General features: G+C 63.7%; 46 protein-coding genes and 1 pseudogene (1 of these 47 running past the window's edge). 35 read left to right on the plus strand and 12 right to left on the minus strand.

Annotated features, from left to right (window positions below; all coding sequences use genetic code 11):
• Positions 1 to 514: 514 nt before the first annotated feature.
• Together AC3YMN_RS17455 and AC3YMN_RS17460 are read right to left on the minus strand one after the other, a co-directional pair.
• Entirely contained in the window at positions 515 to 2,110 is a 1,596-nt protein-coding gene (locus AC3YMN_RS17455) for an ATP-binding protein (protein WP_489891007.1), read from the minus strand.
• Entirely contained in the window at positions 2,103 to 2,834 is a 732-nt protein-coding gene (locus AC3YMN_RS17460) for an alpha/beta fold hydrolase (RefSeq protein ID WP_489891008.1), read from the minus strand. Before AC3YMN_RS17460 ends, AC3YMN_RS17455 begins: the two co-directional genes overlap by 8 nt.
• Before the next feature lie 929 nt (positions 2,835 to 3,763).
• Between AC3YMN_RS17460 and AC3YMN_RS17465 the strand changes: the two genes are divergently transcribed.
• Positions 3,764 to 4,594, plus strand: coding sequence for a hypothetical protein (locus AC3YMN_RS17465; RefSeq protein WP_489891009.1), 831 nt, complete (start codon positions 3,764 to 3,766; stop codon positions 4,592 to 4,594).
• A gap of 1,727 nt (positions 4,595 to 6,321) precedes the next feature.
• Here AC3YMN_RS17465 and AC3YMN_RS17470 read toward each other — a convergent pair.
• Positions 6,322 to 7,689 carry a sigma-54-dependent transcriptional regulator gene (locus AC3YMN_RS17470; RefSeq protein WP_489891010.1) on the minus strand — a complete coding sequence of 456 codons (1,368 nt, stop codon included), beginning with the start codon at positions 7,687 to 7,689 and terminating at the stop codon, positions 6,322 to 6,324.
• Positions 7,686 to 9,545: an ATP-binding protein gene (locus AC3YMN_RS17475; RefSeq protein WP_489891011.1), complete on the minus strand. Its 1,860-nt coding sequence runs from the start codon at positions 9,543 to 9,545 to the stop codon at positions 7,686 to 7,688. Before AC3YMN_RS17475 ends, AC3YMN_RS17470 begins: the two co-directional genes overlap by 4 nt.
• A gap of 186 nt (positions 9,546 to 9,731) precedes the next feature.
• On the opposite strand from AC3YMN_RS17475, the gene AC3YMN_RS17480 reads away from it, so the two are divergent.
• The 4 genes from AC3YMN_RS17480 to AC3YMN_RS17495 all read left to right on the plus strand — a co-directional run bounded on the left by AC3YMN_RS17480 (position 9,732) and on the right by AC3YMN_RS17495 (position 13,860).
• Positions 9,732 to 10,712, plus strand: a complete 981-nt coding sequence (locus tag AC3YMN_RS17480; protein ID WP_489891012.1) for a tripartite tricarboxylate transporter substrate-binding protein — start codon at positions 9,732 to 9,734, stop codon at positions 10,710 to 10,712.
• A 119-nt stretch (positions 10,713 to 10,831) separates the two neighbouring features.
• The gene (locus tag AC3YMN_RS17485; RefSeq protein WP_489891013.1) at positions 10,832 to 11,293 is read left to right on the plus strand and encodes a tripartite tricarboxylate transporter TctB family protein; all 462 of its coding nucleotides are present in this window, start codon (positions 10,832 to 10,834) and stop codon (positions 11,291 to 11,293) included.
• Positions 11,294 to 11,302: 9 nt separating this feature from the next.
• The gene (locus AC3YMN_RS17490; protein ID WP_489891014.1) at positions 11,303 to 12,808 is read left to right on the plus strand and encodes a tripartite tricarboxylate transporter permease; all 1,506 of its coding nucleotides are present in this window, start codon (positions 11,303 to 11,305) and stop codon (positions 12,806 to 12,808) included.
• 77 nt (positions 12,809 to 12,885) lie between these two features.
• Positions 12,886 to 13,860 carry a Bug family tripartite tricarboxylate transporter substrate binding protein gene (locus tag AC3YMN_RS17495; protein ID WP_489891015.1) on the plus strand — a complete coding sequence of 325 codons (975 nt, stop codon included), beginning with the start codon at positions 12,886 to 12,888 and terminating at the stop codon, positions 13,858 to 13,860.
• A gap of 130 nt (positions 13,861 to 13,990) precedes the next feature.
• Here AC3YMN_RS17495 and AC3YMN_RS17500 read toward each other — a convergent pair whose 3' ends face one another.
• From AC3YMN_RS17500 to AC3YMN_RS17515, 4 genes are all read right to left on the minus strand, one after another.
• A complete protein-coding gene (locus AC3YMN_RS17500; protein WP_489891016.1) occupies positions 13,991 to 14,233 on the minus strand; it encodes a hypothetical protein in 243 nt (80 codons plus the stop codon).
• A gap of 495 nt (positions 14,234 to 14,728) precedes the next feature.
• Positions 14,729 to 14,983, minus strand: coding sequence for a hypothetical protein (locus AC3YMN_RS17505; protein WP_127751940.1), 255 nt, complete (start codon positions 14,981 to 14,983; stop codon positions 14,729 to 14,731).
• A gap of 86 nt (positions 14,984 to 15,069) precedes the next feature.
• Complete coding sequence (gene pbpC / locus AC3YMN_RS17510; protein ID WP_489891017.1) at positions 15,070 to 17,181, minus strand: penicillin-binding protein 1C; 2,112 nt, start codon at positions 17,179 to 17,181, stop codon at positions 15,070 to 15,072.
• Complete coding sequence (locus tag AC3YMN_RS17515) at positions 17,178 to 22,664, minus strand: MG2 domain-containing protein (protein WP_489891114.1); 5,487 nt, start codon at positions 22,662 to 22,664, stop codon at positions 17,178 to 17,180. Before AC3YMN_RS17515 ends, pbpC begins: the two co-directional genes overlap by 4 nt.
• A 171-nt stretch (positions 22,665 to 22,835) precedes the next feature.
• On the opposite strand from AC3YMN_RS17515, the gene AC3YMN_RS17520 reads away from it, so the two are divergent.
• The 18 genes and pseudogenes from AC3YMN_RS17520 to AC3YMN_RS17605 all read left to right on the plus strand — a co-directional run bounded on the left by AC3YMN_RS17520 (position 22,836) and on the right by AC3YMN_RS17605 (position 39,454).
• Positions 22,836 to 23,129, plus strand: coding sequence for a hypothetical protein (locus tag AC3YMN_RS17520; protein WP_489891018.1), 294 nt, complete (start codon positions 22,836 to 22,838; stop codon positions 23,127 to 23,129).
• Between the two features lie 281 nt (positions 23,130 to 23,410).
• Positions 23,411 to 23,794: a RidA family protein gene (locus AC3YMN_RS17525; RefSeq protein ID WP_489891019.1), complete on the plus strand. Its 384-nt coding sequence runs from the start codon at positions 23,411 to 23,413 to the stop codon at positions 23,792 to 23,794.
• Positions 23,795 to 24,361: a DNA-3-methyladenine glycosylase gene (locus AC3YMN_RS17530; RefSeq protein ID WP_489891020.1), complete on the plus strand. Its 567-nt coding sequence runs from the start codon at positions 23,795 to 23,797 to the stop codon at positions 24,359 to 24,361.
• A 136-nt stretch (positions 24,362 to 24,497) separates the two neighbouring features.
• Positions 24,498 to 24,671 (plus strand): annotated as a pseudogene (locus tag AC3YMN_RS17535) (plasmid stabilization protein); the annotation flags it as partial.
• A gap of 31 nt (positions 24,672 to 24,702) precedes the next feature.
• Positions 24,703 to 25,557 (plus strand): SDR family oxidoreductase, encoded by an 855-nt coding sequence (locus tag AC3YMN_RS17540; RefSeq protein ID WP_489891021.1) that lies wholly within the window; start codon positions 24,703 to 24,705, stop codon positions 25,555 to 25,557.
• Positions 25,558 to 25,626: 69 nt separating this feature from the next.
• On the plus strand, positions 25,627 to 25,956 hold the full coding sequence (locus tag AC3YMN_RS17545) for a hypothetical protein (RefSeq protein WP_489891022.1): 330 nt from the start codon (positions 25,627 to 25,629) through the stop codon (positions 25,954 to 25,956).
• A 90-nt stretch (positions 25,957 to 26,046) separates the two neighbouring features.
• Positions 26,047 to 27,882, plus strand: a complete 1,836-nt coding sequence (gene recQ / locus AC3YMN_RS17550) for a DNA helicase RecQ (RefSeq protein WP_489891023.1) — start codon at positions 26,047 to 26,049, stop codon at positions 27,880 to 27,882.
• The gene (locus tag AC3YMN_RS17555; RefSeq protein ID WP_489891024.1) at positions 27,879 to 28,865 is read left to right on the plus strand and encodes a heparan-alpha-glucosaminide N-acetyltransferase; all 987 of its coding nucleotides are present in this window, start codon (positions 27,879 to 27,881) and stop codon (positions 28,863 to 28,865) included. The genes recQ and AC3YMN_RS17555 overlap by 4 nt, the downstream gene beginning before the upstream one ends.
• A 213-nt stretch (positions 28,866 to 29,078) precedes the next feature.
• The gene (locus AC3YMN_RS17560; RefSeq protein WP_489891115.1) at positions 29,079 to 30,884 is read left to right on the plus strand and encodes an ABC transporter ATP-binding protein; all 1,806 of its coding nucleotides are present in this window, start codon (positions 29,079 to 29,081) and stop codon (positions 30,882 to 30,884) included.
• Entirely contained in the window at positions 30,881 to 32,773 is a 1,893-nt protein-coding gene (locus AC3YMN_RS17565; protein WP_489891025.1) for an ABC transporter ATP-binding protein, read from the plus strand. Before AC3YMN_RS17560 ends, AC3YMN_RS17565 begins: the two co-directional genes overlap by 4 nt.
• A gap of 99 nt (positions 32,774 to 32,872) precedes the next feature.
• On the plus strand, positions 32,873 to 33,613 hold the full coding sequence (locus AC3YMN_RS17570) for a TSUP family transporter (protein ID WP_173088794.1): 741 nt from the start codon (positions 32,873 to 32,875) through the stop codon (positions 33,611 to 33,613).
• Positions 33,614 to 33,647: 34 nt separating this feature from the next.
• Positions 33,648 to 34,559, plus strand: coding sequence for a LysR family transcriptional regulator (locus AC3YMN_RS17575; protein ID WP_489891026.1), 912 nt, complete (start codon positions 33,648 to 33,650; stop codon positions 34,557 to 34,559).
• Positions 34,560 to 34,607: 48 nt separating this feature from the next.
• On the plus strand, positions 34,608 to 35,138 hold the full coding sequence (locus AC3YMN_RS17580) for a copper chaperone PCu(A)C (RefSeq protein WP_489891027.1): 531 nt from the start codon (positions 34,608 to 34,610) through the stop codon (positions 35,136 to 35,138).
• A 157-nt stretch (positions 35,139 to 35,295) separates the two neighbouring features.
• Positions 35,296 to 36,222 carry a siderophore ABC transporter substrate-binding protein gene (locus tag AC3YMN_RS17585; protein WP_489891028.1) on the plus strand — a complete coding sequence of 309 codons (927 nt, stop codon included), beginning with the start codon at positions 35,296 to 35,298 and terminating at the stop codon, positions 36,220 to 36,222.
• Positions 36,223 to 36,297: 75 nt separating this feature from the next.
• Positions 36,298 to 37,269, plus strand: a complete 972-nt coding sequence (locus tag AC3YMN_RS17590) for an ABC transporter permease (RefSeq protein ID WP_489891029.1) — start codon at positions 36,298 to 36,300, stop codon at positions 37,267 to 37,269.
• 31 nt (positions 37,270 to 37,300) lie between these two features.
• Complete coding sequence (locus tag AC3YMN_RS17595; protein WP_489891116.1) at positions 37,301 to 38,266, plus strand: iron chelate uptake ABC transporter family permease subunit; 966 nt, start codon at positions 37,301 to 37,303, stop codon at positions 38,264 to 38,266.
• Positions 38,263 to 39,021: an iron ABC transporter ATP-binding protein gene (locus AC3YMN_RS17600; protein ID WP_172122386.1), complete on the plus strand. Its 759-nt coding sequence runs from the start codon at positions 38,263 to 38,265 to the stop codon at positions 39,019 to 39,021. The genes AC3YMN_RS17595 and AC3YMN_RS17600 overlap by 4 nt, the downstream gene beginning before the upstream one ends.
• A 34-nt stretch (positions 39,022 to 39,055) precedes the next feature.
• Positions 39,056 to 39,454 carry a VOC family protein gene (locus AC3YMN_RS17605; protein ID WP_172122387.1) on the plus strand — a complete coding sequence of 133 codons (399 nt, stop codon included), beginning with the start codon at positions 39,056 to 39,058 and terminating at the stop codon, positions 39,452 to 39,454.
• On the opposite strand, the gene AC3YMN_RS17610 is transcribed toward AC3YMN_RS17605, so the two are convergent.
• A complete protein-coding gene (locus AC3YMN_RS17610) occupies positions 39,451 to 39,873 on the minus strand; it encodes a winged helix-turn-helix transcriptional regulator (protein WP_489891030.1) in 423 nt (140 codons plus the stop codon). The two genes, AC3YMN_RS17605 and AC3YMN_RS17610, sit on opposite strands and share 4 nt — an antisense overlap.
• A 100-nt stretch (positions 39,874 to 39,973) precedes the next feature.
• On the opposite strand from AC3YMN_RS17610, the gene AC3YMN_RS17615 reads away from it, so the two are divergent.
• Positions 39,974 to 40,723, plus strand: a complete 750-nt coding sequence (locus AC3YMN_RS17615) for an SDR family oxidoreductase (RefSeq protein WP_489891031.1) — start codon at positions 39,974 to 39,976, stop codon at positions 40,721 to 40,723.
• Between the two features lie 25 nt (positions 40,724 to 40,748).
• Here the strand turns inward: AC3YMN_RS17615 and AC3YMN_RS17620 are convergent, their stop codons facing one another.
• The 3 genes from AC3YMN_RS17620 to AC3YMN_RS17630 are packed head-to-tail and all read right to left on the minus strand — an operon-like array spanning position 40,749 to position 44,474.
• Entirely contained in the window at positions 40,749 to 42,269 is a 1,521-nt protein-coding gene (locus tag AC3YMN_RS17620; RefSeq protein WP_489891032.1) for a hypothetical protein, read from the minus strand.
• A gap of 4 nt (positions 42,270 to 42,273) precedes the next feature.
• A complete protein-coding gene (locus tag AC3YMN_RS17625; protein ID WP_489891033.1) occupies positions 42,274 to 43,218 on the minus strand; it encodes a DUF6384 family protein in 945 nt (314 codons plus the stop codon).
• A gap of 29 nt (positions 43,219 to 43,247) precedes the next feature.
• Positions 43,248 to 44,474, minus strand: coding sequence for a cell surface protein (locus tag AC3YMN_RS17630; protein ID WP_206524685.1), 1,227 nt, complete (start codon positions 44,472 to 44,474; stop codon positions 43,248 to 43,250).
• Positions 44,475 to 44,707: 233 nt separating this feature from the next.
• Between AC3YMN_RS17630 and AC3YMN_RS17635 the strand changes: the two genes are divergently transcribed.
• From AC3YMN_RS17635 to AC3YMN_RS17685, 11 genes are all read left to right on the plus strand, one after another.
• Positions 44,708 to 45,184: an SRPBCC family protein gene (locus AC3YMN_RS17635; protein ID WP_172122390.1), complete on the plus strand. Its 477-nt coding sequence runs from the start codon at positions 44,708 to 44,710 to the stop codon at positions 45,182 to 45,184.
• Positions 45,185 to 45,360: 176 nt separating this feature from the next.
• Positions 45,361 to 46,365 (plus strand): BMP family lipoprotein, encoded by a 1,005-nt coding sequence (locus AC3YMN_RS17640; protein WP_172122391.1) that lies wholly within the window; start codon positions 45,361 to 45,363, stop codon positions 46,363 to 46,365.
• A gap of 12 nt (positions 46,366 to 46,377) precedes the next feature.
• The gene (locus AC3YMN_RS17645) at positions 46,378 to 47,973 is read left to right on the plus strand and encodes an ABC transporter ATP-binding protein (protein ID WP_172122392.1); all 1,596 of its coding nucleotides are present in this window, start codon (positions 46,378 to 46,380) and stop codon (positions 47,971 to 47,973) included.
• Positions 47,970 to 49,100, plus strand: a complete 1,131-nt coding sequence (locus tag AC3YMN_RS17650) for an ABC transporter permease (protein WP_489891034.1) — start codon at positions 47,970 to 47,972, stop codon at positions 49,098 to 49,100. Before AC3YMN_RS17645 ends, AC3YMN_RS17650 begins: the two co-directional genes overlap by 4 nt.
• A gap of 3 nt (positions 49,101 to 49,103) precedes the next feature.
• The gene (locus AC3YMN_RS17655; RefSeq protein WP_172122393.1) at positions 49,104 to 50,072 is read left to right on the plus strand and encodes an ABC transporter permease; all 969 of its coding nucleotides are present in this window, start codon (positions 49,104 to 49,106) and stop codon (positions 50,070 to 50,072) included.
• 28 nt (positions 50,073 to 50,100) lie between these two features.
• Positions 50,101 to 50,511: a cytidine deaminase gene (locus AC3YMN_RS17660; protein WP_127751966.1), complete on the plus strand. Its 411-nt coding sequence runs from the start codon at positions 50,101 to 50,103 to the stop codon at positions 50,509 to 50,511.
• A 318-nt stretch (positions 50,512 to 50,829) separates the two neighbouring features.
• Positions 50,830 to 51,624, plus strand: a complete 795-nt coding sequence (locus AC3YMN_RS17665) for a purine-nucleoside phosphorylase (RefSeq protein ID WP_127751967.1) — start codon at positions 50,830 to 50,832, stop codon at positions 51,622 to 51,624.
• On the plus strand, positions 51,621 to 52,610 hold the full coding sequence (gene deoC / locus AC3YMN_RS17670; protein ID WP_489891035.1) for a deoxyribose-phosphate aldolase: 990 nt from the start codon (positions 51,621 to 51,623) through the stop codon (positions 52,608 to 52,610). Before AC3YMN_RS17665 ends, deoC begins: the two co-directional genes overlap by 4 nt.
• A gap of 90 nt (positions 52,611 to 52,700) precedes the next feature.
• Entirely contained in the window at positions 52,701 to 55,079 is a 2,379-nt protein-coding gene (locus AC3YMN_RS17675; RefSeq protein WP_489891036.1) for an aldehyde dehydrogenase family protein, read from the plus strand.
• A 147-nt stretch (positions 55,080 to 55,226) separates the two neighbouring features.
• Positions 55,227 to 56,561, plus strand: a complete 1,335-nt coding sequence (gene deoA, locus AC3YMN_RS17680; RefSeq protein WP_489891037.1) for a thymidine phosphorylase — start codon at positions 55,227 to 55,229, stop codon at positions 56,559 to 56,561.
• A 5-nt stretch (positions 56,562 to 56,566) separates the two neighbouring features.
• A protein-coding gene (locus AC3YMN_RS17685; RefSeq protein WP_489891038.1) for a phosphopentomutase crosses the window boundary here: on the plus strand, positions 56,567 to 57,671 show its 5' portion. Its footprint extends 128 nt past the window's final position; 1,105 of the gene's 1,233 nt are visible here — the first part of the coding sequence; it begins with the start codon at positions 56,567 to 56,569; its stop codon lies beyond the right edge, outside the window.

Below are 57,671 nucleotides of genomic sequence, written 5' to 3' on the forward strand. Positions count from 1 at the left end.
GTGAGGGTGCCGCCACGGAGTTCATCCAGAGTGTGGGCTCACCTGAGGAAGCAGCTCGGCTGTCCCTTGGCCTGGATCTGCGCCGGAACGGCGTCCCAGCGCAAAACGTTCATCGGAACTTTAGCGGGGGTTCGTGTTGGATGAACACCCTGCGGCAAGTGAAGCTCCCGCTTCACAGTAGCCGTGGCCGCACCAGAGGCGCTCAGGCGGCAGGTGGTTACCATGTACGCCGCACCCTGCGGTAAGCAGACTGATCCGACGTGCAATTGGTCACTTGCTGATGGTAAGCCGCCAGTCCGCAGACCACCGCGTAGCAGCCAAGCCAGGTTCAATAAACAGATTGTCTGGAGCAGCGCTGCGTCCTGTTCAAGTCAGCAACAGCCTGAGACAGGCGAGAGAAAAGCCCCACAGGCGGTCAGGTTTGTCATGTCGCAACTAGCTGTCCAGCGTCGATCGGACTTTAGCCAGCATCGCCTGCACTGTGTATGGCTTGGACAGCAGGACCACTCCCGGATCAAGCCGACCGTGGTGAACAATGGCGTTTCGGGTGTATCCGGTGGTGAAAAGCACTGATACCTAGGACAGCTTCGCGCGCGGCGTCGGCCAAGTGGCGACCGTTCATCCCATTGGGCAACACAACGTCCGTGAAAAGCAGACCGGTTGTGGGGTGAGCGCGAAGGCGTTCAAGCGCTTCATGTCCGTCACCCGCTTCGATCACGTGGTACCCGTGGTCTCTCAACGCTTCGACGCAAAACGCTCTTAGGGCCGGCTCGTCCTCGCAGACCAGGATGGACTCATGTCCACCCAGATTGGTACCGGTATCCATCATTGGACGAGCATCTTCCGATACTTGAGCGCGCGGGAGGTAGAGCTTGACTGTCGTGCCGTTGCCCAACTCGCTGTAAATGCGGATGTGCCCGCCTGACTGGCGCACGAAGCCATAGACCTGGCTGAGTCCCAAGCCCGTTCCCTTGCCCACTTCCTTGGTCGTGAAGAACGGCTCGAAGACCCTGGACAGTGTGTCCTTGTCCATTCCCGTCCCGGTGTCAGAGACCGCGACTAAAACGTACTGGCCTGGCGGGATCGGCTCATCGAACGGAGCTAGGTAGCTCTCATCGAGATAGATGTTGCTGGTCTCAATAGTCAGCCTCCCACCAGAAGGCATAGCATCGCGAGCGTTCACCGCCAGGTTGACAAGGGCATTGGAGAGCTCCGACACATCAACCAGTGCGGGCCACAAACCAGCATATTCAACCGACTCCAACGCGACTGTTTCACCGAGGGTTCGCTGGAGCAGGTCTGACGTCTCTCGGATGAGCTGTGTGATGTTGAGAGGCTTTGGGTCCAGGGGCTGCCGCCGCGAGAAGGCAAGGAGGCGTGCTGTAAGCGATGCCGCTCGTTGCGCTCCGAGCATCGCCATCTTTTGTGCGCGTTCGATCCTTCTACGTGGTTCGTCCTCGGCGAGCTGCAAAGCATACCGTCCGATGGTATCCAGCCCGCCCATGATGACCGTCAAGAGATTGTTGAAGTCGTGCGCCACGCCCCCCGTGAGCTGGCCAATGGCTTCCATCTTCTGCGCCTGCCGAAGCTTTTCTTCCGCTTCGAGCCTTTGGGCGAGTGCTTCTGCTACTCGATGCTCGAGATCGCGATTGAGATCTGCAAGAGCAGCGTTGGCTCGCTCCAGATCGCCTCTGGTCTGGAGCAGTTCACGCTCATATCGCCGCCTATCAGTAGCATTGAACAGCGAAATCCGCAGGGATTGGACATTGCCGTCAACGTCTCGACTTTCCTTGGCGTTCACCAGCACAGGCATGATGCCCCCGCTTGGTATGGCCAGATCAAGCGCCACCTCGTTGAAGTACCCTTGCATGCGCAGCAGCGGCGCAAAGTGGGTTTCGTAATAGATCTTGCCTGCAATATTGAGCAGGTCCTGGAAGCGTCTGCCGATTAGCTCATCGGCAGGCGTGCCAATCCATTCTGCCAACGTCGTATTGACCCGCTCGATACGGCCGCCCTCTCCAGCCACGATATATCCGCACGGAGCATGGTCGAAGAAGTCGATATATTCGGCAAGCTGACGCTCATCCGGATAGTGCAGGATTTCAGACAAAGGCGCGGATCGCCTCTATGGTCTCTGCAGGAGCACTCAGATTTGGACAGTGACCCGTTGCCTTGAGAACCACCAGTTGGCTGTTCGGGATTTTGGCGTGCACGTACTCTCCCACTTCCTGCGGCGCAATCACGTCTTCGCTGCACTGGAGTATCAGCGTACGAGTGGTCAGGCCGTCGAGATCAGCGCGGTTGTCGGAAGTAAATGTGGTACGGGCGAAGTGCTTGGCGATTTCTGGATCTGTACGGCAGAAGCTGTTGGTCAACTCTTCACCAAGTTCGGGCCTTTCGGAGTTCCCCATAATGGTGGGTGCCATCGCTTGGGACCAGCCCATGTGGTTGGAATCGAGAAATGCTAGGAGTTCTTCGATTTGTTCGGCTGCAAAGCCACCAACGTATCCATCGTCGTTAATGTATCGCGGGGACGGCCCCACCATCACCAGATTAGCAAACAGCTCAGGCCGCTGCTTGGCCGCGAGTGCGCCGATCATGCTGCTTACGGAGTGACCAACGAAAGTTACGTCTTCAAGGTCAAGTTCGTCGCAGATGTCCAGAACGTCCTGAGCATACCCGCTGAGGTGAGCGTACTTGTCGCGGGAATAGGCCGAGAGATCGGAACCACCGGCACCCACATGATCGAATAGGACGATTCTAAAATCGTTTTCGAACTCGGGAGCCACGAACCGCCACATGTTCTGATCACAGCCGAAGCCATGTGCGAACATGATGGGCCGCTTACCTGACCCTCTAACCGACACGTTGTTTCGAGTGAGTGCGGACACGTGCAACCTCCAGCACCTCTACTGATGCATCGTCCTGATAACAGGTAGGAGCTCCGTCGTCACCTGAGTGCTTCATGCACTTCTTTTGCTCCCAAGCAATCATCCGAACTGACCGAGGCGGGCTAAAGTAAACGGGGGAAGATCCGGTTGGGACGGCTCCAAAACTCGCAATGCTGCGCTGACACGAAGCTGATGCTGGTTCGACACCTTAATATGCAAGCCGATGTGACTCAGGGCCGATCAAGACTGCACCGCAAGGGCTCCAATGGCAGAACCTCAGCGGTATGAAGCTTCAATGTTGCCATGCAGCCGGCGCACGCAACTTCCGCTCGCCCGAGCTATACGTCCAAAAGCCGCCGGTCTGAAACCCACCCCATCTTCGCCGTTTATCGTCGCACGTAGGCCGCCGAAAAGTGGACCTTTCTTCCCGATCGTCTCGAACGCACTGTCGATCGGCGATGCCACGATAAGAGCTGGCGCCTCAAGAACCGTATCTGATGGCCACCGTCGATCCTCCAGGCGCCGCAGCTCTGACCACCTTCCCCAGCCGGATCAGCTCGTCATCGCTGGAGGAGCCAACAGTGGACGCCATAAGGGGGCAATGTTCCAGCCATTGCCATACTCTCCTGTCCCACGGCTGGCAGCCCCATCTCGTCCACTTGCAGCGATAGTGCACGCACCAGCGTGCCGATAACTTGCGTTCCCCACCACGAGGATCGTCCCACCAGTTGCCAATTGGCAATGTCCCACCACCCTCCAGTATTATAGTCACTCATACGGAGGTGCCGCCGAGGAGGTCGGAGGCCGCTTCAACAGCGTAACGGTGGTGCTGCTGCACGCCTTACGCAACACAGCATCGGAGCAGAACGGTCATGACACGTAATGAACGGATGCCCAAGAGCCTGGTGGCGGGACGCCGCAGCGTTTTGAGCGGCGCGGCTGCAGCTGGTGTTGGTTCCGGATTGTCCGGGCCAGCCATTGCCGCCCACGCCGCGGCGGGAGAGATTTCGGATATCTCGCTGCGAGATCAGGACCTGCCATTTATCGGCACCGAAGAGACATTTTCCACCCGTGAGCTGATGGCGCTGAACAACAGGCTGTTCCTCGAGGATACGGGTCTTGCCGAGATCGGGCCGCGCCGCATCGCCGCAATGGATCAGGCGGGGATCAATGTTCAGATTCTCTCCGCCCACACGCCAGGTGTGCAGAATATCCCGGGTCAGGAAGGCATCGATTTTGCGTATCGCCTCAACAAGCTGCTTGTCGATGGCCCCATGGCCACCTATCGCGGCAGGTTTCAGGCATTTGCGACCCTGCCGTTGCAGGTACCGGCGAGACTCCGAGCACAGTCAATATCCGGGCTGGCTGAACCTCAACCAGGTATCAGGCAAGTTTGGTATTCCCTACCACAGGGTACTTGCTTTCGCGCGCAGCGGAGCGGTCGAAGTTGTGAGACCGACCCATCTCTTGACCGATACATATCTCGTCCGGGAGGCCGATGTGGCCGGACTGGTCCAAATTGCGAAAGAAGCGCTCCCACTCCGACAGCTCGGCAGAGATCTCAGGTTGCAGGAGGAAAGCGTCAAGCTGTTGCAAAGTGCCGGCTTATTTCAGGCAATCACCGGGCCGGCGACGTCATTGTTGGGCGAGGGGCCTCATTACGCTCGTACCGATATTTACGCATCAATGAAGTGGTTGGATGACGTCGAAGAAAGCCGGGGGCGAGACGGCTTGGTTAGCATCCGTTCTCTACTGCCCGCAGCGACAAAGAGGCCTCTCATGTGGAGCTCCGCGTTCTTGGCTCTTGCCAGAGGTTGGCTCCCCGTGACCCGGCCTGACACCGGTCCGTGCGACTGGCGAGACCTCCTTGTGTCCAAGGAGGAGTTTGCGAGTAGCCAGTCGTACGCGACTAACGCCATCGTTGAGTGCCTTCAAGAAGATGCTTGTGTGATGGTCAAGGTAGCCGCTGAGCTTGCCGATATGGCGCCCTTGGCCATCTACAATCTAATGCATTCGGGTCATTTGCCGAAGTCGGGGGATGGCGACGCAGCTGTCCGAATAAGCGATCTCAGGAAATTCACACGGCGTTATGTGCACATAGGCGAGGTCAGAGCCAGACTGGGCCTACGCCGGGACCGGACCCGGCAATATTGCAAGGCAAGGGGCGTGACTACGGCATATGAGTTCGATCGCAGCCCAGGAGCAATCTACCTCAGGATGGACATCGAGACGATGCTAGGCCTAACCATGCCGCGCCGGCTATAGGTCCATTAAGTCAGCACGACCGCTCTGCCGAAATGATAAAGGTCGCCGGGGCGTTCTTTGGCGCGCTCAATCATGCCGCCTAGCTCCTATACCCGAAAGGCCCCATACATTCTGTCATCCATGTGGAATCCTGTTGCCGCTTTAAGCGGGCCGACGTGGACGGAGATCATCGCTTGGCCAGTACGTCTCGCGTGCAGGTGCAGATATCGGAAAGACCGAGATTGGGCTGGGCTTGGCCGTTGCTCGTTACGCTGTAGGCGGGTCACTACCTTGGGGCTCTACCGTCGAGGCAATCTGCGGCGGTGGATAATCTCATGTCTGACTGGTCGAAGCCTGCTATCCCCAACTCGGCTTCGCCGCGTCGGAGCGTAAGGATCATTGTCAACGTCGATTTGTGCCAGAGGAAGCCTGACATCAAAGGTCACTTGGAAAAGGAACTGTCGGTTGGGTCTCGAGCAGCTATGCGCTTTAGAGAGCACATCTCGCAAGATCGACTCTATCGCCGAAACTCCCAGCTGAGAGCGACTCGATTGCATATCCATCCGGACAACATAGGCTCCATCCGCCGTTCCGCGACATAATAACGGCTCGTTGTGTCTGACGACCATCGTCGCCCCAGGCACTGCCCGTTAGGAAGGGCAGTGGCTGGCGGCCACTGTCGTTCATCACTTGTCTAGCGTTAGCAAAACGACGGAAGCCAAATTCTGGCTCGGAATGGTTGCGATGGCGACTTTCTCGCTCGGAACGCTGCGCACGGTGCTGCCTTCCCCTCGTGTCCACCTCAAGCCTAGCCTCACCGCGGGTGACGGCATTTCGGACCACTTCAAAAGAAGTCTGGGCTTCGGCCACACCAAGAGACGTCAAAGCCCGAAATCACTGCGAACGCTCAACAAACAGGGGAGGGGAAGCCGTCGGTGCATTCTTAAAACGTAAATGCGCCAATCGAGTCGCGCTTAACCTCAATAGCGGAGTCAGTCTTAAAATGGCGTCTTCAATCGGATGAACATCGTAAGCGGGTTGATCTTTTCGTGGCGGGATATCCATGACTTAGATTATTCCACCCGCCTTTGCCGCAGTGCTCGGCGAGGTCGGTTGTGAGTGCGCCAGCTTTCCCTTGCGAAACGGTTGCCAGCTAGCGGCCGCGCCGGCCTGCAACCAGATGCGTTTACGTCTCCTGCAGGCTTCTTCGGACCGCGAGGCGCGTCATTTTCTCGCTAAGCGTTCGCCGAGGGACCTGGAGGGTTTCGGCGACGGCGGCGACCGAGCCGGCGTGAAGAGACAGTTCGGCCTCGATGACGTGCCGTTCATAGCTGGCGACACGATCGGCCAGGCTCAGGCCCGAAACTGGCACCGCCTTGATGCGCGGATCAAGGATCGCCTGGAGCGAATGGCCCGACGGGTGAAGACCTAGCGCAAAGCGTTCGGCGGCGGCGCGCAATTCGCGCACATTGCCCGGCCAGGAATGCATCACCAGGGCATTGATGTCGGCGGGGTGGAGCGGAGGCACCGGTCGGCCAAAGCGGTGGGCGGCTTGGGCGAGGAAATGGTGGAATAGCATGACGCAATCGTCACCGCGCTCACGCATGGGGGGCAGCTGGAGCGTCGCCATGTTGAGGCGATAAAACAGGTCCGCCCGAAACCGCCCCGCCTCCGACTCGGCCCGCAGATCGACCTTTGACGCGGCAACAATGCGCAGATCGAGCGGGATCTGCCGGTTGGAGCCGAGGCGCTCCACGGTGCGCTCCTGGATCACCCGCAGCACCTTGGCCTGGGCGAGCAGGGGCATGGATTCGATCTCGTCGAGCAGCAGCGTGCCGCTATTGGCGAACTCGAACTTGCCGATCCGCTGGCCCTTAGCGCCGGTAAAGGCGCCCCCTTCATGGCCAAAGAGCTCGGACTCGATGAGCTCGGCCGGGATCGCGGCGCAGTTGACGGCCACGAACGGGCCCTTGGCGCGCGGCGAGAAGTCATGCAGGCACCGCGCGACGACTTCCTTACCGGTGCCGGTTTCTCCGAGCACGATGACATCGGTGGGAATGGGCGCGAGCTCGCGAATGGCATGGCGCAGTTCTTCCATCACGCGCGAGGCCCCAACCAGGCGCGCCGCCAGCTCGTTTTCCCCGCCATCGAGGCGCCGGCGCAGCTGGGCGATCTCGCGCTTGAGTGCGGCCTGCGCCACGGCGCGATGAAGGCTCGCCACCAACTCGTCGGGGACATAGGGCTTTTGCAGGAAATCAAAGGCACCCGCGCGCATGGCCTCGACGGCCATGGGCACATCGCCATGACCGGTAATGAGGATGACCTCGGTGGGCAGCGCGCGGTCACGAACAGTGCGCAACAGGTTCATGCCGGAAAGGCCAGGCATGCGCACATCCGTCAGCACCACATCGGGGTGCACGTCATCGAGCGCGAGCAAGGCCTCGTCGGCATTGCCCGCGACCTGAACGGCAAACCCGGACAGGCGCAGCCATTGCGCCAGCGCCGTGCGCATCATCTCCTCGTCATCAACGATCAACACCAGGGGATTGCTCATGCAGGTATTTTCTCCGCGACGGTAGAGTGGGCGAGGGGGAGGCGAACGGTGAAGGTGGAGCCTTGCTTGGGGGAGCTGCGCACGCTGATCGCGCCACCGAGGTCCCTGACCAGCCCATAGGAAATAGCCAGGCCGAGCCCGAGCCCCCGGCCGACCTCTTTGGTTGTGTAAAACGGATCGAAGAGATTGCCGATGTCTGATGGCGCGATGCCCGAGCCGGTGTCGGCGACGACAATCTCGGCGCTACGCCCATGCTGGTGCACACCCATGGACAGCACCCGGGCGGCGCTGTGCTCCATGGCGTCAGCCGCATTGGACAACAGGTTGATCACCACCTGTTCGAGGTGAACGGGGTTGCCGGGGACGAGGAGCTTGCTGCCATGGCGCTGGTATTCGACATCAATGCCAAAGGCGCGCAACTTGTGGTCCACGAGGTCAAGCGCATTGCTGATCACAGCGCCCAGCTCAGCCTGTTGTTCGATCCGCGTGTCCTTACGCGCGAAGGTTTTGAGATGGCTCGTCAGGGCCGCGAGGCGATCGACCACCTTGTCCATGGTGATCAGGATCGGGGTGATATCCGTATTGGGCGAGCGGGCGGCGATGAGCTTGGCGCTGGCCAGATGGGTGGTGAGGGCCGCGACGGGTTGGCTCACCTCATGGGCTACCCCAGCCAGCGCCTGGCCGAGGCTGGCGAGCTTGGCTGCCTGCACCAATCCCGCCTGCGCCTCGGCCTGCGCCCGTTCGGCATAGATGCGCTCGGCGATCTCGGCACGAAGCGCTTCATTGGCGACATGGACCGCTTCGGTGCGTTCGGCAACGCGCTGCTCCAGCTGCTCGTGATCGGCCAGGCGCTGGGCGACGATGCGTTGCCGCTGCCACAGAAGGGCCAGGATCAGGAGGAGGGCCGAGGCGCCGAGCGCAGCGGCGGCTGCCGCGGTCCACGCTGCCCGGAACAGCGGTGCCGTCGGCGTAAACGAAACCAGGCGCCATTGATGGGTCGGCAACCGCATTTCATCAACCAGGAACAGGCCCCAGGTCTCACTGTCCTGACCGGTCAGGTAGGCAAGCTGGGCTCCCCGCGACGGCCAGATATCGGCAGCAATGGGGGTTTCAACCCAGCCCGTGTCGCCATAGCGGCGCTGTTCGGTAATACGGGTCAACTCCGCGGGTGACGGCGCCAGGAGCGGGCGATAGCGCCAATCGGGTCGAGTGGACAGGATCGCGACAGTGTTGATGTCAACAATGGCGATCAACTCGCCCGAACGCCACCAGGTGGCCTCGATCTCCCCAAGATTGATCTTGGTGACCGCAACCCCCAGTGGCCCATCGGGTCCATCGATCCGGCGTGCCAGAAAGTATCCCGCGACGCCCGTGACGTTGCCCACGGCGTAGAACTTGGCGTCGCCGTCCAACATGGCTTCTTCGAAATAAGGCCGGTAACCCAGATTCTCGCCGACGAAACTGTCATAGGCCCACCAGTTGGAGGCGGCCACCACCTGCCCATCCGTAGCCATGACAAAAAGCTCGCTGCCGCCGGCAGCGTCGTTGAGCTTGGACAAGAATCCATTGGCGCGCTCGCGCAGTTCCTCGTCGCCCGGGCTGAGCAGGACATCGCGCGCTTCGGCCGCCAGGGCCACTGAGGCGGGGAGATAATGAAAGCGCTCGATGATCGCTTCGAGCGTGCGATCAAACAAGGCGAGGCGCCGCTCGGCCTCATGCCCCGCATTGTTGATCGCTCCCGCCAGCGCCAGCTCAAAGCTGGCCCAGCCGACCGCCGCCACCAGCACCAATGCACCGGTGGCACAGATAAGCTGGCTACGGCTGACGAAACCCGATGCGGTAAACCAGCTTGCCAATGATCCTCCTGGCAGGTTTTTGCCTGAACTTGGCGGCGGCGCGGCAAGTTCTTGCCAGAATAGCTAGCACGCCAGAAGCGCGTTGCATATCTGCGTTGCGCCAGCCGCTTGGCACGGCGATTGCAATGATGTGTGCATCGGGGTGGCCGCAATTCGCTGCCCTTTGCTATCCCGGGAGGATCAATAATGAAAAAGACTCTAACTACCCTCGTCGCCGGCGCACTGGTTGCCGGCCTCAGCCTGACCGGCACCGCCTTTGGGCAGGACTATCCCACCAAGCCTATCACGGTTGTGGTCCCATTCTCCGCCGGCGGTCCTACCGACACGGTTGCGCGCCTTGTTGCCGAAGTGATGAGCGCAGATCTTGGCCAGCAGGTCGTGGTGCAAAACGTGGGCGGCGCTGGCGGCACGTTGGGCGCAGGGCAGGTCGCAACCGCGCCAAATGATGGCTACACGCTGCTGCTGCACCATATCGGCATGTCCACGGCGCCGACCCTCTACCGTAGCCTGCCCTATGATCCGACCACCGATTTCGAGCCGATAGGCTTGATCACCTCGGTGCCGATGACGTTGGTGGCACGCAAGGATTTCGAGCCGACGACGCTTGCTGAACTGCTCGAATACATCAAGGCCAATGGCGAGGACATCACCTATGCCCATGCCGGCATTGGTTCGGCGAGCCAGTTGTGCGGCATGCTGCTGATGGACTCGCTCGATACGCAGATGACCACCGTGCCCTATCAGGGCGCCGGCCCGGCCATGACCGACATTATCGGCGGCCAGATCGACATGATCTGCGACCAGACCACCAATACGACCAGCCAAATCCAGGCCGGCGAAGTGAAGGCTTATGCGGTCACGACGCCCGAGCGGTTGGGCAATTTGCCTGACCTGCCAACCACCGTCGAAGGCGGGCTGGAACTGGAAATTGGCGTCTGGCACGGTCTTTATGCGCCTGCCGGCACCGATGCAGCGATCATCGCCCGGCTCGAAGCCGCGCTCCAGGCCGCTTTGGCCAACGAAACCGTGGTGAGCCGCTTTGCCGAACTGGGCACCGTCCCGGTTTCTGCCGATGAAGCGACCCCCGCAGCACTGACCGAAACCCTGACCAGCCAGATTGCACTGTGGAAAGGCGTGATCGAAGCCGCCGGCGTCTTCGCCGAGTAAGGCGCGCGAGGTCTAAGGACCCCGTGCTGTCGAGTGTCGAGGTCGTGGCGCGATGCGCCGCGACCTGGCCCTCGGCGAATCGACACTGCATCTAAGCGCAGAAAAGGAGTGACCGGCTGATGGCGGTCAATGCATCGACTAAGGAGCTCGTTTCCGGCGGGCTGTTTGTGGCCTTCGGCACCTATTTCGCGACCGAAGCCCTGCACTATGAAGTGGGCACGGCCTTTCGCATGGGCCCGGGCTTCATGCCGCTGATGCTGGGGGGTGTACTCGTCGCCCTTGGCGCTGCAGTGGCCATCAGCGGGCTGGGCAAGCCCGACAAGGAAACACGTTCGCCGCCGTCCTGGCGGGCGATCGTGCTGATTCTCGGCACGATCATCTTTTTTGCCGCAACTATCCGGGGCCTCGGCTTTGTGCCCGTAGTCTTCATTTCTGCGTTCGCCACCGCGATGGCCAGCCGCAACAATTCGCCCGTCTTTGCCGCGATCTTGGCGGTGGGACTGACGGTGATGTGCGCCCTGATCTTTGTGATCGGACTTGGCTTTTCCGTGCCGCTCGTCGGCCCTTGGCTCGGGCGATAGGAGACAGCCATGGATATCATTGCTTCGCTTGGACTTGGCTTTTCCGTCGCGCTCGACCCGATCAACATTTTTTATTGTTTCATCGGCGTCCTGCTGGGCACGCTGGTCGGCGTGCTGCCGGGCATCGGGCCCACGGCAACCATCGCCATGCTGCTGCCCATCACTTTTTCGCTGTCGCCCGCGACCGCTCTGATCATGCTCGCCGGCATTTATTACGGCGCCCAATATGGCGGCTCCACCACCGCGATCCTGATCAACCTGCCCGGGGAATCCTCCTCGGCCGTGACCGCGATCGATGGCTACCAGATGGCCAAGCAGGGCCGTGCTGGTCCCGCCCTTGCCACCGCCGCCCTGGGCTCGTTCTTTGCCGGGACCGTGGGCACGCTGTTGCTGGCCTTTTTCGCACCGCCCTTGGCGCGAGCGGCGCTCAATTTCGGTGCGCCCGAATATTTTGCGCTGATCGTGCTGGGCCTGCTGGTCTCCATTGCCCTGGCGCATGGCTCGATCCTCAAGGCCCTCGCCATGATCGTGCTGGGCCTGCTGCTGGGCATGGTTGGGCAGGACATCTATACCGGCCAGCCACGCTTCACCTTCGGCATCCGCGAGCTTTATTCCGGCTTGAACTTCGTGTCGGTTGCCGTGGGCATCTTCGGCGTCGCCGAAATCCTGCGCAATCTCGAGGTCGAGAAGGGCCGCGAGGTCATGGTCAAGGCCGTCAAGAATTTGTGGCTGACCAAGGAGGACTTCCGCCGCTCCACCGGGCCCGTGCTGCGCGGCACGGCACTGGGGTCGGTGCTCGGTATCCTGCCCGGTGGCGGGCACATCCTGGCATCCTTTGCCTCCTATTCCGCCGAAAAGCGGCTGAGCAAGAATCCACAGGAATTCGGACACGGCGCCATCGAAGGCGTGGCCGGGCCGGAATCGGCCAATAATGCTGCAGCCCAAACCAGCTTTATTCCGCTAATGACGCTGGGTATTCCCGCTCATCCCGTGATGGCGCTGATGGTGGGGGCCTTTATTCTTCAGGGCATCACGCCCGGCCCCAACGTGATCAACGACCAGCCGGCGCTGTTCTGGGGCATCATCGCTTCGATGTGGATCGGCAATGTGCTGCTGGTGCTGCTCAACCTGCCGCTGATCGGGCTTTGGGTGAAACTGCTGTCCATTCCTTACCGGGCGCTGTTTCCGGCCATCGTGCTCTTCGCCTGCATCGGGTGTTTCTCGATCAACCAGAACATCTACGACATCTATGCCATCGGGTTCTTCGGCATTGTCGGTTATGTGCTGATCCGGTTCGGTTGCGAGCCGGCGCCGCTGCTGCTGGGCTTTGTGCTGGGGCCGCTGCTCGAAGAGCATCTGCGCCGCGCCATGATCATCTCGCGGGGCGATCCGATGATCTTTGTGACCCGGCCGATCTCGGCTACGCTGCTCGCCTTGGCGGTTCTGGCCGTGGTGATTGCGGTGCTGCCCAATATCCGCAAGAAACGGCAGGAGGTTTTTGTCGAGGAGGACTGAGACCGCTTTTTCAAGCTACACCAAACGGGCGAATGTCCGCCGCAGAGCGGCTTCGCCCCATCATTCGGGAGGAATATATGCAACCAAAGACTTTACTTGTCGCCGCCTTGTCACTCGCCTCAGCCCTAGTCACTCCAGCCTTGGCGCAAGACAATTTTCCCACCAAGTCCATCAACCTCGTTGTGCCCTTTGCACCTGGCGGCTCCACCGATCTGGTGGGGCGCGTTGTTGCCGAAGCCATGAGCCAGCAACTTGGCCAGCAGGTGCTGGTGGTCAACCAGGCCGGTGCCGGCGGCGTGCTCGGTGCCACTGCGGTGGCCGACGCAACCCCAGACGGCTACACGATCCTGATGGGCACCATCGCCACCCATGCCCTCAGCGCCTCGCTCTACACCACGCCGCCCTTTGATCCGGTGGCCGATTTCACGCCGATCTCCCTGCTGGTGACGGTGCCTAATGTGCTTCTGGTCAATCCTGATTTCCCAGCCAACAATGTCGAGGAGCTGATTGCCGAGCTCAAGAGCAAGCCCGAAGAATATGCCTATGCCTCTTCAGGGAATGGCACGCCCCTCCACCTTTCAGGCGAAGTGTTCAAATCCATGGCCGGGGTGGAAATGGTTCACGTTCCCTATCAGGGTTCGGGCCCTGCACTGGTGGACGCCATCAGCGGCGCCGTGCCGATCATCTTCGACAATCTGCCTTCCGCGAGCGAGCACATGAAGGGCGGTACGCTGCGGGCGCTGGCGGTTACGACGCTCGAGCGCTCGCCCAGCTTCCCCGACCTGCCGACCATGGATGAATCTGGAGTTCCCGGTTACGAAACCAACACCTGGAATGCGCTTTTTGCGCCAGCTGGGACGCCGCCCGAAGTGATCGCCAAGCTTAATGAGGCAGCGGTCGCCGCGGTCAAGGATCCCGCTGTGACGGCCCGTTTGGCGGAAGTAGGGGCTGTTGTGGTCGGCTCCACACCCGAGGAACTGGGGGAATATGTGCAGGCCGAAGTGCAGCGCTGGGCGCCAGTGATTGCCGAGGCGGGCGTCAAGATCCAGTAAAGCTTGCCGCGTGAGCCCGATTACCCGCAAACCACGCCCGACACAAAAAAGAACGGCGCCAGAAATCACTTCTGGCGCCGTTCTGTTGATCTTTGCAGCTAGCTTGTGCGGCGCATTGCCGCCAAGTTGATCAGTGCTTGCGCGGCAGCGGGAAATCGGCGCTGCGGTAAAGCTGATTGAGTTCATGCTTACGATAAGCCTTGGTGCCCACCTGGAGCAGTGCCCCATGCAGGCTCACGGGTGCAGCTTCCTCAACGGCAAAGCGGATGGCCTGGGCAGCGGTCGGGAACCGCTTGGCCCCCTGTTCGAAGGCAGTCTGGTGATCACGGCCAAGGAAAAGCTCGGCGGGGGCAGTGTAGTCGGTATGTGTCATTCGGTCTCGTTCTAGGAGCCCCACTGGAGCGGGGGCTATGCTAACTCGCTGAGCGCTTGTGGCGCTTTGGGGCGAGTTCCTGCGGGCTGAAAAGAGTTGGGCGCGCGCAGGGTTGTTGGTTCGGCAAGGGGAGGGCTGGCTGGCACCAATCCGGCGCCGCCTCGGCGGTCGGTTCACATTGAACCTGGCCGCCAAGCCTGCCCCTCAACGAGTAAGGGCGAACAACGCGCTTTGGTTTCAGCTCTCCGGCAAATCGACCATGATGGTTAGCATCGTGGCGATGGCAGCGCTTCCCAACCCTATCAGGTCGAGTTCAATAACCGCTCGGCCATGAGCCTGCGGTTGATAAACCTGCGCAATAAAACGAAGGAAGCCGCGCCGAAAATCCGCAGCCGCTTGGGCTGGAAACGCGTATGCTGCACAAATAAGCGCTCACGGTAGGAAAGTAAAGCCCGCGGCAGCTTATCAGGTATCGGCCGGCGAACTTCGGTGACTTCAGGCCAGTTCGCCCCAGTCATTGCGCCAAAGCCGCTCGTCTTCCACCATTACGACGATGCGGTTGAGACCCGTCTTGCGCCGCAGCTCCTCGGCGGCGGCCAAGGCCGCCGGCACCGGCAGGGGAAAGTCGGCGATTACATCCACTGCGGCAACATCGGCCACAGTTCGCCCCAGAGACTCCCGCACGGTCACCACCACTGCGTCCCAGGGCACCCGAGTTTTGGGTAACAGGCGCTCAAGTTTGATCAACACGCAATCCCCGACTGATTTCTAACACGGTAAATAAACGGCTAACCAGTTCGGTTGCATCACAAATGAGCATACATAAGTCATGGCCGTTATTGAACAAACACCGTGGCCGAATCTGCGCGCCCTTGGGCATCGACCACGGCCAGTTCAACAAAGCCAGGTCCATCGGGATGCCAGCTGTTCTGGCGGGCAAAGGCCGAACTCCCGATCGGCGCGCCGTTGGCGAAAAAGGTAAAGGGTGGGGCGCCGTTGCGGATCTTGACCGTCAAGGGGCTGTCGGATCCCCCTGCGAGCCCCAGATCAAGGTCGACCCCGTCGAGGGGAAAGGCAATCTCTGGCCCGCTCTGCTGGGCTACCCTTGTTTCATCAGGATGCCGAAAGCGGCGCAGTGGGTGAGGCAGTTCCGAATTCGCCACGTGCAGCACGCCCGGAGGCGGCTGGCGCAGAGGCACGGCGGGTGCCCCGAGCCGATCAAAGCTCTCGAACAGGATCGGCGCAGCACTCGACACCCCCGAAAGGCCCGGAACTGGCGCGCCATCGGGGCGGCCAACCCAGACACCGATCACAGTCTGACCATCGAACCCGATCGCCCAGCCGTCGCGGTAGCCATAGGAAGTTCCAGTCTTGTAGGCGATACGGCCGGGAGAGCCATTGAGCGGCGGCGGCACGTCACCCAAGATGTCGGCGACATACCAGGCCGCGGTGGCATCCAGCACGGGGGCTGCCAGTGGTGGTTCGTCGGCCTGGGTCAGTGTTTCATGCAAGTGGACCGGGGTGCCGCCGCGGCCAAGCGCAGCATAAACCCCAACCAGATCGCGCAAGGTCAACCCGACGCCGCCCAGGCCCATCGCCAGCCCCGGCGCGGCGCCCTTGGGCAGGAGAGGCGTAGCGCCCGCTCGCCGCAGCCGCGACACCAGCCGGGCGGTGCCCACGGCATCGAGCACCACCACGGCGGGAATGTTCAGCGACTCCGTTAATGCCTGGCGAATGCTGACCGTACCGCGACTATAGCCATCAAAATTGACCGGCACATAGCTGCCAAAGGCGGTGGGCCGGTCTTCAATCAGGCTTTCGGGATGGGCGAGCCCCAGTTCGAAGGCCAGCCCATAGATTAGCGGCTTGAGGGTCGAGCCTGGCGAGCGAACCGCCTTGGTCATATCCACAAAGCCGGCGCTGTCCTCGGCAAAAAGGCCCGCCGAGCCCACGGAAGCCACAATGGCACCACTGCTCTGGTCGGCAACGAGGATTGCTACCGAAACGCCGGGTCCCAACTGGGCGGCTCGCACCGCCCCCAGCCGCTCGAGTGCGGCCTGGAGCGGGCGCTTGAGCGTCAGCCGGATTTCGCGTTGGCCGGGCGCTGACACGAGCGCGGCCTGGGCGAGATGGGGCGCCAGCAAAGGGAAGGGATGGCGGGCCGTAGGGATCGGTTCGCTCATGCCTGCTGCCGCATCGTCGGCGGTCAGAATGCCGCGGCTCACCATTCGCTCCAGCACCAGATTGCGGCTGGCCAGCGCCGCCTGCGGGTCGCGATCGGGCCGGCGCGCTTCGGGCGATTGCGGCAGGGCCACCAGCAAGGCAGCTTCCGCCGGGGTGAGGCGGACCGGTTCCTTGCCGAAATAGGCCAGGCTCGCGGCGCGAATGCCCTCAAGATTGCCGCCATAGGGCGCTAGAGTCAGATAAAGGGCAAGGATCTGCTCCTTGCTAAGCGCGCGCTCGAGAGCATCGGCATGCACCATCTGGCGCAGCTTACCCCAGCCATCGCGCGTCGGCTCTCCCTCCAGTAGCCGCGCGACCTGCATGGAAAGGGTCGAGCCGCCTGAAACGATCCGCCCCCCCGCGCCAACGAACTGCCCCGCTGCGCGCAGCATCGACCACCAGTTGATGCCATGGTGGCTGGCAAAATCGCGGTCTTCATAGGCCAGCAGCATACGCAGGAATTGCCGGTCGACAGCATCGGGAGTGGTTGGCAAGCGCCAGCGCCCGGCGATGGTAAAGGGGCGCAGCAGCGCGCCGTCTCGGTCGACCACGACGCTCGAAACCGGCATGGTGGCCAGATCGGGTAGGGGCGGCAGAGTGGCGCGGATTTCCTCGATAGTCGCGCGCAGGCAAAGGGCGCCGCCCGACCCCAGCACAAGCAGCAGCAGGAGGCCGATCGCGAGGAGGCGCCGGGCGCCCCAGCGCCTCCGAGGGGCCGGGCTCATGGCCCGGCCGGGACAACCTCAAGGCTCCCGGCTCCCCCGTTGGCGCGCAGTTCTGGCCGGTACATGTCCTCCACCGTGGCGCCGGGCAGGGCGAACTGGCCCGGCGTGACCGCGCGGACGAGGTAGGCCGTCGAGAACTCGGGCGCTTCGGACCAGTAGCGGAAGGCGGCGACATATTGGTCGGTCCGTGCTTCCACATGGGCGGGGGTGGCGACCTCCAGCCAGGCAAAATCGGCAACGCCTTCGCCGCCCGCCAGCCGCGGGTTCTCGATCTCAAAGCCGGCGGGCAGGGGATCGACCACCAGATATTGCCCGGAGCCGAGTGTGGTCGGGGTGACCGTCAGCACGACCACCAATTGCTCGTTCTGGGCAATGGGAGTGGCGGTGGGGTCGACCGGGGTGCCATCGGGGCGGAAATATTGCCGGTTGAGGCTGAAGCCGTTTTCGCTCGCGGGCGGCGCGACGACCGGGATGCCCGTCACCGCCACCATGGCTTCAGTTGGGGTAGTGCCGGTGTTGCTGAGCTCGACTGGGGTTTGGCTGAGTTCCTGCTGGCTCCAGCGCCGGAAGATATCCCCGGCGAGGGGTTCGCCCGCAAGGGTGATGCTGCTGGCACCCGTCTGGTCGGCCACTGCTGCTGCGGCGAGGAGCGTCCAGGCATCCTCCTGGGTGGAGGTGTATTGAGCGGTGTTGCGCTGCTTGCTGAGGCGAGCGGCGAGAGCGGATGGATCAACTCCAGCGGGGGCGAACTCCGCAACCAGGGTCAGCACAGCGGCGGTGTCGCGCAACTGGCTGCCGTAATCGGGGCGGTAGCCGGTGCGGTCATCGCCTTGCGCGAGCGCGTCGATCGCAGCCAAAAACGCAGCAGCTGCGCGGGTTTGATCGCCATAAAGCGCGAGCGCGGCGCCCAGTTGCGCCTTGGCCAGGGGCGTCGCGAAAGCGTCGAGGCGGGCTTCCGCGTAGTAGCGCAGATCGCCGATGGCGGCGCGGCCGGCGCGGGCGAGGTCATGGAGGGCATAAGCAATGCCTTCCCCGCCATCGGTGAATTCGCTGGCATAGGCGACCTGGTTGGCAAGGTTATCCAGCGCCATCTCCAGAGATTGCTCAGGAACTTCATAGCCTTGGGCCTTGGCGCGCAGCAGGAAGTCGGTGACATAGGCGTCGAGCCAGAGATCCGTGGTGTCATAGGCGCCCCAAAGGCCGAAGGCGCCACCCGAGTTCTGGTTGGCGAGGAGGCTCCTGATGGCGCCGCGGATGCGCTCATCAAGCTCGGTATCGGTGCCCAGACCGAGCATGGATGCGGTATTGTTGAGGTACAACAAGGGCATGGCCCGGCTCGTGACCTGCTCGGAGCAGCCATAGGGATAGCGGTCGAGCTGGGCGAGAAGCGAGGGGACATCGAGCCGCGCGATGGGGCCGACCGCCAGGGTCAACTCACCGGTGCCGGGCAGCAAGCCATTGAAATCGCTGGCGTCGAGCACAAGGGTGGCGCCGGCTTCGAGCGGCAGGAGGTTGCGCGTGGTGGCGGGATTGCTGGTGGCGCGCACGCCCAGGGTCAGGAGCTTGGTCTGGGTGGTGCCATCGGGGGCGGTGATGGTGAGCTCGAGCGGGAAATCGCCGATTTGCGTGCCCGAAAGCGCCACGTCAAGCGCCACCCGCTCGCCGGTAGCGAGGGTCACGTCGGGCTGCGGCAGCTCCGCCATAAGGCCTTCGCCGGTGCTGATGGCAAGGGCGTAAGTGCCTGTTGCGCCTTCGATATTGTTGATCTCGAGCAGGAGGCGCGAGGTGTCGCCGGCGCGCAGGAAGCGGGGTGGGCTGAGGGTTGTGACCACCGGGTCGCGGACCACAACATCAGCCTGGGCATGGCCTAGCGCGGTATCGGTCCAGGCCATGGCCATGAGACGGACGGTGCCGGCGAAATCGGGCAGGTCAAACGTGACCTTGGCCACACCATCGCCATCAACCTGAACGGTTCCTGAATGAAGAGCGACGAGCACCGAAGTGGGGGGCGGCGTACCCAGCCGAACGCCGGCGCCATCGCCCCCGGATCGCATGGCGCCGGGCAGACCCTGCATGGGATCGATCAGCTGGCCGTAAAGATCGCGGAAGGCGACGCCAAGCTGGCGTTGGCCGAAATACCAGCCGTCGGGATCGGGGGTGGCAAAGTTCGTCAGATTGAGGATGCCCAGATCAACGGCAGCGACCGCGACATAGGCGGTGGTGCCGGGCGCGACATTGCCGAGCTTGATGCGGGCGGTCACGGGTTGCCGGGGAAGGGTAACCTTCGGCGCTTCGATGGTGACATCGAGCACGCGATCGCCTGGATCGACATCGGCATAGGCAAGGCCGAGCGCGCGGGCGGGCATGCGCTTTTCGGCGGCGTCGGAGGGGCGATAAAGAATGGCGGTGACATAGGCACCCGGCCCCCAAGCCTCGGTGACGGGGAGGGCGACTGAGGTGCCTTCAGCCGGGACGGGGACCGCCAGCATGTCGATGATGCCCTGATCGACCACCATGACGAGCGCCGTGCCGGCAAATTGCGGCTCAAGGCGCAGCGTTGCGGTGTCGCCGGCGCGATAGGCTGGTTTATCGAGGGCGACCTGGAGCGTGTCGGGCGTGTCCGAGCCCGCTTCGGCATAGTAGTAGCCGGCATAAAAGCCGTAGCTGCTGGCGGTGGCGCCGGGGCCGCGGCTATCGATGTCGAGCTGGTAGCGGCCCGAGGCGACGGGTGCGGCGATGGTGGCGGGACCAGTGACCGTGGTGTCGAGCTCGCCATTGGCGACTTCGCGGCTGGTGCTGATCGCTTCCCACTTCCAGGTGCTGCCGTCGCGATACCATTGGTAGCTGGTTTCGATGCGCGACAGCGTCCATTGCAGGTCCGTGGCGGCGACGGGCTCGCCATGGGGGCCGACCACGAGAATGTCGAACCGCGCTTCGCTGCCCTCAGGCAGGTCGCCGGTGCCGAACAGGGGCTTGATGCCGATGAGGTTGGTGGCGGCACGCACGGGGCGGGTGAGGCTGCGCTCGACGGGGCGGCCATTGGTGTCGACGAGCCGGAACAGGAGCTGCGCTTCAAGGGGCTTCGTGGTGACGGGCAGCTCGGGGATGGTGAGTTCGGCCGCGGCAGTGCCGTCGCTGCCGGTGGTGGCGACGACGCCGAGCGGGCGGCGGTCGGTTTCGATGGCATCATCCAGACGGCCGAACTGGTAGCCGGGAAAAGCCGGGAGCGTAGTGCGCGGGCGCAGCACCAGATCGGCCTCAAGCTTGAGATCGGGCGCGGTGGCGCCATAAAGATAGCGGGCGGCAACATCGATGGCTGCCGTTGCGCCGGGCGCAACGGGGCCCTCGGGGGCGGTGACCTCGAAGGCCAGCCGCTCGGGCTCGAAGTCTTCCACGAGGAAAGCGATGTTGGCCAGCGGCTCGGCCTTGGGATCGGCCAAGAGGCGCAGATGCCAGGAGCCGCGCATGGCTTCGGCCGCCAGGGGCAGGGCCTGGTGATAGCTGCCGCTACCCCCGTCGGACAGCAATTGACGCGAGGCAATGACGCCATCGGGGCGCTCAACCTCAAGGGTCAGCGGCAGGTCCTTGACCGCATCGGCATGGTTATCGCGCAAGAGGGCGGTGAGGAACACGGTTTCACCCGGGCGGTACACGCCGCGCTCGGTGGTGGCAAACAGATCGAGCGGACCGGGCGAGGGACGCCCTTCGACGCCTCGGTCGGTCAGATCGAAAGCGGTCTGGGACACATCGAGAAAGGCATAGTCGCCGGCAGCGGTTTCGGCGACGAGCAACTGGGGCGCGCGGCCGCCGGTGCCACGGGCAAGGCCCGGCGCAAAGTCAAAGCGCCCCTGTGCGTCCGTGCGCCCTTCGCCCAGGATCTCGTTGTTGACCGCAACGAGGCGCAGGCTGGCATCGGCCACCGGCTCGGCCGATGTCAGCGAGCGCACAAAGGCATGCACGCCATCTTCACCGGCAATGGTGGTGAGGCCCAGATCGGTGACGATGAACCATTGGGTAGCGATCTCGTCCCAATATTCGCTTTTGCTGTCCTTGACCCTGGCGGTGATCACATAGGCGCCGGGCGCGACCCCGGCCAGAACCTCGGCCACGGGGAGGGCGGTGGTGGTCATGGCATTGCGCGCGCCAGTGGCAAGGTCGACCTCGCCTTCCCAGAGCTTTTCGCCATAGTCATTGGCGACGGTTTCGGCGGAATAGCCGGTCAGGGTGCCGCGAAACACATTATTGCGCACGGCGGCGGCAATGGAGCGGTCGCCGATGCGGTAGATCACGGCTTCCGCCGTTTCGGCATTGATCGAGGAGATCGGCAGCCCGCCACCGAGACCCGCGGGCAGCACATAGGCATTGTTGGCAAAGCCCACAAAGGGCGAGCGGTCGGGCACGTAAACACTCAGCGCCACATCCTTGCGCAGGGTTTCGTTGTCAGCCGAAGGCAAGCCGGCGCGCAGGCGGATCTCGTAACGGCGGCCATGTTCGGCACCATCAAGGCAGATCTGGCTGGTTTCGGTTTCCACCGCTAGCGTGGGGGCGTTTTCGACCATGACGAACGGGGTCAGGTCGGTATCGCCAGCGGGCAGCGGATCGGAAAACACAACGCAGATGCGCGGCGATACGGCCTCAGCATCCACTTCGTGCGAGACAACGCGAAAGCCATGTTCGGCCACGGCTTGTTCGAGCCGCTCGGCGGTAGCGGGATCATTCGCAAGGGCAATGCTGGCGCGATAGGTGGCGATGGCTTCGCGCCACATCTCCCGGCGCGCGAGGCCGCGGCCGAGGAGGGACAGGGCATAAGCGCGCTCGGCTTCCCCTTCGGACGCCAGAAAGCCGTTGAGCGCGGCCGAAGTGCCGACAATGCCCAGATCATAGCTGTTGTCGCCCTCGGATTGACCGGCCACGGCGTCAGCTTGCGTGAGGGCGAGCTCGGCCAGCTCCAGCCAAACGGCGGGGTCATTGCCTTTGATCGCCAGCGCCTGGCGCAGGTTCAACATGGCGGCGGCAGGATTGGCTTCGGCGGCGGCAGCACGCCCCTCCGCCACGAGATCGGCATAGCTGGCATTGGGCGGCGGGGGATCGGTTTGTTCCAGCTCGGCGGCAAAGCGGCGGGCTGCATCGATCAGGTCGGCGGCGGGAAAGGGCAGTTCGGTTTGGCGGGCCGCGGTGATCTCTTCGGGGGAAGCGCCATGGCTGACGCGGCCGGAACTGGCTGCGGCGAAGGGGACCTCATCGGCGCTGCCCGATTTGAGAAAGCACCAGTTCGCTTCGGTGTTGAAGGTGAAGGCGCGGCAAAGATTGTCGTCTTCGCAGGCGGCCTGGCAGGCCCCGATGGTGGTGTTCTGTTGCACGGCATAATCAAAGCCAGGCAGGTCGATGCCGGGCAACAGCTCGGTGCGGCTTGGCTGGGCCAGCGCCCCGCTGGCCAGCATGGCAACCAGCGTGGCGCCAAGCACCACGACACTCCGCATCATCAAGCGCATTGGTCCCACCCTCATGCCCCCCCGGCGCTGCCACCTTATGTGCACTCCCAAGTGGCGTAAAGCGCCACTGCAGCAAGCTTGCTGGCGCGACTGTGAGTCGAGGCGGGGGAACATCTGGGGAAAGGACACGTTGGGTTCGGTGCAACCCAAAGGAGAACCAACATGGCCAATCCTTCCAGCAATACCGGCAATCGCAGCGGCGGCCAGCAGGGCGCCAAAACCGCCGGCAAGGGCGAGCCCGGCGCCACCCTCGACGAATTCGACCTGGCCGCCGATATCCAGGGCAAGAACAGCCTGCAAGGCGACAACCAAACCAATGTGGTCAACCAGCGCCAGGCGCAGGCCGGCGCCAAGGGCGAAACCGATGGTTTGATCGAAAGCTTCGAAAAGCTCGACAAGGATGTCCGGGCCGAACGCGACTTGGGCAAGGGCAATCGCAGCGGCGGTAAGCACTAACTTCGATCAGTGGCCAACAGGCCGATCATTCATCCCAGATGTGGGTGATTTGCCCTCCCTCCTCCTTGGGGAGGGGGTGGGTTTGGTGACCCGCCGATGGACCTCCACCCTAGCCCTCCCCTCAAGGGGGAGGGGACTGATCGAGTTGGCGGCGGCGCTTGCGTTCTGCGCGGGCGGTCCGCAAAGATTTTGCACAGGCTTTTGGAGGTCGCGGGGCGCAAGGGGGCGCGAAAGCGGCTAGGTTTTGGCCAGAAGGACAAAATCGAAAAGGAGCCGGATACATGCCGATCAAGCGCTATGGGGCGGAGAAAAGCGGTGCGGGCGGGCAGAACCTGCCATTTGCGCGCGCGGTGGAAGCCGGCGGCTTCCTTTATGTCTCGGGCCAGGTCGCGATGAAGGACGGCGAGATCGTTGGCACTGGCATCGTCGAGCAAACCCATTTGACCATCCAGAACCTGATCGCGATCCTTGAGGAAGCCGGCTACGGGCTCGAACATGTGGTGCGCTGCGGCGTGTGGCTCGATGATCCCCGCGATTTCTGGAGCTTCAACGCCGTCTACAAAAGCTATTTCGGCGAACATCCGCCGGCACGCTCGGCCGTGCAGTCGCACATGATGGTGGATTGCAAGGTCGAGATCGACTGCGTCGCCTTCAAGGATCCCTGAGTGGCGCAAACGTTGCTAAGCGCAGCGTTTTTCAACCGTCCGGTGACGCAGGTCGCGGCCGAACTGATCGGCGCGACCCTGCTGGTGGATGGGGTCGGCGGGCGGCTGGTGGAAGTGGAAGCCTATGACGGGGCCGACCCGGCCTCGCACAGCTTTCGGGGCCCGACGCCGCGCAACGCCGCGATGTTCGGGCCGCCCGGCCAATCCTATGTTTACAAGATCTACGGCATCCATTGGTGCCTCAATTTCGTTTGCGAGCCCGGCAGCGCGGTGTTGATCCGCGCGCTCGAGCCCACCACCGGCATCGCGCAAATGCGCGAGCGGCGGGGCGGATTGCCCGATCGCCAGCTCTGTTCGGGGCCGGGCAAGCTGTGCCAGGCACTGGGGATTGATGGCAGGCACAATGGCCTGCCGCTCGACGAGCCGCCTTTTGCCGTGCTGGCGGCAACTGGTGAGGCGCGCGTCGGCACCGGGCCGCGCATCGGCATCACCAAGGGCGCCGATACGCCCTGGCGCTTTGCCGAGCAGGGTTCGCCCTTTTTGAGCCGGCCGCTGCCGGCAGGCTAATCTTGGTGCGGGCCGGGGAACGATCCGGGCGCCCGATCTTTTTCCCTTTATCGACGGCTTGGAAGTGACGGCAGCGCGCGGGTCCTTCCCGTCAGCGCTGGTCCACCTTTGCCGCTCCGCAAGAGGGAGATCCACCATGCCTCAAGGCGACAAATCCGCTTACACCGACAAGCAAAAGCGCAAGGCCGAGCATATCGAGGAAGGCTACGAAAAGCGTGGCCTGCCCGAAGACGAGGCCGAGCGCCGGGCCTGGGCCACCGTCAACAAGCAGGATGGCGGGGGCAAGCAATCCGGCTCCGGCGGCAAGCACTAGTTCCCCACCCAACCCAGAAGGTTCCCCCATGTCCGACGACCAGATCAATCCGCCCCAGCACCAGGACCATCAGCCCGGCCGGGAAACCGAAATGAGCCCGGCACCCGATTTTGCCCCCAAATTCCCCGGCAACGGGCGGCTTGCCGGCAAGGTCGCGATCATCACCGGCGGCGATAGCGGCATTGGCCGGGCTTGCGCAGTGCTGTTTGCCCGCGAAGGGGCCGAGGTCGCGATCGTTTATCTCGAGGAAACCGAGGACGCCAAGATCACCGCCGAGGCGATCAAGGCGGAGGGCAAGAATGTCCTGCTGCTGCGCGGCGATGTGGGCGAAAAGGCGTTTTGCGACAATGTCGTGGGCAAGGTGATCGAGGAATTTGGCAAGATCGACGTCCTCGTCAACAATGCGGCCGAGCAGCATCCGCAGGACGAGATCACCGACATTTCCGAAGAACAGCTGGAAAAAACCTTCCGCACCAATATCTTCGGCTACTTCTTCATGACCCAGGCGGCAATGCCGCATCTGCAGTCGGGCGCATCCATCGTCAACACCACCTCGGTCACCGCCTATCGCGGCTCGCCGACGCTGCTCGATTATGCCTCGACTAAGGGCGCGATCCTGGCCTTTACCCGCTCGCTTTCGGGCAGCCTTGCCGAAAAGGGTATTCGCGTAAATGCCGTGGCGCCCGGCCCGATCTGGACCCCGCTGATCCCCGCCACCTTCCCCGAGGACAAAGTGGCCGAATTCGGCGCCTCCCAGCCGATGAAGCGCCCCGGCCAGCCCAATGAAGTGGCCACCTGCCACCTGTTCCTGGCTTGCGACGAGAGCTCCTACATCTCGGGTCAGGTGCTGCATCCCAATGGTGGCGAGATCGTCGGGGGCTAAGCCGGCGGCAGATTGATCTCTTGAGGGCCCCATGCCACTCCTTGTTGCGCGATGCAGCGGGGGTGAGGCATGGGGCGCAGTGTTTTGGTGCGGCTGGGCGGATTGGCGGCGATCGCCATTGGCGCCGCGGTTTTGTATTTCTTTTTGCTGGTGCCGCTCGGGCAGGCGCAAAGCGGCGCGCCCGAGGTGCACTATCAGCTGCGCGCCTTTGCGCTGGTGCCGCTATGCCTCGTCTTCGGGCTGGTGTTTCTGCTCGGGGGCGAGCGCTTCCAACATCGCACGGCCGACCACAAGAACCTGACCGCGGCAGGCTGGATCGCCTTTGCCGTCGTCGTGGCGCTGACCGCAATGGGCTGGTGGTGGTTCGACAGCCAGTTCACCGCGCTGGGCTATGTCTAGCTGTTGAATCAGCTGTGAGTTGCCCGTCACGCTCAGCTATGCTCGAAGCACGGTGCGGCGGGATTCGCCGCTCCGGAGCCCCTCCATCACATGGCAGCAGCCTTGAGCCAAACCACTTCGCTTGATCTTCGCCCCGACCCCCTGGCGGTGCTGCGCGATGTGTTTGGCCACAAGAGTTTCCGCGGCCAGCAGGAAGAAGTGGTGCGCCATGTCGCCGATGGCGGCGATGCGGTGGTGCTGTTTCCGACGGGTGCGGGCAAATCGGCCTGCTACCAGATCCCCGCCCTCTGCCGGCATGGCGTTGGCATTGTGGTCTCGCCGCTGATTGCCCTGATGCGCGACCAGGTCGAGGCGCTGCGCCAGGCCGGGGTCGCGGCGGCGGCGCTCAATTCCTCGCTGTCACCCGAAGAGTCCGCCCAGGTGCGCGGGCAGCTGCGGCGCGGCGAGCTGGACTTGCTTTATGTCGCTCCCGAGCGGGTGGCGACGCCAGGGTTCCGCAACATGGTGGACGGGCTCGATATTGCGCTGTTTGCCATCGACGAGGCTCATTGCGTCAGCCAATGGGGCCATGATTTCCGGCCCGAATATCGCGAACTCGCCCAGCTGACCGAACTCTTTCCCGGCGTGCCGCGCATTGCGCTGACGGCGACGGCCGACCCCACCACCCGCGCCGATATCATCGAGCGGTTGGGCCTGGGTGGGGCGCGGGTATTTGAGACCAGTTTCGATCGCCCTAACATTTCCTATTCCATCATCGAGCGCGACAATGCCCGCGCTCAGCTGCTGCGCTTCCTCGAAGGGCACAAGGGCGAAAGCGGCATTGTGTATTGCCTGTCGCGCGCCAAGGTGGAGGACACCGCGCAATGGCTGGAGGGTAAGGGCGTTCGCGCGCTGCCCTATCATGCCGGCATGGATGCCAGCATCCGCTCGGCTCACCAGGACATCTTCCTGCGCGAGGAGGATGTGTGCCTTGTGGCGACCGTGGCGTTCGGCATGGGCATCGACAAGCCCGATGTGCGCTATGTCGCCCATCTCGATCTCCCCGCCTCGATCGAAGCCTATTACCAGGAAACCGGCCGGGCCGGCCGAGACGGCCAGCCCGCCGACGCCTGGATGAGCTATGGCATGGCCGATGCCGTGCAGCGCCGGCGGATGATCGACGAGGGCGGGGCGCCCGACGAGATCAAGCGGGTCGAGCACGCCAAGCTCAACGCGCTCCTGGGCGTCTGTGAAACCGCCGAATGCCGGCGCCAGGCGATCCTCGCCCATTTCGGCGAAGTCTATGAGGGCCCTTGCGGCAATTGCGACACCTGCCGTTCCCCGGTCGCGAGCTGGGACGGCACGGAAGCTGCGATCAAGGCCATGGCCGCGATCTATCGCACCGGGCAGCGCTTCGGTTCGGGGCACATCATCGATGTGCTGCTGGGCAAGCGGACCGAAAAGGTCGAGCGCTTTGGCCACGACAAGCAGGCCGTGTTCGGCCAGGGCCAGGAATATGACAGCCGCACCTGGCAATCGGTACTGCGGCAGCTGACGGCCTCGGGGCTGGTGCGGGTCGACCATGCCGCCCATGGCGCCTTGACGCTGGGGGAGGGCGCGCGCGCCGTGTTCCGCAAGGAGCGCACCGTCACCTTGCGCCAGGACCGGCCGAAAAAAGCGGCCGAAGTGCGCCGCCAACTGGCGGGCGCGGTGGAACTCGACGAAGCCGATATGGGCGTGTTCAATGCCCTGCGCGCCGAACGGCTGCGGATCGCCAAGGCGCAGGGCGTGCCCCCTTATGTGGTCTTTGGCGATGCGACCCTGCGGGCCATGGCGCAGCAGCGGCCGGCCAAGCTGCATGACCTGCTCAACATCCCGGGGGTCGGGCAGGCCAAGCTCGAGCGCTATGGCGAGGCGTTCCTGGCCATTCTGGATAGGGCGCGGTGAGCGAGCTCGCCGCCCCAGCGGTGCGCACCCGCTTTCCGGTGATGGACATCGCCCGTGGCGTCGCGATCATCGCGATGATCATTTATCACCTGTGCTGGGACCTCGCCTATTTCCGCTTCATCCCCGCCGATGTCGGCTATGATCCGGGCTGGGTGCTGTTTGCCCGCAACATTTTGTATAGCTTCCTGTTCCTTGTCGGCGTCGGCATGGCGCTGGGCAGCCGGGGGTCGACCGATTGGCGCCGGTTCTGGCGTCGCTGGGGGCTGTTGGTGCTGGGGGCGCTGGCGATTACGGTCGCGACCCTCTTCGCCTTCCCCGACACCTTTGTGTACTTCGGCGTGCTGCACGCCATAGCCCTTTTTACCCTCTTGGCGCTGCCGCTGCGCCGGGCGCCGTCCTGGCTGATCGGGCTCATTGCGGTTGTGGTGCTGGCGCTGCCCGCCATCTTCTCCAACGAACTCTTCAACGCCAAGGCTTGGTCCTGGCTGGGGTTCTGGACGGTGGCGCCGCCCACCAATGATCTCGTGCCGGTGTTTCCCTCCTTTGGCGTCGTGCTGCTGGGGCTTCTGGCCGGGCGCTGGCTGATTGGCTCGCGCTGGAGCACGCGCCTGGCCGCCATCGCCCCCACCAATCGGCTGGCGCGGGTGCTGCAAACCATGGGGCGCTGGAGCTTGCTGATCTATCTCGTGCATCAGCCACTGCTGCTCGCCGTGCTGTTTCCGCTGGCCGGCTGGCTGCAGCCCCAGATCGCCATGCGGCAAACCGATTTCCTCAATGCCTGCCAGCGCACCTGCGTCGAGGGCGGCACGACCCCCGGCCTTTGCACCACCTATTGCCAGTGCGGGCTCGAGACCGTGAAAGCCAATGATTTGTGGGACCCGGTGTTTTCCGGCACCATTTCCCCCGAGCAGCAAGCCCTGCTCGATGCCGGCAACCGGCGCTGCTCGGCCGTAATCTATCCCGAGCTCAATCAACCTAAGTGACAGTTCCGTCACAAAGCGCCGGGCGTGGCGCTTTTTTGCGCAAATTGCCTCTTGAATGGTACGGACGATGGGCGTTGAATAATTCCACGAGTTGATTTGTCGCACCCGGTGGCTGCCCTGCGCCCCACCGGAGCACCCTTTTTGAAGTCTGGATCTGCTGTGACCACCCCCTCGGCTGGCCGCGTCCGTGGGCGCGCTGACCCCCGCGCTCACCTGGCCTCTGTCCATGCCGGTAAAGGCACCGGCGTCTTGTGGCGCATCACCAAGCTCACGCTGCGCCATCCCTGGCAGGTCACCATTGCCATCGGCTCGACGGTGATCGCGGCGGGCCTGCAGCTGACCATTCCGCGTCTGCTGGGCCGCGCAGTGGACGAGGCGCAGGGCATTCTGGTGGCGGGCGATGCCGGCGAGCGGGCGCTCTGGACCACGGCGCTGCTCCTGCTGGCCGTGTCTGTGGCCCGCGGGCTCTTTACCCTGGCGCAGAACTATTTCAGTGAATCGGTGGGCCACACCATCGGCTACGAACTGCGCCTGGCCTTCTATGAAAAGGTGCAGCGCCTGAGCTTTTCCTTCCACGACCGCATCCATACCGGCGATCTCATCACCATCGGTCTGCTCGACCTCGACGGCGTGCGCATGTTCTTTTCGACAGGGCTCGTGCGCATGGTGCTGCTGTCCGTGCTGATCGGGCTGGGCGCCTATCTGCTGATCTCGACCGATCCGCTGCTGGGCGTCTTGAGCCTGAGCTTTGTGCCCTTTGTCGCCTGGCGCTCCTCGGTCGCGCAGCTGACCCTGCGCAAGACCTGGTTGATGCTGCAGGACAAACTGTCCGCCGTTACCCGCGTGATGGAAGAGAATCTCGGCGGCATTCGTGTCGTGCGCGCCTTTTCGGGCCAGAAATTCGAGCTCGCCAAATTCGACCGCGCTTCGGCCGAAGCCCTGGAGCTCGCCCATACCCGCGTCGGCATTCGCGTGCGCAACACCAGCGCCATGACCTTTTCGTTCTTTGCCGCCATGGGGCTGGTGCTCTGGTTCGGGGGCAACAAGGTCATCGACGGCACCATGACCGTGGGCACCCTCGCTTCGTTTTTGACCTTCATGACCATTCTGCAAATGCCCGTGCGCCAGCTCGGCATGATGGTCAACAGCTTTGCCCGCGCTGCCACCTGTGGCGGGCGCCTGTTCGACTTTCTCGACCAGCCGCTCGAAATCGACGACAAGCCCGAGGCGAAGCCGCTCAAGTTAGGCGAAGGCGTGCTGCGCTTTGAGGATGTGCACTTCACCTATCCCGGCGCGCTGTATCCCACCCTTGATGGGGTGAGCTTTGAAGCCAAGCGCGGTCAGACCATCGGCATTGTCGGCGCCCCCGGCAGCGGCAAGTCGACCCTGGCCCATCTGATCTCGCGCTTTTACGAAGTGAGCGGCGGGGCGGTGACCATCGACGGGCAGAACGTCAATGACGTGACCCTGGCCTCGCTCCGGCGCGCCGTGGCCGTGGTGCAGCAGGACTCGTTCCTGTTCACCACCACGATCGAAAACAACATTGCCTATGGCGATCCCTGGGCCAAGGAGCGCTCCATTGCCGGGGCGGCCGAAAGCGCCCAGCTGCACAACTACATCATGGGCCTGCCTGCCCAATACGGCACCGTGGTGGGTGAGCGGGGTGTGTCGCTCTCGGGTGGGCAGCGCCAGCGCCTGTCGATCGCGCGCAGCCTTGTGCTCAAGCCTGCCGTGATGGTGTTCGACGATTCCACCGCCGCCATCGATGCGGGTACCGAGCACCGCATCCGCAGCGCCATCAAGCGCTATGCGCAGGATCGCGTCACCCTCATCATCTCCCACCGCCTGAGTTCACTGATGCATGCCGACCAGATCCTGTTTCTGGATGGCGGCAAGATCGTCGAGCGCGGCAGCCATGAGCAATTGCTGGCCCAGAATGGTCGCTATCGCGCGCTCTACGACCTGCAGGTCAAGCCGGTCGATGCCGATGACTTTGCCGTGGGGAGTGCGGCCCAATGAGCGTTATCGAGCATGACGACGACCATCCGGTCGATCGCGGCCAGCGCCCGCCGCGCGCCACCGTCGGCTCGCACCGGATCGAGGAAGAAATCTTCGGCAAGGCCTATGACCCCAAGACCATCCGCCGGATCTGGGCCTTTGTGCATCCCTATCGCCGGCGCATGCTGCTGGCGGTGGCGGCGGTTATCGTTTTTACCCTCACCCAGCTGGCCATTCCGCTGATCATCGGCTTTGCCATCGACCGCGGCATGACCGCAGGCGGCGATCATGCCAACCTTATCGGGGCCGTCGTCGCCTTCGGCGTCGTGGTGCTGCTCAATTTCGGCGCCAGTTATGTGCAGGAAACCGTGGTCGGCGAAGTGGCCGAAAACGTGCTGTTCGATATGCGCCGCGCCATGTTCAGCCAGCTCCAGCGCGTGTCGCTGTCCTTCATGGACAAGACCGAAGTCGGGCGCCTGATGAGTCGCCTGCAGGGTGACGTCAATTCCATGCAGGAGTTTTTGGAAACCTCGGTGATCTCGGTGGGCGACATCGTGCTGCTGGTCGGCATTGTCGTCGTGCTGCTGACGCTCGACTTCCGCCTGGGGCTGTTGACGCTCTCCACCATGCCGGTGCTGTTCGTCGTGCGCATTTTCTGGCTGCCGCGGGCCCGGGCCGCCTTCATGGCCGCCCACGAAACCAATTCTTCGACCGCCGGCGCCCTGGCCGAAGGCATTCATGGCGTGCGCACGGTGCAGAACCTTGATCGCCAGCGGGTCAATTTCGACCTCTACGACGACAAGGCCTTCGGCAACCTCAAGACCCAGTTGACGGCATCCAAATATGCCCAGGTCATGGTGCCGATCGTTGATAGCCTCACCGGCATCGCCATGGCTGTCGTGATCGTGGTGGGCGGCTCCATGGTGCTCAATGGGGGGCTGCAGGTAGGCGTGATCGTCACGTTCCTGTTCTATATCCAGCGCTTTTTCGATCCCATCCGCTCGCTCACCATGCAGTATTCAGTGATGCAGCGCGCCATGAGCTCGGGCCAGCGCATCACCGAAGTGCTCGACGTACCCGTCGACATTGCCGACAAGCCCGGCGCGGTCGCGCTGACCGGGGACATGGATGGCTCTGTCGAATTCCGCAACGTCACCTTCGGCTATCGCGCCGATCATCCCGTGCTCAAGAATGTCAGCTTCCGCGTCAATCCGGGCGAAACCGTCGCCCTGGTCGGCCCCACCGGCTCGGGCAAGACCAGCGCCATGGCCCTCGTGCACCGCTTTTATGAGGTGCAGGGCGGCGCGGTGCTGGTGGGTGGCCATGATGTGCGCGATGTAACGCAGGAATCGCTGGGCGAGCAGGTCGCTATGGTGCTCCAGGAGCCGTTCCTCTTTACCGGCAGCGTGCTCGACAATATCCGCTACAACAAGGCCGATGCCACGCGCGAACAGGTGGTGGCTGCGGCCAAGGCGGTGGGCGCCCATGAGTTCATTGAGCGGCTGCCCAATGGCTACGATGCCATGCTCGAGCAGCGCGGCTCCAATCTGTCGCTGGGGCAGCGCCAACTCTTGAGCTTTGCCCGGGCGCTGGTGGCCGATGCCAGGATTCTCGTGCTCGATGAGGCCACCGCCAATATCGACTCCTATACCGAGCGGCAGATCCAGAAGGCGCTCCTGACCGTGCTCGAAGGGCGCACCGGGCTCGTGATCGCGCACCGGCTCGCCACTATTCGCGGGGCCGACCGTATCATCGTGCTGCAGAATGGCGAGTTGATCGAGAACGGCAATCACGACCAGCTCATGGCCAAGAACGGGCTTTATGCCCGGCTCTACAACATGAACTACGCCTCCTTTGACGACATCCCCGAAGAGGTGATCGCCGCCGGCCCCAAGGCTGCCTCCACCTGACCGCGCCAGCTTTGCCGGGAAAGCACCGGGCCATGCCCGATCCGTGCTGGCGCGCGGCTGCCCTGCCGGGCAGAAGGCACGGGTAATAGGGGAGCCGTTATGCTGAGCCTTGGAGCGGTGCTTGCCCTGTTGGGGGCGGTGTTTTTGACCTCGACCCTGTCGGGCGTCTTCGGCATGGCGGGTGGGCTGATCCTCCTCGGCATATTGCTGGCGCTGCTGCCGGTGGGCACCGCCATTGCCGTGCAGGGCGCCATCCAGATCATCGCCAACGGGTCGCGGGCCTGGCTGTCGCGCGCCTTTATCGATTGGCGCATCATGGGCTGGATCACACTGGGGCTCCTGGTGTCGGCCACGATCCTGTTCATTGTGCGCTATACGCCCGACCTCGCAGCCGTCTGCATCGCCATCGGTCTTTTGCCGATCCTTGTCTGGATTCCCGCCGATTGGCTGCGGCTCGATGCCAGCAAGCCCCATCATGCCGTGCTCTGCGGCATGCTCGGGGGCGGGCTCAACCTTGCGGTCGGGGTATCGGGGCCGACCGTCGATATCTTTTTCATCCGCACAGCCATGGACCGGCGGCGGATCGTCGCGACCAAGGCGGCGGTGCAGGTGCTCTCGCATGGGGCCAAAGTGGTGTTCTACTGGAACGCCACCATGGTGCTGAGCGCCGGAGAATGGCTGGGCGTGGCGCTCGCCGCGCCTTTCGCGGTGGCCGGCACCAGCGCCGGCTACTGGATCCTCCAGCGCGTGACCGACGCCAATTTCCGCAGCTGGACGCGCTGGATCGTCTCGGCCATCGGCATTTTCTATCTTGCGCGCGGCCTTTCCCTGGTGCTCTGAACGCCCTATCAGTGGGCTCAGCCAGGGAGATGGGATGGCACCGTTCGACAGCGTCACCGCACGCCTGATTTTGCTGCTGGCCGATACCGGCTCGATCGGGCGCGCCGCCGAGCGCGAGGGCATTGCGTCTTCCGCCGTCAGCCGGCGCGTATCGGATCTCGAGAACCGGCTGGGCACGGCGCTGTTTGACCGCTCCGCCCATGGCGTGCGCTTGACGGCTGCCGGCAGCGCCTATGCCGAGGGCTGCCGCACCGTGTTGCGCGCCATCGCCGATCTCGACGCCACCATGGTGGACTTTTCCACCGGCCAGCGCGGCAGCCTGCGCCTGGCCTGCACCGGTTCGGCGCTGACCGGGCGGCTGCCCGAACTGCTGGCCGGCTATAGCCAGAGCCATGCTGGCATCGGGCTCGACATCATGGAAATGGGCGCCGCCCGCGCGCTGCTGGCGCTCGATGAAGGCCGGGCGGATGTGGCCATTGTTTCGGACAATTACGATTTCGCCCGCTTTGAAACCCGCCCTTTCGAGGATGACCGCGTCTGGGTGCTGGCGCCGCCCGAGCATCCGCTGGCAGCCCGGCTCGAGCCGCGCAGCGGCATTGCCTTTGCCGAGGTGGCCGAGCACGCCATTGTGGGCATCCACCATGCCGGCGCGCTCGATCGCCTGCTCGCTGAAGCCGCCCGCCGCGACGGCCGCAAGCTGACCGAAAGCCTGCGCGTGGAGAGTTTCCCTGCGCTGGTGCGCATGGTCGAAGCGGGCTTTGGCATCGGCTTTTTGCGCTCGACGAGCCTACATCTGCTGGCGGGTACGGACCTCGCCTGCGCCCCGCTCGCCGATAGCTGGGCCATGCGGCAATTGCTGGTGGCGCGCCGCCGCTCGACGCCGCTGTCAGCGCCGGTGAAGGGCTTTTTGTCGCTGGTCAGCGAAACCTATGCACCTACGCCCTAGTGGCGCGTTAAGCTGACGCCGTTCATCCGCTCACCCAGGATCACTCCGATGTTCCGCCGTTTCCGTGCCGCCGCCATCGTTTCTGCCCTGCTGCTCGTTGCGCCTGCCCTTGCTCATAATGGAGTGGTGCATCACGGCCCCCTCAACATTTCGGTGCCCTTTACCCGCGCCACCCTGCCCAATGCCCCGGTCGCTGGCGGGTATCTGACCATCGAAAATACGGGCGACGCGGCCGACCGGCTGGTTTCCGCCACTTCCCCCGCCGCGGGCACGGTGCAGCTGCACCAGATGAAGATGGAAGGGGACGTCATGAAGATGAGCCCCCTGGCTGACGGCATCACCATCGAAGCGGGTGAAACCGTGGCGCTCGAGCCCGGCGGGCTGCACATCATGTTCCTGGGCCTGACGCAGCCTTTCGTTGAAGGCGAGACTGTGCCGGTGACCCTGGTGTTCGAGCATGCCGGCCCGGTCGAGATCGAGATCCCCGTGCAGGCCGCCGATGCGACCGAGGCGCATGGCGCGGGCGAGCACGCCGATGATGCCCCCGCCGACGCGCCCGAGGGCGAGCACAGCCACTAGGGACCAAGACTCCGGCGCCACTCGCTCTGTATAGGTGAGTGGCAGCCTCAACTATCTTTTGACTTGGCGCTTCCGCCCGGTTAGGTAACCCGACAAGCAACGTCAGCTTAAACTGGCAGTGCTGAGCTGTTTGCCCAAACCCTGGATTGGAAGTCTCGTGAACACCATCACCCGCACCCCCTTCTTGCTCGCCGCGCTCGTCGCTGGCGCGCTGGCCTTTACCAGCCTGGGCACCCAGGCTCAGGAAGTCACCGTCACCCATCCCCAGGGTGAAACCACCATCACCGGCGTACCCGAAAAAGTGCTGGTGTCCGATTGGGCCGCCTTTGACAACCTGACCGCGCTCGGCGTTCCGGTCGCTGGCATTCCCTCGTCCAATGTGCCCGCTTACCTCGCTGACTCCGTTCCCGCCGACGCGCTCAAGATCGGCTCGCTCCAGGAGCCCGATTTCGAAGGCATCGCTGCCGCCGACGCTGATCTTTATATCGTCGCCGCCCGCTCGCGCACCGCGTACCCGACCGCCGCCGAAATCCTGCCCACCATCGACCTGACGGTCGACAATGCCGATCTGGTCGAGGGCGTGGAAGCCAACATCACCAAGCTCGGCGAAATCTTCGGGCTCGAAGAGAAGGCCGCCGAACTCAACGCCAATCTCGAAGCCAAGATTGCCGAAGTCAAAGCTGCGGCCGAGGGCAAGGGCACCGCGCTCGTGCTCGTGACCAATGCCGGCAATGTCGGCGTTTACGGCCCCGGCTCGCGCGTCGCCTGGATCTACAATGAACTCGGCATGCCCTCGGCCATGGCCGATGTGGAAGATGGCGATCACGGTGGCGACAGCGTTTCCTTCGAGTTCATCCTCGAAACCAACCCCGACTGGCTCTTCGTGGTCGACCGTGATGCCGGCGTTGGCGAGAACACCGGCGCTGCTGCCGCCCTGCTCGACAACGAATTGGTGAACCAGACCACCGCCGCCAAGGAAGGTCACATTGTTTACCTCGACCCTCAAGCCGCTTATGTCACCATGCATGGCTATAACGGCCTGATGCTGATGCTCGATCAGGTGCTGGAAGGCCTCAACAGCTAACACCGGCCCCTAGCGATCAATCATTCAGCCCGGCGGATCATTCCGCCGGGTTCTGCCATTTGAGAATGAGGTGCCATGCGGGCCTTGCCGCTGCTGATTATCGCTGGTGTGGCCACGCTTCTGCTGGCGATTGCGAGCCTGTTTATCGGGGTCACCGATGTGACGCTGGCGGGTCTGTTTTCGGGTGGCCCCGAAGGGCGGCCGATGCAGGTGCTGCTGATCAGCCGCGTGCCGCGCACCCTGTCGCTGCTGCTCGCCGGCTCCTCCATGGCCATTGCCGGCCTTGTCATGCAGATCGTCGTTCGCAACCGCTTTGTCGAGCCGGGCACGGTGGGCACTACGGAATCGGCGCTGCTGGGCTTCTTGCTGGTGACGCTCCTGGCGCCGGGCTGGCCCATCATGGCCAAGATGATGGTGGCGGCGCTGTTTGCGCTGGCCGGCACTTTCCTCTTCCTGCGCGTAATCCGCAGCGTGCCGCCGCGCGACGTGCTGCTCGTGCCCCTGATCGGCATCATGCTCTCGGGCATTATCGGCGCGGTGACGAGCTTTTTTGCCTATCGCTTCGGGCTCCTGCCGTCGCTGCTCGCCTGGGAGCTCGGCGATTTTTCCGGCGTGCTGCGCGGCCGCTATGAACTGCTCTGGATCGGGCTGGTTTGTGCCGTCGCCGCCTATTGGGCCGCCGACCGCTTCACGGTTGCGGGGATGGGTGAGGATTTCACCACCAATCTGGGGCTCAACTACAACCAGACCATGACCCTGGGGCTCATCATCGTCTCGATTTCGAGCGCGGTGGTGCTGGTGTCCGTCGGCATCATCCCCTTCCTCGGCCTTGTCGTCCCCAATGTCATCAGCCTCCTGGTGGGGGACAATATGCGGCGCACCGTGCCCTGGGTGGCCGTATCGGGCGCGGCCTTCGTGGTGGCCTGCGATATCCTGGGGCGGGTGATCCGCTACCCCTATGAGATTCCCATCGGCGTGGTTGTCGGCGTCATCGGCAGTGTCATCTTCCTTTATCTGTTGCTCAGGACCCGTCGCAGTGCCGCCTGATCTCTCCACGGCTCACGCCCCGTTCCTGGGCATTTCGCGCCGCACCTGGACCCGGCCGGTACTGGTGATCGTCGTTTTGTCGCTGCTGGCACTGGTTTCCATCGTCTGCTTCATGACGCTGGGGGCCAAGGGCAGCTGGAGCTTCGTGATCCCGTTCCGCGGCCGCAAGCTCCTCGGTCTGATCCTCGTCGGCTACTCGGTGGCGCTGTCGACCGTGCTGTTCCAGACCGCCACCAATAACCGGATCCTCACGCCCTCGATCATGGGCTTTGATAGCCTTTACGTGCTGCTGCAAACCTCGCTGGTGTTCTTTTTCGGCATTGGCAGCCTCATCAGCCTCAATTCCGACCTGCATTTCCTCCTCGAAATGGTGGTGATGATCGGCTTTGCCAGCGCGCTGTTCTCCTGGCTGTTCGTCTGGCAGGAGCGCAGCCTGCACCTGCTGGTGCTGGTGGGCATTGTCTTTGGCATCATGTTCCGCAGCGTGATTTCCTTCATGCAGCGCCTGATGGATCCCAATGCCTTCAACGTGCTGCAGGACAGCTTCTTCGCCAGCTTTTCGCGCGTCGACACCGACCATCTCCTCTTCGCCTATGCCGTGCTGGCGGTTGTGACCATCGCCGTCGTCCGGATGATCCCGGTCTTTGATGTGCTGACCCTTGGGCGCGCCAATGCGATCAATCTTGGGGTCAATTACAAGCGCACCATCACCGCCATGCTGATCATGGTTTCGGTGCTGGTGGCGGTGTCGACGGCACTTGTGGGCCCGGTGACCTTTTTCGGCCTTCTGGTGGCGAGCCTTGCCCATTCGCTGGTCGGCAACAGCAAGCATAAATATGTGCTGCCGACGGCCGTCCTGCTGGCCGTGATCTGCCTTGTGGGTGGGCAAACCGTGCTCGAGCGCATATTTGAATTCGATACGGCGCTCTCGATCATCATCGAGTTTCTCGGTGGTATCGTCTTTATTTTCCTGGTTTTGCGGAGGGCGGGGCGATGATCATCACCACCAACGTCACCAAACATTATGGTGCCAGCTGCGTGGTGGATGGCGTGACGCTGTCCATTCCGGCTGGCGGCATCACCTCCATTATCGGGCCCAATGGGGCGGGCAAGTCGACCCTGCTGTCCATGGTCAGCCGCCTCATGAGCATGGACAAGGGCACCGTCACCGTGGATGGGCTCGATGTCAGCAAGACCGGCAGCGAAGTGCTGGCGCGGCGCCTGTCCATCCTGCGCCAGGACAACCACATGACCGCGCGCCTGACCGTGCGCGACCTCGTTTCCTTTGGCCGCTTCCCCTATTCGCGCGGCCGGCTGACGCGCGACGACGAAAAGCGCATCGACGATGCCATTGGCTATCTCAATCTGGGCGAGCTGTCGGACCGGTTCCTCGACGAGCTTTCGGGCGGGCAGCGCCAGCGGGCCTTTGTGGCCATGGTCCTCTGCCAGGACACCGACTATGTGCTGCTCGACGAGCCGCTCAACAATCTCGACATGAAGCATGCCATGGGCATGATGAAGCTCTTGCGCAAGGCGGCCAATGAGCTGGGCAAGACGGTCGTGCTGGTGCTGCACGACATCAATTTTGCTTCCTGGTATTCCGATTTCATCATCGCCATGAAGCATGGCAAGGTCGCGGCCCAAGGCCCGGCCGACGAAATGATCCGCCCCGAAGTGCTGTCCGGCATTTACGAGATGGACATCAAGGTCCATGAGATCGGCGGCCAGCGCATCAGCGTGTACTACGAATAACGCCTACTGAGACCGCCCGAGGAGCGCGCCAGCCATGAAGCCAACCATCAGCATCATCACCATCGGCGTCGATGATCTGCCGCGCGCCTTTGCCTTTTACCGCGCGCTGTTCGAGCTGGGCGACGACCAGATCGGGGCAGGGGACGACCATGTGGCGTTTTTCCTCGATGAGCGGCTGAGCTTTGTGCTGTTCCCGCGCACCCAGATTGCCGAGACCGCGGGGCTCGAAGCCCCCGTAGCGGGCTCGCCGGGCTTTGTGCTCAGCCACCGTGCCGCCGATGCCGCCGAAGTCGATGCCATTCTCGACCAGGTGCTGGTGGCGGGTGGCTCGATCATTACCCCGGGCACATCGTCCGAATGGGGCTACTCGGCTTACTTCGCCGACAGCGAAGGCAATGTCTGGGAACTGATGGCGACCCCAACCGCCAATTAAGCCGCGCCATTACGTTCGGCAAAGGCCTTGCGGCTCGCCTCGATAGCGGCGTGATGCTCTTCCGCCCACAGCCACACCCCGCAAAACGCGCCCCCAAGGCTGCGGCCCATCGGGGTGAGGCTGTATTCCACATGGGGTGGGATCACCGGATGCACGGTTCGTTGCACGAGGCCATCGGCTTCCATCTGCCGCAAGGTCTTGGTCAGCATCTTCTGGCTGATCTCGCCGACCTTGCGTCCCACATCGGTGAAGCGCAGCGTGCCGTGATCATTGAGGGCTTCGAGGATCAGCATGGTCCATTTGTCGGCGACCTTGCTGATGATGTCGCGCACCAGGCGATCGAGTTCGGGGTCGAGCGGCTTGCCGCCAGCGCGTTCGCTCCACTGGTAGATCGAGGGGGCTGAAACTTCTTGCGGCATCGACACTCTCCGTCAGGTGCGTATGGATCTTTTGCGTGCCTACTTCCCGTAGGAGAGTATGCGGCTTAACTCTTGGCGACACATGCCAAGGAGAGTTTTCATGCGCATGAGCGGCAACACCATTCTAATTACCGGCGGCGGCTCCGGCATCGGCCGGGGCTTGGCCGAGGCCTTTCACCGGGCGGGCAACCAGGTGATCATCAGCGGGCGGCGCCAGGACGCGCTCGATGCGGTCACCGCCGCCAATCCCGGCATGGCGGCATTCACCGTGGACATGAGCGACGCCGAGGCGGTCCGCGACTTCGCCCAGCGGGTGATCGCGGCCTTTCCCGCGATCAACGCCGTGATCAACAATGCCGGGATCATGGTCGATGAAGATTTGGTCGCGGGGGACTATCTGGCGATCGCCGAGGCAACGGTCGCGACCAATCTGCTGGGGCCGATCCGTCTTACGGCTGCCTTGCTGCCGCATCTGCTGGCGCAACCTCAGGCGGCGGTGTTGACCGTCTCCTCAGGCCTGGCCTTCGTGCCCAAGGCGTCGACCCCGACCTATAGCGCCACCAAGGCGGCGATCCACAGCTATTCCCAGTCGCTGCGCCATCAGCTGCGCCACACGGGTGTGGAGGTGATCGAGCTGGCGCCGCCCTATGTGCAAACCACGCTGCAGGGCGAAAAGCAGGCCAATGACCCCAATGCCATGCCACTGGCCGACTACATCAGCGAAACCATGCAGCTGCTGGCGGCAGGACCCGAGAATGGCGAGGTGCTGGTGCAGCGCGTGCATCGCCAGCGCTTTGCCGAGCAGAGCGGCAATGCCGCTGCGGTGTTCGGCTTCATCAACCCGGCCTGAGAGGCCGGAGATCGGGTGGCGGATGCTAGAACCCGCCGCCCGTCTTGAACCCGCCATGCTTGCGCGTGCCGCCTGAGCCGGTGCGCGGGCGCGAAAAGCCGCCGCCCCCTGCGGGCGGACGCCCACCGCCGCCGCCATCGCGCCTGCTGCCGCCGCCAAAGCTGCCTTCGGGCCATTGGAAGCCGCCCCCGCCTTGAGGCCAGGGATTGGCGCTGCGCCCGTTATTGGGCAGGCCTTCGCCGCCACCCCAATCACTGGTGCCGGGGTTCCAGTTCTGCGAGCGCCGCCAATGCTCCCAGTAGGAGGCGGCGGAAATGCCCCCGCGCAGGAAATCGTTGAGCATGTCGCCCACGAGCCGGTCTTCGCCAAAGCTCGAGCGGGGATCGTCGAACCGCTGCTTTTTGAACTCCCACTGGATGTCCTCGAGCTCGCGCCGGCGGGCGGCGAGGGTCTTGAGGCGCGCCTTTTGCTCCCGCACCTCGGCGTCTTCTTCCTTCATGCGCGCCCGGGCATCGTCGATCTGGGCGACGATGGTGTCGTCGCGCCCGGTGCGGGTCAGCCGCGCTTCGGCCAGCAGCGTCTGGATATCCTCGCGCCCCAGTTCGGTCGCGAGCGTATCGAGCGCTTCGGCAAAGGAGGGATCGCGCCCCTGCGCCATTGCGCCGAGCGCCTGGGCGGCACCATCGCGGCGATCTTCGGCGGCGACGATCTCGGCGTCGATCGCCTCGATGCGCGCCTGCATTGCGGCCAATGCTTCGCGCAAGGGGCGACCGCCCGCTTCGTCGATGGCGACCTGTTCGAGCCGGTCGAGCTCGGCCTGCGCCGCTTCCGCATTGGCGATCTGGCGCTCGGCATGTTCGCGCAGGCGCATCGGCAATTCGTTGAGCATGGCGAAATTGGGCCGCGCCTTGTTGAAGCCGACGATCCCCGCGACCCAGCCATCAAGGAAGCGCACCAGATTGTTGGCGCGATAGCGCGAGGTGCCATAACCGGCATCCCACAAATACATGAACAGCGGATCGCTGCGATAAGGGCTGCCCTTTTGCGCCTGGTCGGCTTCCGCCTGCTCGGTCTTGCGCATGGATTGGGCGGCAATCTCGGCGAGTTCCTCGGCCTCCTGCCGCTTGGCGATCCAGGCGGGGTCGGTGCTGATCTGCGCCTGGAGGCGCGCGCCCAGTGCCTTGAGCTCGCTTTGCCTTGTTTCGAGTTCCGCCAGCGCCTGGGCGCGCTGCTCGGTCAGCCCCGCCAACTCCGCATCCGCGGCGGCGAGCCCTTCCTCGGCCTGGCTCAGATGGCGCGCATGGTCCTTGAGCATTTCGCGCGCCTTGCTTTCGGCCAGCGAAATGCGCCCGTCGAGTTCGCCCTGCACGCCCGGATCGAGGCGTAATTGCGCCAGCTGCCGGAACAGCTCGGCTTCGCTTTCGCGCATCTTGCTCAGCCGTTCGGCCGAACGGGCGAGGCGGCGCGAGATTTCGTCCTCTTCGCGCCGGATGTCGCGCATGGCCTCGTCGAGGCTGGCCAGGGCCTGGGGTCCGCGGATGCTCATTGCTTTACCACCGCGTCAACGCCCCGCCGAGAACCGGCATCAGATATTCGACCTGCATGAACCCATCCGATTTGCGGCCCACTTCATTGGCTTCGATGATGCCATTGTCGCGCTTGTCGGCGGCGACGGCGTTGTAGACCGCCTCGGGCACGCGAATGGCCCAGACCGAAACGGTCTCGGTTTCCATGGTTTCCTCGTTGAGCACCGGCAGCGACAACACGTCCCCATCGGGCCCCACCGCTTCCACCACGATGTAGTAATTGGTCGCGGCGGTGTTGATCTCGGGGAAGGTCCAGAAGCCCGATTGCTGATCGGGCCGGTTGATCACGCGCAGGGTATATTGCTGGCGCAGCAGATCACGCAGGTCGGTCAGGCGCTTGACCGCGTCTTCCGCGCCCGCGCGATTGCCTTCGGCCGCAAAGGCCTTGCCCCGTGAGCGCAGCACTTCGGCCTCCACCACGGCCTGCTGCACCTTGGTTTCCTCGAAAATGGTCTGGTAGAGCATGTCCATCTGCGCGGGCAGGCCTTCGCTGAGCTCGATCCGCGCTTGCTCAGCCTGGCTCGACTGATAAGGCCGCCAGGCGCCGAAATAGCCGACGGCACACACAAGCAGCACCAGCAGCAGCGCGCCTACCGGCTTGCCCCAGCGTTTGCGGCCAACATAAAGCCGCGCCAAAGTGGTGCGCCAGCCCGGAGTGGGCGGGTCATAAACGAACCGGCTTTCAGCCAGCGCCGCCACGCCTTCCCGCAGGATATGGTCGGGCACTTCGATGCCCTGGTGGCGATACACCTCGCGCAGCTTGTCGATCAGCTGCTGCTCGCGGGTCACCCCTTCGAGTTCACGCACGGCAAGGTCCTGCCGGTGACGGAGCGTGTCGACCACGTCCATCGCCAGCATGACCTCGTCGAGCGGGGCAGGGGCAGGGGCCTTCGCCTGAACATCGCTCATGGTCGGGCCTGCATCCGCGCTCGTCCTACTCAGCGGCCGGATTCAAGCAGCAAGGCATTGCCTTCGGTCGCGAGGGTCGCGAGGCGCCGCTTGCCGTCTTCCACCGCGTCGCGGATTTCGGCCGAGTTCTTGGTCGAGGCCACGCGCATCTCGTTGATGATGGTGCGCGACTTTTCCTGAAAGTTGATGACGCTGTCGACGAGCTTCTTGACTGCATCGGCACGCACGGTCGGGCCATACCCGGCGCGCACCGCTTCCTCGCCCACCCGGTCGCCGATTTCGGAGAGGGTTTCGAGGCTCTTGCTCATCCCTTCCTTCATCGCGTTGAGCGTGGCGGTGGATTCGTTGAGCCCGAACATGCCGGTGAACGAGGCCGACAGGGCCGTCAAAACGGTTTCATTGGTGGAAAAGAACGAGATCGACTGCTGATACACCCGCTCCTTGGCATTGGTGGTCTGCATCAGTCGCGCCATCACCACTTCGGAAGTGTTGTAGGAGATGGTCAAATTGTCCGAGAGGTCCTTGGCGATCTGGTAGCGCTTTTCCTCGTTCTGCATTTCGCGCAGGCGCTCGTCGCGCGCCATTTCAAGGCGGGCGCGATCGGCCGGCACAGTGCCGGCATAGCCGGCCAGTTCCTCGGCCGCAGCCTGCAAAATATTCTTCTTTTCTTCCAGCCGCTGCTCGGCGGTGGCCAGCACTTCGAGCGCCATCACCTCGGCTTGCTTCAGCGCCCCGCGGAAATCGCGATAGGCCTCGAGAATGGTGTGCTCGCGCTCGATCTGGTCCTTGGTGTCGGCGGTGACCGCGAGATAGGTGTCGCGAATGGAATTGAAGCGCGTGGCAATGTCGCCGCGGCTGACCTTCATCCACACATTGCTGACGCGTTCCACCAGGTTGATCTTGTTGTCGGCCAACTGGTCGACCATCGCCTTGGCGTCGTCGCGGATGGAGTCAAAGCCCTTGGTGATGTCCTCGTAGCGCTCGCCGATCTTGACGGCCGCGACCTGCTCGCGCACCACCTCGTTGAAGGCGCTGGCCTGCGAGAGCGTGCGCCCGATCAGGATTACTCGGGTTTCATCCAGATCGGTGATCTGTTGCAACAAGCCGGTGATGGGCTGCTCGCCCTGCTGTTCGGGCCAGATCCCCAGATTGCGGATCGCGTTGACGGCCTTGTCCAGATACTGCAGCGGCTGTTCGGCAACGGCGGAGGGCACCGAATTGGCGGTGGGCGTAGCAGTGGTGACTTGGCTGGCCATGTTCGCTCCTGATTCTGCGCGGCATCGGCGAGATCGCCTGGTTGCGCTATAGATTGCTGCTGGCCTAACGCGTGACAATTGCATCTGCGCCACAGGCCGACTATTTAGGCCATATTGGTGCGAAAAAGCCGCACGTAAAGGGCAGGGGCAAAATCAGTGCAAAGCATTTGCAAACCACGGTATTTTCGCCACAGCGCTGCCATTTTTCCGCCCGTCGCGCTGGGCATGCGCTGATGCAGTTCGGTGGCCGTTATCTCATCGCTGCGCCCCGTCCCGTGGTTTGGCTCGCCCTGAATGACGCCGCGGTGCTGCAAGCCGCCATTCCCGGCTGCCATCGCATCGAATGGTCGGGCCCGACAGCGCTCGACCTCGAGATCAAGGTCAATCTGGGCGTGGTGCATCCCGTGTTCAAAGGCGGGCTCAACCTGTCCAATATCGTTCCGGCCGAGCGCTATACGCTGACGGGCCGCGGCAAGGGCGGTCTGTTAGGGCTCGCCGAAGGGGCGGCCGATATCGTGCTGACCGACCGGGGCGAACAGACTGAACTCGTGTTCACCGCCACCGGCGGCGCCTCGGGCCAGCTCATGCGCCTGGGACAGGCGATTATTGGCAACTCCGCGCAAAAGATCATCGATGGCTTTTTCGCCCGCTTCGGCGATGCGATGGGCGCCGCGGTGACTCCGCTGCCACCGCCAGAGCAGGCGGGTTAGCCGCCGGCCGCGCCTACCGGAGCGGCGGCATGGTCAATCTTTGTTCAGATCATTGAAGGCGCTGCTTTTTTGCTTGCGGACAAGGGGATTGCACGATTGTATCCCCCCAGAGCGCAGGGAGAATTCACCGTTGGGCGTGGCGCCAACGCTCCATTGCGAGACAGGGAGACGACCTCATGAAGTTTGCAAGCTCCATCAAGGCACTGGCCGGCGGGATCGCGCTGAGCGCACTGCTTTCGGGTGCCGCCTTTGCTGATCCCGCACTGATCTATGATCTGGGCGGCAAGTTCGACAAGTCCTTCAACGAGGCCGCCTATAACGGCGCCGAGAAGTGGAAGGCAGACACCGGCGGCAACTATCTCGAACTGGAACTGCAAAACGACGCCCAGCGCGAACAGGCCCTGCGCCGCTTCGCCAGCCAAGGCGCTAACCCAATCGTCGTGATGAGCTTCATGTGGGAATCGGTGCTGGCCCCGCTCGCCGCCGAATTTCCCGACACCAATTTCGTCGTGATCGACGCCGTGGTGGATGCTCCCAATGTCCAGTCGATCCTGTTTGACGAGCATACCGGCTCGTTCCTTGTCGGTGCGCTCGCGGCGATGAAGTCCGAAACCGGCACGATCGGCTTTGTGGGTGGTATGGATGTGCCCCTGATCCACAAATTCTATTGCGGCTATGCCCAGGGCGCCAAGGCGGTGAACCCCGACATCAAGCTGATCGAAAACTATACCGGCACCACCCCGGCTGCCTGGAACGATCCGGTGACCGCCGGTGAACTGGCGACCGCCGCTTCCGACGCCGGCGCCGACGTGATCTTTGCCGCTGCCGGTGGCTCGGGTCTCGGCGTGCTGCAGACCATGGCCGACCAGGGCAAGTATTCGATCGGCGTCGACAGCAACCAGAACTATCTGCACCCCGGCTCGGTGCTGACCTCGATGCTCAAGCGCGTCGACAATGCCGTGGTGGAAGCCTTCACCAATGGCGGCGATGACGCCACCTTCAAGCCGGGCCTCACCATTCTGGGTCTGGAGGGCGATTTCGTCGATTACGCCGTGGACGAGAACAACCAGAGCCTCATCACCCCCGAAGACCAGGCCAAGCTCGATGAGCTCAAGGGCAAGATCGCTTCAGGCGAGATCGAAGTGCATGATTACACCACCGACAACAACTGCCCGCTGTAAAGCCCTGCGCTAATGAGCGGTATTGATCCCACCAATCCACAGCGGCCGGACCCGGCCGCTGTTCCCGTCCCGGCAGCGGGCTGGGCCATCGAGCTTGAGGGGATCAACAAGCGCTTCGGCCCGGTCCATGCCAACAAGGACATCGACCTCAAGGTCGCGCGCGGCACAATCCACGGCATTGTGGGGGAAAACGGCGCCGGCAAGTCGACGCTGATGTCCATCCTCTATGGCTTTTACACCGCCGACAGCGGCACGATCCGCGTCAACGGGCAGGTGCAGGCCGTCACCGATAGCCGCCATGCGCTCCAGCTCGGCATCGGCATGGTGCACCAGCACTTCATGCTGGTGGAAAACTTCACCGTGCTCGAAAATGTGGTGCTGGGCGCCGAGGATTCCGGGTTTTTGCGCCCAAGCCTGGCGCGGGCGCGCAAGGAACTGGCGCGGCTCGAAGCCGAATATGACCTTGAGGTCGACCCCGACGCGGTGATCGAGGATATCTCGGTTGGCCAGCAGCAGCGGGTGGAAATCCTCAAGGCGCTGTATCGCGGCGCCGAAACGCTCATTCTCGATGAACCCACCGGCGTTTTGACGCCCAAGGAAGCCGACGACCTGTTCCGGGTGCTGCAAACCCTGCGCGACCAAGGCAAGACGGTCATCATCATCACCCACAAGCTGCGCGAGATCATGGCCATCACCGACAATGTTTCGGTGATGCGCGGCGGCGAAATGGTGGCGACGCTCCCCACCAGGAACACCAATCCCGAACAGCTCGCTGAGCTGATGGTCGGGCGCCGCGTCTTGCTGCGCATCGAAAAGGGCCCCGCTCATCCCGGCAAGACCCTGCTTGAGGTGCGCAACCTCGTCGTTGCCGACGATCTGGGCATTGTGCGGGTCAAGGATGTCAGCTTTTCCGTACGGGCCGGCGAGATCGTCGGCATTGCCGGGGTGTCGGGCAATGGGCAGACCGAACTGCTCGAGGCCGTCACCGGCATGCGCGACCAGCGCGCAGGCGAGGTGATCCTCAATGGCAAGCCGCTGTCCCTGCGCGGCGATGATGGCGCGGCGCGCGCCCGGGCCGCGGGCCTCGCCCATGTGCCCGAGGACCGGCAGCGCATGGGTCTCGTCACGAGCTTTGCCGAATGGGAAAACGCCATTCTCGGCTACCAGGACGATCCCGCCTATGGGCGCGGACCCTTGCTCGATATTGCCGCCGCCAAGCGCGACGCGGCCGAGCGCATCGCCACTTTCGACGTGCGCCCCCCCGACATCAACCTCAAGACAGCGCTGTTTTCGGGCGGCAACCAGCAAAAGATCGTGCTGGCGCGCGAAATGGAGCGCAATCCCGATGTGCTGGTGGTGGGCCAGCCCACGCGCGGCGTCGATATCGGCGCCATTGAATTCATCCACAACCAGATCATCAGGATGCGCGATGCCGGCAAGGCGATCCTCGTCGTTTCCGTCGAGCTCGACGAAATCCGCTCGCTGTCGGACCGTATCCTCGTGATGTTTGACGGCCAGATCGTGGGCGAAGCCGATCCCGCTACCGCCACCGAAGGCGAACTTGGATTGATGATGGCCGGCGTCACCGACAGAAAGGCCGCCCAATGAGTGCGCTTCGGCCATTGCCGCGCTGGGCCGATATTGCCCTGCTGCCGGTGCTCAATCTCGTGCTGGCCTTTATCGTGTCGGGCATCGTGCTGCTGCTGATCGGGCAGAACCCGTTCGTGGCGCTCTGGGCCATTGTCACCGGCGCCTTCGGCAATGGCTACAATATCGGCTATACACTCTATTACACCACCAACTTCATCTTCACGGGGCTGGCCGTGGCGCTCGCCGCCCATGGCGGGCTCTTCAATATCGGCGCCAACGGGCAGGCCTATGTCGCCGGGCTCGGCGTGATCCTGGCCGCCACCGCGCTCGATACCACCCATTGGCTCATCGTGGCGCCCGTGGCGCTCTTGGCAGCAGCGCTGTTTGGCGGGGCCTGGGCGTTTATTCCGGGCTATCTGCAGGCCAAGCGCGGCAGCCATGTGGTGATCACCACCATCATGTTCAATTTCATCGCCTCGGCGCTGATGATCTACATGCTCAACCGCGTCCTCAAGCCCGCCAATGTCTCGGGCCCGGAATCGCGCATGATCGCCGAAGCCGGGCGCATGCCCAAGCTGGGGCAGTTCTTTGAGCCCTTCAACTATACGCCTGTCAATCTCTCCATCGTCATTGCGCTTTTGGCGCTGGTCGCGGTCTACGTACTGATCTGGCATACGCGCTTTGGCTATGCCCTGCGCACCATGGGGCAGAACCCGACGGCGGCGCGCTATGCCGGCATTTCTAACAGCAAGATGATCATCATCACCATGACCCTGTCGGGGGCGCTGGCGGGCATGGTGGCGTTCAACGAAGTGCTGGGCGTGCAGAACCGGCTGGTGCTCGATTTCGTCGCCGATGCCGGCTTTGTCGGCATTGCCGTGGCGCTGATGGGACGCAACCATCCGCTAGGCATTGCGCTGGCCGCGCTCCTGTTCGGGGCGCTCTACCAGGGCGGCAATGAGCTGCAATATGTGATTTCGGGGCTCGATCGCACCGTGGTGGTGATCATCCAGGCGCTCGTGATCCTCTTCACCGGCGCCATGGAAGGCCTGTTCCGGCCCGCCCTGCAACGCAGCTTTCTCCTCATCAGCCCGGAATCGCGCGCCGAAGCGGCCGCGCGCTCCACCGTTTCGAGCGAAAGCTGAGCCATGGATATCTCGGCCGTTCTGTCCATTCTCGATGCGACGCTGCGCCTCTCGACCCCGCTGCTGCTGGCGTGCCTTGCTGGCCTTTATTCCGAGCGGGCCGGCATTTTTGATATCGGGCTGGAAGGCAAGATGCTGGCGGCCGCCTTTGCCGCCGCCGCAGTAGCGGCGGTCAGCGGCTCGGTCTGGCTGGGCTTGCTCGCCGGCACGCTGGTTTCGGTATCGACCGCCCTGTTGCAGGGCGTGGCCGCCATCACCCTCAAGGGCAACCAGCTGATCGCGGGCGTCGCCATCAACATGCTGGCGGCGGGACTGACCACCTTTCTCGGGCAGCAATGGTTCCGCCAGGGCGGCCGCACCCCGGCCTTGCCGCCGAGCGGGCGCTTCGGCACCATCGAGCTGCCTTTTGCCCGTGAACTGTCGGGCGTGCCCATTATCGGCCCCATCTATGCCGACCTGATCTCGGGCCATTATATCCTGGTTTATGTCGCCTTCGCCATGGTGGCGGTCACCGCCTATGTGCTGTATCGCACCCGCTTTGGCTTGCGCCTGCGCGCGGTCGGCGAAAACCCCAAGGCGGTCGATACCGCCGGCATTTCGGTCAACAAGCTGCGCTTCCAGGCCGTGCTGATCACCGGCGTGCTGTGCGGGCTCGCGGGCGCTTATTTTTCCATCGCCCAGGGCTCGGGTTTCGGCAACAACATGACGGCCGGCAAGGGCTATATCGCGCTCGCGGCGCTGATCTTTGCCAAGTGGAAGCCGGTGCCCGCCATGTTCACCTGCCTTCTGTTCGGCTTCCTCGATGCGCTGCAGATCCGGCTGCAGAATTTCGAGCTGCCGATCATCGGCGTCGTGCCGGTGCAGGCCATCCAGGCGCTGCCCTATGTGCTGACCGTGGTGCTGCTGGCGGGCTTTATCGGCAAGGCCGTGGGCCCCAAGGCAGGCGGCGTGGCCTATACCAAGGAGCGCTAGCTTTCTTGCCCCCGAAAGGACCCTTGCCATGCTGAGCGATGCCACCGACGAGGCGCTGTTCCAGGCCGCAGAAGCCATCCGCGCCAAGGCCTATGCGCCCTATTCCCGCTTTACGGTGGGCGCGGCAATCCTCGCCGATGACGGGCAGATCTATAGCGGCTGCAATATCGAGAATGCCGCCTATCCCGTGGGCAATTGCGCCGAAGCCTCGGCCATCGCCGCGATGATTGCGGGGGGCGGCAAGCGCATTGCCCGCATCTATGTGACGGGCCCCGGCGCCGCGCCGGTCACTCCTTGCGGCGGCTGCCGCCAACGCATCCGCGAATTTGCCGATCTCGATGTCACGGTGATCTCGCATGGCGTCGAGGGCGAGCCGCTGCTGACGACGCTCGAACAATTGCTGCCGCACAGTTTCGGGCCGGAATACCTGCCGAAGTGAGTTTTTTGGGAGCGGCGGGGTCTGGTTGCCTGCGTCCCCTCCCCCTTGAGGGGAGGGCTAGGGAGGGGGTCGACCCGTCCGGCGCCAAAGCAACGCCGACCCCCACCCCGACCCTCCCCTCAAGGGGGAGGGAGGGCTGGAGCCGATAACATTGCGTGTAAGCTACGCCCGCCACGCAAAACGGGCCTGACAATCCATCGTCCCCTCCCCTTGAGGGGAGGGCCAGGGTGAGGGCGTAGGGTCCTTCACCCCAATTCACGCCATCGCCAACCCCTCCCGGCTGCGAGAGGGGAGTGACAAAAAAACGAGACCAAAACCATGACCAAAGCCGCCAAGACCATTCGCCAGATCGCGGGCAAGGAGCCCATCACTGCGGCCCTGGTGCTGGGCTCGGGCTTGTCGGCGATTGGCGAGGGGCTCGCGGATTGCATCACCATTCCTTATGCCGAGCTCAAGGGCTTTCCCGGTGGCGGGGTGTCGGGGCATGGCCGCGACCTGCTGATCGGCACGATGGGCGGCAAGCGCATCGCGGTGCTGACCGGGCGCGAGCATTATTATGAGCATGGCAATGCCGCCGCCATGCGGCCGGCGCTGGAAACAATGGCGGAGCTGGGCGCGCAAACCCTGCTGCTGACCAATTCGGCCGGCTCGGTTGATGAGCGGCTGCGCCCGGGCGATTTGATGATGATTTCCGATCACATCAACTATGCCGGGATGAACCCGCTGATCGGGGAGGCCACCGACCGGCGCTTCACCAATATGGTGGATTGCTATGCCCCCGAGCTGCGCGCCAAGGCCATGGACATTGCCGAGCGGCGGGGGCTGCATTTGGGCGAGGGCATTTATCTCTGGTATTCCGGCCCGAGCTTTGAAACTGTAGCCGAAATCCAGATGGCAATCCGCCTGGGCGCCCAGGCCGTCGGCATGTCCACGGCACCAGAAGTGATCCTCGCGCGTTTCCTTGGGATGAAGGTGTGGGCCTGCTCCTCGATCACCAATATGGGCGCGGGCCTGTCGAGCGAGAACATCAGCCATGAGCACACCAAGACCATGGCCGTTGCGGGCGCGGACAAGCTCAAGCAGCTGATCCCCGCGCTGGTGGAGGAACTATGAGCCTGAGGGTCGTCAACCAGCAACCAACCGCTCCGGTGCATCGCCGCAATCCCGGCTTCACCCTCGATCTCGATTGGGTCGAGCGCACCGTAATGAACCGTTCGGCGCTGGAGCGCCGCGCCGGCACGATCGGCGCCCGCCGCACGGTGAAAAAGGATTATCAGCTCGCCTGGTTGCTCAAGGCCATCACGCTGCTCGATCTGACGACGCTCAATGCCGATGACACGCCGGCGCGGGTCGAGCGGCTTTGCGCCAAGGCGCGCCAGCCGGTTCGCCCCGAAATTCTCAAGCGCCTGGGCGCGGAAAAGCTGCGCATCGTGCCCGGCGCGGTTTGCGTCTACCATAGCTTTGTCGCCACGGCCGTGCACGCGCTCGAAGGCAGCGGCATTCCCGTGGCGGCAGTATCCACCGCCTTTCCCCATGGCCTCGCGCCCCTTGAAACCAAGCTGCGCGAAATCGAGCTTTCCGTTGCCGATGGCGCTGAGGAAATCGACATCGTCATCGAGCGCGGCACCGTGCTCCGGGGCGACTGGCAGGGGCTTTACGATCAGATCCGCGCCTACCGCGAGGCTTGTGGCGACGCCCATATCAAGACCATTCTGGGCACCGGGGAATTGGCCACCCTCACCAATGTCGCCAAGGCGTCGCTGGTCTGCATGCTGGCCGGTGCCGATTTCATCAAGACCTCGACCGGCAAGGAAAAAACCAACGCCAATCTCGTGACCTCGCTGGCCATGATCCGCATGATCCGCTGGTTTGCCGAGCAAACCGGCATCGAGATCGGCTACAAGCCGGCCGGCGGCATTTCCCGGGCCAAGGACGCGCTGGCCTATATGGCGCTGATGAAGGAAGAGCTAGGCACCCAGTGGCTGCAGCCGCACCTGTTCCGCTTTGGCGCTTCCAGCCTGCTCACCGATATCGAGCGCCAGCTCGAGCATGGCGTTACCGGGCACTACGCCGCCGATTATCGCCAGCCCATGGTGTGAAACACCAGGGCATCTGCCGTCAGGGCACAGAGCCGCTGCAGGGCGCGGGCGGGACCAGCAACCGGGCGCGCACCGGACCGGAGGAACGACATGAACAAGATCACGCAAGTCTTCGAAACCCTCGATTACGGTCCTGCGCCCGAAGCGGCCGACCAGGCACTGGCCTGGCTTGATGCGCATCATCGCCAGTTCGGCCATTTCATTGGCGGGCAGTGGGCCACCGCCGCCGCCACCTTCCCCAGCCATAATCCGGCGACGGGCGAGCCCCTGGCGCTGATCGGCGCCGGCACCGCGGCCGATGTCGATGCAGCAGTTGCCGCGGCGCGGGCGGCCTTCCCGGGCTGGAGCGCCTTGCCGGGCTTCGAGCGCGCCAAATATCTCTATGCCCTGGCCCGCGCGGTGCAAAAGCATGCGCGCCTCTTTGCCGTGCTCGAAACCCTCGACAATGGCAAGCCGATCCGGGAGTCGCGCGACATCGATATTCCCCTGGTGGCGCGCCATTTCTACCACCACGCCGGCTGGGCCCAGCACGCCGCGCGCTCCTTCCCCGGCCAGGTGCCTTATGGCGTTTGCGGGCAGATCATCCCGTGGAATTTTCCGCTACTGATGCTGGCCTGGAAGATCGCGCCGGCTCTCGCCGCGGGCAACACCGTGGTGCTCAAGCCGGCCGAATTCACCTCGCTGACGGCCCTCTTGTTTGCCGAAATCTGCGAGAGGGTCGGCCTGCCGCCGGGCGTGGTCAACATCGTCACTGGCGCCGGCGACACGGGCCAGGCGATCGTCGCTCATCCCGGCATCGACAAGATCGCCTTTACCGGCTCGACTGAAGTGGGCAAGGCCATCCGCGCCGCCACTGCCGGTTCGGGCAAGGGCCTCTCGCTCGAGCTCGGGGGCAAGAGCCCCTACCTCGTCTTTGACGATGCCGATCTCGACAGCGCCGCCGAAGGGCTGGTGGACGCGATCTGGTTCAACCAGGGCCAGGTCTGCTGTGCCGGCTCGCGCCTGTTGGTGCAGGAATCCATCGCCGAGCGCTTCATCAAGAAGCTCAAGACGCGCATGGCGAACCTGCGCATCGGCGATCCGCTCGACAAATCCATCGATGTGGGCGCCATGATCGACCCGGTGCAGGTGGAGCGCGTGCGCAAACTGATGGCCAAGGGCGTCGCCCAGGGGGCCGAAGTGTTTGAGGTCGAGGGCGAACTGCCCGCCAAGGGCGCGTACCTCAAGCCCGCCTTGGTCACCAATGTTTCGCCCGCCAATACGCTGGTGGCCGAAGAAATCTTCGGGCCGGTGCTGGTGGCGATGAGCTTCCGGACACCCGAGGAGGCAGTAGCGCTGGCCAACAACACCCAATATGGCCTCGCCGCCACGATCTGGAGCGAGAACATCAATCTGGCGCTCGATATTGCCCCAAAACTCAAGGCGGGCGTGGTGTGGATCAACGGCACCAACCAGTTCGATGCCGCCGTGGGCTTTGGCGGCGTGCGCGAAAGCGGGTTTGGGCGCGAAGGCGGGCGCGAAGGCATGGCGAGCTATTTGCGCCCCGCCTGGGAACACGACCTGCCCCTCGCCGCCGCCCAGGCTACCGAGCCGCTCGAAGCACCGGCGCGGCCAGCGGCCAATCCACTCGAGAGCCTCGACCAGACTGCCAAGCTTTATATCGGCGGCAAGCAGGCCCGCCCCGATAGCGGCTATTCGCTGCCCGTGCATGGCGCCGATGGCGGCCTGATCGGGGAAGTGGGCGACGGCAACCGGAAGGACATCCGCAACGCCGTCGAAGCAGCGCGCAAGGCGCTGGGCTGGGGCACGACGACTGCCCATAACCGCGCCCAGATCCTTTATTTCCTCGCTGAAAACCTCGATTATCGCCGCGTCGAATTTGCCCGCCGCATCGCGGCGCAAACCGGCGGGGATGGTGACGCCGAAGTGGCCGCCAGCATCGAGCGGCTCTTTGCCTTTGCCGGCTGGGCCGACAAATATGATGGCGCCATCCACAATCCGCCCACGCGGGCCGTCGCTGCCGCCATGGTCGAGCCCATTGGCGTATTGGGGATCGTCGCGCCGGCCGAGCAACCGCTGCTGGGGGCCGTGAGCTTGCTTGCCCCGGCCATTGCCATGGGCAACACCGTGGTGCTGGTGCCATCGGCGGTGGCCCCGCTCAGCGTCACGGATCTCTACCAGGTGCTCGAAACCTCCGATGTCCCCGCGGGTGTCATCAACATCGTCACCGGCAATCCCGAGGCGCTGGGCAAGACGCTGGCCGAACACCATGGGGTCGACGCGCTCTGGTTCTGCGGCTCGGCGGAAGCCTCTGCCCTCCTCGAAAAGGTTTCGGCCGGCAATCTCAAGCAAACCTGGACCACAAGCGGCCGCCGCTTCGACTTCACCGACGCGCAGAAATTCGCCGGCGACTACTTCCTCGCCAAAGCCACCCAGATCAAAAATGTCTGGATCCCATACGGGGCGTGAGTGTCGCCCCCGTGGTTCGAGGCTCACGAAGGGCTCGCCCCTCACCATGAGGGCTCCAAGAACTCAGCGCTCCGGTGCCCTCATGGTGAGGCGGGAGCGTAGCGACCCTCGAACCACGGGGGCAGAGCACCAAGCGAGGCTGAAAGCGTGACCTTCCTCCCGCAAGAAACCATCCTCAACAAGCGCAACGGCAAAGCCCTGGGCGCTGGCGAGATTGCCCGGTTCATCGCCGGCCTGGGCGACAACACGGTCTCGGAAGCGCAGGCAGCTGCCTTTGCCATGGCGGTATATTTCCGCGGCATGGACCGGGCTGAGTGCGTCGCGCTGACCCTCGCCATGCGCGACAGCGGCACCGTGCTCGACTGGTCCGATCTCGACGGGCCGGTGGCCGACAAGCATTCCACCGGCGGAGTGGGGGACAATGTGTCCCTGATGCTGGCGCCTATGCTTGCGGCCATGGGCATGTTCGTGCCGATGATTTCGGGGCGCGGCCTTGGCCATACCGGGGGCACGCTCGACAAGTTCGATGCCATTCCGGGCTATTCCACCAGCCCCGACAATGCCCTTTTCCGCCATGTGGTGCGCGATGTCGGCTGCGCCGTGATCGGGCAGACCGCCGATCTCGCCCCTGCCGACAAGACGCTGTACGCCATTCGCGATGTCACCGGCACGGTGGAGTCGGTCCCCCTCATCACCGCCTCCATCCTTTCGAAAAAGCTGGCGGCCGGTTTGGGGGCCCTGATCCTTGACGTCAAGACCGGCTCGGGCGCCTTCATGCCGACGCTCGAACAATCGCGCGAACTGGCGCAAAGCCTCGTCGATGTCGCCAATGGGGCAGGGCTGCGCACATCAGCGCTGATCACCGACATGAACCAGCCCCTCGCCAGCGCGGCCGGCAATGGGCTCGAAATGCGCAATGCTGTCGATTTCCTCACCGGCAAGCACCAGGACCTTCGCCTGCGCGAGGTGACGCTGGCCTTAGCCGCCAGCCTGGCGGAGCTAGCCGGCATTGTTCCCGACCGGGCAGCGGGCCTCGAACTGGCCGAGGGGGCGCTCACCAGCGACCGTGCCACCGAGCGCTTCAGCCGCATGGTGGCGGCGCTGGGCGGGCCGACCGATTTTGTCGAGCAGATGGACCGCCACCTAGCCCCGGCGCCCCTGGTGCGCGACGTATTCGCGCCGGCGGAGGGCCGGGTGGCCAGCATCGATACCCGTGGCGTCGGGATGGCGGTGGTCGCCCTGGGCGGCGGGCGCACTGCACCGGGCGAGGGCATTGATCATCGCGTCGGCTTTGACCACCTGCTGCCGCTTGGCGCCAGGGTGGATAACCGCACCCCCATCGCCCGCCTGCATGCCCGCGACGCCGCCAGTGCTGATGAGGCCGAACGCCGCCTTGTTGCTGCCTACCGCCTGGGCGAAACTGCGCCCGATCAGCCGCTGATCGCCGCCGTGCTGCCGCCGCCCGCTACCCCAAGGACCTGACGCCCATGCCCCGCGCCATTCTCTGCATTCTCGACAGCGTCGGCATCGGCGGCGCGCCTGATGCGGCGGCCTATGGCGACGACGGCGCCAATACGCTGGGCCATATCGCCGAACATGCCGCCGCTGGCAAAGCCGACCGCCCGGGCCTTCGCAGCGGCCCCCTGCGCCTGCCCAATCTCGACGCCATGGGCCTGGGCGCCGCCGTCCAGCTCTCCACCGGCACCGTGCCGCCCGGGTTGTCCGCGACACCGCGCGGCGGTCGTTTCGGCGTGGGCCGGGAAGTCTCCAAGGGCAAGGACACGCCATCCGGGCATTGGGAAATCGCCGGGGTGCCCGTGCCCTTCGACTGGGGCTATTTTCCCGCGACCGAGCCCTGCTTTCCGCCCGAATTAACCGCTGCCCTTATCGAGCAGGCGGGCCTGCCGGGCATTTTGGGCAACAAGCACGCTTCGGGCACCGAGATCATTGCCGAGTTCGGCGAAGAGTCGATCCGCACCGGCATGCCCATCTGCTACACCTCGGTGGACTCGGTGTTCCAGATCGCCGCGCACGAAACCCATTTCGGGCTCGATCGTCTCTACCAGCTGTGCCAGACCGCCTTTGCGCTGACGGCGCCGCTGCAGATCGGCCGGGTGATCGCCCGCCCCTTTGTCGGGGAGGATCGCGGCAGCTTCAAGCGCACCGGCAACCGGCGCGATTTCGCCATTCCTCCGCCCGAACCGACCCTGCTCGACCGCAATGCCGAGGCCGGCAACGCGGTTTACGCCATCGGCAAGATCTCCGACATCTATGCCGGCCATGGGGTCACCCACAAACTCAAGGGGACCGGGCTGCCGCAATTGTTCAACCGCACGCTCGAAGCAATGGAAATGGCGCCCGAGGGCGCGCTGGTCATCGCCAATTTCGTTGATTTCGACAGCGAATACGGGCACCGCCGCGATGTCGCAGGCTATGCCGCGGCGCTCGAATATTTCGATGCGCGCCTGCCCGAGCTGATCGCGGCCCTGCGCCACGATGACCTCCTGGTCCTCACCGCCGATCACGGCAATGACCCCACCTGGCCGGGCACCGACCATACCCGCGAGCAAGTCCCCATTCTGGTGTTTTCCC

This window comes from Devosia sp. Z11_6 (assembly GCF_058133665.1).

What these genes read in the sequence shown, in the direction of transcription:
- AC3YMN_RS17675 (WP_489891036.1), top strand. Translation starts at nt 52,701, where the DNA reads ATGAACAAGATCACGCAAGTCTTCGAAACCCTCGATTACGGTCCTGCG.
- pbpC (WP_489891017.1), bottom strand. Translation starts at nt 17,181, where the DNA reads ATGAGCCCGGCCCCTCGGAGGCGCTGGGGCGCCCGGCGCCTCCTCGCG.
- AC3YMN_RS17590 (WP_489891029.1), top strand. Translation starts at nt 36,298, where the DNA reads ATGCGGGCCTTGCCGCTGCTGATTATCGCTGGTGTGGCCACGCTTCTG.
- AC3YMN_RS17490 (WP_489891014.1), top strand. Translation starts at nt 11,303, where the DNA reads ATGGATATCATTGCTTCGCTTGGACTTGGCTTTTCCGTCGCGCTCGAC.
- AC3YMN_RS17495 (WP_489891015.1), top strand. Translation starts at nt 12,886, where the DNA reads ATGCAACCAAAGACTTTACTTGTCGCCGCCTTGTCACTCGCCTCAGCC.
- AC3YMN_RS17630 (WP_206524685.1), bottom strand. Translation starts at nt 44,474, where the DNA reads ATGGCCAGCCAAGTCACCACTGCTACGCCCACCGCCAATTCGGTGCCC.
- AC3YMN_RS17480 (WP_489891012.1), top strand. Translation starts at nt 9,732, where the DNA reads ATGAAAAAGACTCTAACTACCCTCGTCGCCGGCGCACTGGTTGCCGGC.
- AC3YMN_RS17645 (WP_172122392.1), top strand. Translation starts at nt 46,378, where the DNA reads ATGAGCGGTATTGATCCCACCAATCCACAGCGGCCGGACCCGGCCGCT.
- AC3YMN_RS17565 (WP_489891025.1), top strand. Translation starts at nt 30,881, where the DNA reads ATGAGCGTTATCGAGCATGACGACGACCATCCGGTCGATCGCGGCCAG.
- AC3YMN_RS17650 (WP_489891034.1), top strand. Translation starts at nt 47,970, where the DNA reads ATGAGTGCGCTTCGGCCATTGCCGCGCTGGGCCGATATTGCCCTGCTG.
- AC3YMN_RS17540 (WP_489891021.1), top strand. Translation starts at nt 24,703, where the DNA reads ATGTCCGACGACCAGATCAATCCGCCCCAGCACCAGGACCATCAGCCC.
- AC3YMN_RS17515 (WP_489891114.1), bottom strand. Translation starts at nt 22,664, where the DNA reads ATGATGCGGAGTGTCGTGGTGCTTGGCGCCACGCTGGTTGCCATGCTG.
- AC3YMN_RS17660 (WP_127751966.1), top strand. Translation starts at nt 50,101, where the DNA reads ATGCTGAGCGATGCCACCGACGAGGCGCTGTTCCAGGCCGCAGAAGCC.
- deoC (WP_489891035.1), top strand. Translation starts at nt 51,621, where the DNA reads ATGAGCCTGAGGGTCGTCAACCAGCAACCAACCGCTCCGGTGCATCGC.
- AC3YMN_RS17580 (WP_489891027.1), top strand. Translation starts at nt 34,608, where the DNA reads ATGTTCCGCCGTTTCCGTGCCGCCGCCATCGTTTCTGCCCTGCTGCTC.
- AC3YMN_RS17665 (WP_127751967.1), top strand. Translation starts at nt 50,830, where the DNA reads ATGACCAAAGCCGCCAAGACCATTCGCCAGATCGCGGGCAAGGAGCCC.
- AC3YMN_RS17605 (WP_172122387.1), top strand. Translation starts at nt 39,056, where the DNA reads ATGAAGCCAACCATCAGCATCATCACCATCGGCGTCGATGATCTGCCG.
- AC3YMN_RS17465 (WP_489891009.1), top strand. Translation starts at nt 3,764, where the DNA reads ATGACACGTAATGAACGGATGCCCAAGAGCCTGGTGGCGGGACGCCGC.
- AC3YMN_RS17625 (WP_489891033.1), bottom strand. Translation starts at nt 43,218, where the DNA reads ATGAGCGATGTTCAGGCGAAGGCCCCTGCCCCTGCCCCGCTCGACGAG.
- AC3YMN_RS17485 (WP_489891013.1), top strand. Translation starts at nt 10,832, where the DNA reads ATGGCGGTCAATGCATCGACTAAGGAGCTCGTTTCCGGCGGGCTGTTT.
- AC3YMN_RS17620 (WP_489891032.1), bottom strand. Translation starts at nt 42,269, where the DNA reads ATGAGCATCCGCGGACCCCAGGCCCTGGCCAGCCTCGACGAGGCCATG.
- AC3YMN_RS17640 (WP_172122391.1), top strand. Translation starts at nt 45,361, where the DNA reads ATGAAGTTTGCAAGCTCCATCAAGGCACTGGCCGGCGGGATCGCGCTG.
- AC3YMN_RS17600 (WP_172122386.1), top strand. Translation starts at nt 38,263, where the DNA reads ATGATCATCACCACCAACGTCACCAAACATTATGGTGCCAGCTGCGTG.
- AC3YMN_RS17460 (WP_489891008.1), bottom strand. Translation starts at nt 2,834, where the DNA reads ATGTTCGCACATGGCTTCGGCTGTGATCAGAACATGTGGCGGTTCGTG.
- AC3YMN_RS17615 (WP_489891031.1), top strand. Translation starts at nt 39,974, where the DNA reads ATGCGCATGAGCGGCAACACCATTCTAATTACCGGCGGCGGCTCCGGC.
- AC3YMN_RS17500 (WP_489891016.1), bottom strand. Translation starts at nt 14,233, where the DNA reads ATGACACATACCGACTACACTGCCCCCGCCGAGCTTTTCCTTGGCCGT.
- AC3YMN_RS17570 (WP_173088794.1), top strand. Translation starts at nt 32,873, where the DNA reads ATGCTGAGCCTTGGAGCGGTGCTTGCCCTGTTGGGGGCGGTGTTTTTG.
- AC3YMN_RS17575 (WP_489891026.1), top strand. Translation starts at nt 33,648, where the DNA reads ATGGCACCGTTCGACAGCGTCACCGCACGCCTGATTTTGCTGCTGGCC.
- AC3YMN_RS17470 (WP_489891010.1), bottom strand. Translation starts at nt 7,689, where the DNA reads ATGAGCAATCCCCTGGTGTTGATCGTTGATGACGAGGAGATGATGCGC.
- AC3YMN_RS17635 (WP_172122390.1), top strand. Translation starts at nt 44,708, where the DNA reads ATGCAGTTCGGTGGCCGTTATCTCATCGCTGCGCCCCGTCCCGTGGTT.
- AC3YMN_RS17610 (WP_489891030.1), bottom strand. Translation starts at nt 39,873, where the DNA reads ATGCCGCAAGAAGTTTCAGCCCCCTCGATCTACCAGTGGAGCGAACGC.
- AC3YMN_RS17525 (WP_489891019.1), top strand. Translation starts at nt 23,411, where the DNA reads ATGCCGATCAAGCGCTATGGGGCGGAGAAAAGCGGTGCGGGCGGGCAG.
- recQ (WP_489891023.1), top strand. Translation starts at nt 26,047, where the DNA reads ATGGCAGCAGCCTTGAGCCAAACCACTTCGCTTGATCTTCGCCCCGAC.
- AC3YMN_RS17545 (WP_489891022.1), top strand. Translation starts at nt 25,627, where the DNA reads ATGGGGCGCAGTGTTTTGGTGCGGCTGGGCGGATTGGCGGCGATCGCC.
- AC3YMN_RS17520 (WP_489891018.1), top strand. Translation starts at nt 22,836, where the DNA reads ATGGCCAATCCTTCCAGCAATACCGGCAATCGCAGCGGCGGCCAGCAG.
- AC3YMN_RS17655 (WP_172122393.1), top strand. Translation starts at nt 49,104, where the DNA reads ATGGATATCTCGGCCGTTCTGTCCATTCTCGATGCGACGCTGCGCCTC.